59 protein-coding genes and 7 pseudogenes (1 of these 66 running past the window's edge) are annotated in these 56,138 nt (G+C 65.5%); 30 read left to right on the forward strand and 36 right to left on the reverse strand.

What is annotated here, in order from left to right; all coding sequences use genetic code 11:
• The first annotated feature begins 101 nt into the window (after positions 1–101).
• The gene (locus tag M1248_RS33385; protein WP_410506669.1) at positions 102–200 is read left to right on the forward strand and encodes a hypothetical protein; all 99 of its coding nucleotides are present in this window, start codon (positions 102–104) and stop codon (positions 198–200) included.
• Here the strand turns inward: M1248_RS33385 and M1248_RS14515 are convergent.
• Positions 158–433 carry a hypothetical protein gene (locus M1248_RS14515; RefSeq protein WP_317148790.1) on the reverse strand — a complete coding sequence of 92 codons (276 nt, stop codon included), beginning with the start codon at positions 431–433 and terminating at the stop codon, positions 158–160. The genes M1248_RS33385 and M1248_RS14515 overlap by 43 nt on opposite strands.
• Before the next feature lie 205 nt (positions 434–638).
• On the opposite strand from M1248_RS14515, the gene M1248_RS14520 reads away from it, so the two are divergent.
• The 4 genes and pseudogenes from M1248_RS14520 to M1248_RS14535 all read left to right on the forward strand — a co-directional run bounded on the left by M1248_RS14520 (position 639) and on the right by M1248_RS14535 (position 3,142).
• A complete protein-coding gene (locus M1248_RS14520) occupies positions 639–1,001 on the forward strand; it encodes a transposase (protein WP_317148965.1) in 363 nt (120 codons plus the stop codon).
• Between the two features lie 19 nt (positions 1,002–1,020).
• Positions 1,021–1,945, forward strand: a pseudogene (locus M1248_RS14525) (Mu transposase domain-containing protein); the annotation flags it as partial.
• A gap of 1 nt (position 1,946) precedes the next feature.
• Positions 1,947–2,663 (forward strand): ATP-binding protein, encoded by a 717-nt coding sequence (locus M1248_RS14530; protein ID WP_317148791.1) that lies wholly within the window; start codon positions 1,947–1,949, stop codon positions 2,661–2,663.
• A gap of 230 nt (positions 2,664–2,893) precedes the next feature.
• Positions 2,894–3,142, forward strand: coding sequence for a hypothetical protein (locus M1248_RS14535; protein ID WP_317148792.1), 249 nt, complete (start codon positions 2,894–2,896; stop codon positions 3,140–3,142).
• Here the strand turns inward: M1248_RS14535 and M1248_RS14540 are convergent.
• The 3 genes from M1248_RS14540 to M1248_RS14550 all read right to left on the reverse strand — a co-directional run bounded on the left by M1248_RS14540 (position 3,136) and on the right by M1248_RS14550 (position 6,479).
• Positions 3,136–4,677 (reverse strand): NAD(P)/FAD-dependent oxidoreductase, encoded by a 1,542-nt coding sequence (locus M1248_RS14540; RefSeq protein WP_317148793.1) that lies wholly within the window; start codon positions 4,675–4,677, stop codon positions 3,136–3,138. The genes M1248_RS14535 and M1248_RS14540 overlap by 7 nt on opposite strands.
• Positions 4,678–4,723: 46 nt before the next feature.
• Positions 4,724–5,635, reverse strand: a complete 912-nt coding sequence (locus M1248_RS14545; RefSeq protein ID WP_410506670.1) for a metal-dependent hydrolase — start codon at positions 5,633–5,635, stop codon at positions 4,724–4,726.
• Positions 5,636–6,029: 394 nt separating this feature from the next.
• The gene (locus M1248_RS14550; RefSeq protein WP_317148795.1) at positions 6,030–6,479 is read right to left on the reverse strand and encodes an SRPBCC family protein; all 450 of its coding nucleotides are present in this window, start codon (positions 6,477–6,479) and stop codon (positions 6,030–6,032) included.
• 352 nt (positions 6,480–6,831) lie between these two features.
• Between M1248_RS14550 and M1248_RS14555 the strand changes: the two genes are divergently transcribed.
• Entirely contained in the window at positions 6,832–7,512 is a 681-nt protein-coding gene (locus tag M1248_RS14555; RefSeq protein WP_317148966.1) for a TetR/AcrR family transcriptional regulator, read from the forward strand.
• Between the two features lie 537 nt (positions 7,513–8,049).
• Here the strand turns inward: M1248_RS14555 and istB are convergent.
• The 6 genes and pseudogenes from istB to M1248_RS14585 all read right to left on the reverse strand — a co-directional run.
• Positions 8,050–8,826, reverse strand: coding sequence for an IS21-like element helper ATPase IstB (gene istB, locus M1248_RS14560; protein WP_317148796.1), 777 nt, complete (start codon positions 8,824–8,826; stop codon positions 8,050–8,052).
• Between the two features lie 52 nt (positions 8,827–8,878).
• A pseudogene (locus tag M1248_RS14565) lies at positions 8,879–9,403 on the reverse strand (Mu transposase domain-containing protein); the annotation flags it as partial.
• Between the two features lie 33 nt (positions 9,404–9,436).
• The gene (locus M1248_RS14570) at positions 9,437–11,893 is read right to left on the reverse strand and encodes a site-specific integrase (RefSeq protein WP_317148797.1); all 2,457 of its coding nucleotides are present in this window, start codon (positions 11,891–11,893) and stop codon (positions 9,437–9,439) included.
• Positions 11,890–13,074, reverse strand: a complete 1,185-nt coding sequence (locus M1248_RS14575) for a site-specific integrase (protein WP_317148798.1) — start codon at positions 13,072–13,074, stop codon at positions 11,890–11,892. Before M1248_RS14575 ends, M1248_RS14570 begins: the two co-directional genes overlap by 4 nt.
• A gap of 73 nt (positions 13,075–13,147) precedes the next feature.
• Positions 13,148–14,199: pseudogene (gene istA / locus M1248_RS14580) on the reverse strand (IS21 family transposase); the annotation flags it as partial.
• Between the two features lie 185 nt (positions 14,200–14,384).
• Positions 14,385–15,028 (reverse strand): annotated as a pseudogene (locus tag M1248_RS14585) (SDR family NAD(P)-dependent oxidoreductase); the annotation flags it as partial.
• A gap of 511 nt (positions 15,029–15,539) precedes the next feature.
• On the opposite strand from M1248_RS14585, the pseudogene M1248_RS14590 reads away from it, so the two are divergent.
• A pseudogene (locus M1248_RS14590) lies at positions 15,540–15,898 on the forward strand (hypothetical protein); the annotation flags it as partial.
• A 98-nt stretch (positions 15,899–15,996) separates the two neighbouring features.
• Here the strand turns inward: M1248_RS14590 and M1248_RS14595 are convergent.
• The 12 genes and pseudogenes from M1248_RS14595 to M1248_RS14650 form a co-directional block, all read right to left on the reverse strand.
• Complete coding sequence (locus M1248_RS14595; RefSeq protein WP_317148800.1) at positions 15,997–17,640, reverse strand: class I adenylate-forming enzyme family protein; 1,644 nt, start codon at positions 17,638–17,640, stop codon at positions 15,997–15,999.
• 31 nt (positions 17,641–17,671) lie between these two features.
• Positions 17,672–18,565, reverse strand: a complete 894-nt coding sequence (locus M1248_RS14600; protein WP_317148801.1) for an SDR family oxidoreductase — start codon at positions 18,563–18,565, stop codon at positions 17,672–17,674.
• A 53-nt stretch (positions 18,566–18,618) separates the two neighbouring features.
• Positions 18,619–19,095 (reverse strand): hypothetical protein, encoded by a 477-nt coding sequence (locus M1248_RS14605; RefSeq protein ID WP_317148802.1) that lies wholly within the window; start codon positions 19,093–19,095, stop codon positions 18,619–18,621.
• Positions 19,096–19,355: 260 nt separating this feature from the next.
• Entirely contained in the window at positions 19,356–20,498 is a 1,143-nt protein-coding gene (locus tag M1248_RS14610; protein WP_317148803.1) for a thiolase family protein, read from the reverse strand.
• Entirely contained in the window at positions 20,498–20,962 is a 465-nt protein-coding gene (locus M1248_RS14615) for an OB-fold domain-containing protein (protein WP_317148804.1), read from the reverse strand. The genes M1248_RS14610 and M1248_RS14615 overlap by 1 nt, the downstream gene beginning before the upstream one ends.
• Before the next feature lie 864 nt (positions 20,963–21,826).
• Positions 21,827–22,027 (reverse strand): annotated as a pseudogene (locus M1248_RS14620) (IS256 family transposase); the annotation flags it as partial.
• Positions 22,028–22,174: 147 nt separating this feature from the next.
• A complete protein-coding gene (locus tag M1248_RS14625; protein WP_317148805.1) occupies positions 22,175–23,212 on the reverse strand; it encodes a hypothetical protein in 1,038 nt (345 codons plus the stop codon).
• Positions 23,202–23,630, reverse strand: a complete 429-nt coding sequence (locus M1248_RS14630; protein ID WP_317148806.1) for a hypothetical protein — start codon at positions 23,628–23,630, stop codon at positions 23,202–23,204. Before M1248_RS14630 ends, M1248_RS14625 begins: the two co-directional genes overlap by 11 nt.
• Positions 23,600–24,574, reverse strand: a complete 975-nt coding sequence (locus M1248_RS14635) for a hypothetical protein (protein ID WP_317148807.1) — start codon at positions 24,572–24,574, stop codon at positions 23,600–23,602. Before M1248_RS14635 ends, M1248_RS14630 begins: the two co-directional genes overlap by 31 nt.
• Positions 24,575–24,577: 3 nt before the next feature.
• Entirely contained in the window at positions 24,578–24,910 is a 333-nt protein-coding gene (locus M1248_RS14640; RefSeq protein WP_317148808.1) for a helix-turn-helix transcriptional regulator, read from the reverse strand.
• Positions 24,911–25,093 (reverse strand): hypothetical protein, encoded by a 183-nt coding sequence (locus M1248_RS14645; RefSeq protein WP_317148809.1) that lies wholly within the window; start codon positions 25,091–25,093, stop codon positions 24,911–24,913.
• Positions 25,094–25,564, reverse strand: coding sequence for a hypothetical protein (locus M1248_RS14650; RefSeq protein ID WP_317148975.1), 471 nt, complete (start codon positions 25,562–25,564; stop codon positions 25,094–25,096).
• Between M1248_RS14650 and M1248_RS14655 the strand changes: the two are divergent.
• Positions 25,563–25,700: pseudogene (locus M1248_RS14655) on the forward strand (site-specific integrase); the annotation flags it as partial. The gene M1248_RS14650 and the pseudogene M1248_RS14655 sit on opposite strands and share 2 nt — an antisense overlap.
• Here the strand turns inward: M1248_RS14655 and M1248_RS14660 are convergent.
• A complete protein-coding gene (locus M1248_RS14660) occupies positions 25,684–25,851 on the reverse strand; it encodes a hypothetical protein (RefSeq protein WP_410506676.1) in 168 nt (55 codons plus the stop codon). The pseudogene M1248_RS14655 and the gene M1248_RS14660 overlap by 17 nt on opposite strands.
• 305 nt (positions 25,852–26,156) lie before the next feature.
• Here M1248_RS14660 and M1248_RS14665 point away from each other — a divergent pair, with 305 nt between their 5' ends.
• The 4 genes from M1248_RS14665 (at position 26,157) to M1248_RS14680 (ending at position 29,257) form a co-directional block, all read left to right on the forward strand.
• Positions 26,157–27,191 carry a tyrosine-type recombinase/integrase gene (locus M1248_RS14665; protein WP_317148810.1) on the forward strand — a complete coding sequence of 345 codons (1,035 nt, stop codon included), beginning with the start codon at positions 26,157–26,159 and terminating at the stop codon, positions 27,189–27,191.
• A 190-nt stretch (positions 27,192–27,381) separates the two neighbouring features.
• Positions 27,382–27,957 carry a hypothetical protein gene (locus M1248_RS14670; RefSeq protein ID WP_317148811.1) on the forward strand — a complete coding sequence of 192 codons (576 nt, stop codon included), beginning with the start codon at positions 27,382–27,384 and terminating at the stop codon, positions 27,955–27,957.
• Positions 27,958–28,128: 171 nt separating this feature from the next.
• Positions 28,129–28,686: an Imm61 family immunity protein gene (locus M1248_RS14675; RefSeq protein ID WP_317148812.1), complete on the forward strand. Its 558-nt coding sequence runs from the start codon at positions 28,129–28,131 to the stop codon at positions 28,684–28,686.
• A complete protein-coding gene (locus M1248_RS14680; RefSeq protein WP_317148813.1) occupies positions 28,679–29,257 on the forward strand; it encodes a hypothetical protein in 579 nt (192 codons plus the stop codon). The genes M1248_RS14675 and M1248_RS14680 overlap by 8 nt, the downstream gene beginning before the upstream one ends.
• 48 nt (positions 29,258–29,305) lie before the next feature.
• Here the strand turns inward: M1248_RS14680 and M1248_RS14685 are convergent, their stop codons facing one another.
• Together M1248_RS14685 and M1248_RS14690 are read right to left on the reverse strand one after the other, a co-directional pair.
• Positions 29,306–30,094, reverse strand: coding sequence for a hypothetical protein (locus tag M1248_RS14685; RefSeq protein WP_317148814.1), 789 nt, complete (start codon positions 30,092–30,094; stop codon positions 29,306–29,308).
• 348 nt (positions 30,095–30,442) lie between these two features.
• Positions 30,443–30,631 carry a hypothetical protein gene (locus M1248_RS14690; RefSeq protein ID WP_317148815.1) on the reverse strand — a complete coding sequence of 63 codons (189 nt, stop codon included), beginning with the start codon at positions 30,629–30,631 and terminating at the stop codon, positions 30,443–30,445.
• Between the two features lie 208 nt (positions 30,632–30,839).
• Here M1248_RS14690 and M1248_RS14695 point away from each other — a divergent pair, with 208 nt between their 5' ends.
• Positions 30,840–31,160, forward strand: a complete 321-nt coding sequence (locus tag M1248_RS14695; RefSeq protein ID WP_317148816.1) for a hypothetical protein — start codon at positions 30,840–30,842, stop codon at positions 31,158–31,160.
• Between the two features lie 756 nt (positions 31,161–31,916).
• On the opposite strand, the gene M1248_RS14700 is transcribed toward M1248_RS14695, so the two are convergent.
• Together M1248_RS14700 and M1248_RS14705 are read right to left on the reverse strand one after the other, a co-directional pair.
• Positions 31,917–32,048, reverse strand: coding sequence for a hypothetical protein (locus M1248_RS14700; protein ID WP_317148817.1), 132 nt, complete (start codon positions 32,046–32,048; stop codon positions 31,917–31,919).
• A 247-nt stretch (positions 32,049–32,295) separates the two neighbouring features.
• A complete protein-coding gene (locus M1248_RS14705) occupies positions 32,296–32,562 on the reverse strand; it encodes a hypothetical protein (RefSeq protein WP_317148818.1) in 267 nt (88 codons plus the stop codon).
• A 176-nt stretch (positions 32,563–32,738) separates the two neighbouring features.
• Between M1248_RS14705 and M1248_RS14710 the strand changes: the two genes are divergently transcribed.
• From M1248_RS14710 to M1248_RS14725, 4 genes are all read left to right on the forward strand, one after another.
• On the forward strand, positions 32,739–33,338 hold the full coding sequence (locus tag M1248_RS14710; protein WP_317148819.1) for a hypothetical protein: 600 nt from the start codon (positions 32,739–32,741) through the stop codon (positions 33,336–33,338).
• Positions 33,339–35,015: 1,677 nt separating this feature from the next.
• Entirely contained in the window at positions 35,016–35,978 is a 963-nt protein-coding gene (locus M1248_RS14715) for a ParA family protein (RefSeq protein WP_317148967.1), read from the forward strand.
• On the forward strand, positions 35,969–36,607 hold the full coding sequence (locus M1248_RS14720) for a hypothetical protein (protein ID WP_317148820.1): 639 nt from the start codon (positions 35,969–35,971) through the stop codon (positions 36,605–36,607). Before M1248_RS14715 ends, M1248_RS14720 begins: the two co-directional genes overlap by 10 nt.
• A 127-nt stretch (positions 36,608–36,734) precedes the next feature.
• Complete coding sequence (locus M1248_RS14725; protein WP_317148821.1) at positions 36,735–37,481, forward strand: hypothetical protein; 747 nt, start codon at positions 36,735–36,737, stop codon at positions 37,479–37,481.
• 333 nt (positions 37,482–37,814) lie between these two features.
• Here the strand turns inward: M1248_RS14725 and M1248_RS14730 are convergent, their stop codons facing one another.
• The 3 genes from M1248_RS14730 to M1248_RS14740 form a co-directional block, all read right to left on the reverse strand.
• Entirely contained in the window at positions 37,815–38,513 is a 699-nt protein-coding gene (locus tag M1248_RS14730) for a WhiB family transcriptional regulator (protein ID WP_317148822.1), read from the reverse strand.
• Positions 38,513–39,688: a helix-turn-helix domain-containing protein gene (locus tag M1248_RS14735; protein WP_317148823.1), complete on the reverse strand. Its 1,176-nt coding sequence runs from the start codon at positions 39,686–39,688 to the stop codon at positions 38,513–38,515. The genes M1248_RS14730 and M1248_RS14735 overlap by 1 nt, the downstream gene beginning before the upstream one ends.
• A gap of 520 nt (positions 39,689–40,208) precedes the next feature.
• Complete coding sequence (locus M1248_RS14740) at positions 40,209–41,168, reverse strand: DUF2637 domain-containing protein (protein WP_317148824.1); 960 nt, start codon at positions 41,166–41,168, stop codon at positions 40,209–40,211.
• A 472-nt stretch (positions 41,169–41,640) separates the two neighbouring features.
• Here M1248_RS14740 and M1248_RS14745 point away from each other — a divergent pair, with 472 nt between their 5' ends.
• The 5 genes from M1248_RS14745 (at position 41,641) to M1248_RS14765 (ending at position 45,946) form a co-directional block, all read left to right on the forward strand.
• The gene (locus M1248_RS14745) at positions 41,641–43,200 is read left to right on the forward strand and encodes a DUF4226 domain-containing protein (protein WP_317148825.1); all 1,560 of its coding nucleotides are present in this window, start codon (positions 41,641–41,643) and stop codon (positions 43,198–43,200) included.
• Between the two features lie 10 nt (positions 43,201–43,210).
• Positions 43,211–43,510 carry a hypothetical protein gene (locus M1248_RS14750; protein WP_317148826.1) on the forward strand — a complete coding sequence of 100 codons (300 nt, stop codon included), beginning with the start codon at positions 43,211–43,213 and terminating at the stop codon, positions 43,508–43,510.
• An 81-nt stretch (positions 43,511–43,591) separates the two neighbouring features.
• Positions 43,592–43,894, forward strand: coding sequence for a hypothetical protein (locus M1248_RS14755; protein WP_317148827.1), 303 nt, complete (start codon positions 43,592–43,594; stop codon positions 43,892–43,894).
• Between the two features lie 43 nt (positions 43,895–43,937).
• Complete coding sequence (locus M1248_RS14760; protein WP_317148828.1) at positions 43,938–45,593, forward strand: PPE domain-containing protein; 1,656 nt, start codon at positions 43,938–43,940, stop codon at positions 45,591–45,593.
• Positions 45,590–45,946, forward strand: a complete 357-nt coding sequence (locus M1248_RS14765; protein WP_317148829.1) for a type I secretion protein TolC — start codon at positions 45,590–45,592, stop codon at positions 45,944–45,946. The genes M1248_RS14760 and M1248_RS14765 overlap by 4 nt, the downstream gene beginning before the upstream one ends.
• Positions 45,947–45,996: 50 nt before the next feature.
• On the opposite strand, the gene M1248_RS14770 is transcribed toward M1248_RS14765, so the two are convergent.
• Both M1248_RS14770 and M1248_RS14775 read right to left on the reverse strand, forming a co-directional pair.
• Entirely contained in the window at positions 45,997–46,224 is a 228-nt protein-coding gene (locus M1248_RS14770; RefSeq protein ID WP_317148830.1) for a hypothetical protein, read from the reverse strand.
• A gap of 68 nt (positions 46,225–46,292) precedes the next feature.
• The gene (locus tag M1248_RS14775; RefSeq protein ID WP_317148831.1) at positions 46,293–46,733 is read right to left on the reverse strand and encodes a WhiB family transcriptional regulator; all 441 of its coding nucleotides are present in this window, start codon (positions 46,731–46,733) and stop codon (positions 46,293–46,295) included.
• 268 nt (positions 46,734–47,001) lie between these two features.
• Between M1248_RS14775 and M1248_RS14780 the strand changes: the two genes are divergently transcribed.
• Entirely contained in the window at positions 47,002–47,517 is a 516-nt protein-coding gene (locus M1248_RS14780) for a DNA-binding protein (protein ID WP_317148832.1), read from the forward strand.
• Positions 47,518–47,552: 35 nt separating this feature from the next.
• On the opposite strand, the gene M1248_RS14785 is transcribed toward M1248_RS14780, so the two are convergent.
• Entirely contained in the window at positions 47,553–48,944 is a 1,392-nt protein-coding gene (locus tag M1248_RS14785; protein WP_317148833.1) for a PE family protein, read from the reverse strand.
• Positions 48,945–49,080: 136 nt separating this feature from the next.
• Positions 49,081–49,353, reverse strand: coding sequence for a hypothetical protein (locus tag M1248_RS14790; protein WP_317148834.1), 273 nt, complete (start codon positions 49,351–49,353; stop codon positions 49,081–49,083).
• 74 nt (positions 49,354–49,427) lie between these two features.
• Here M1248_RS14790 and M1248_RS14795 point away from each other — a divergent pair, with 74 nt between their 5' ends.
• The 4 genes from M1248_RS14795 (at position 49,428) to M1248_RS14810 (ending at position 51,549) form a co-directional block, all read left to right on the forward strand.
• A complete protein-coding gene (locus M1248_RS14795; RefSeq protein WP_317148835.1) occupies positions 49,428–49,628 on the forward strand; it encodes an antitoxin VbhA family protein in 201 nt (66 codons plus the stop codon).
• 11 nt (positions 49,629–49,639) lie between these two features.
• Entirely contained in the window at positions 49,640–50,410 is a 771-nt protein-coding gene (locus tag M1248_RS14800; RefSeq protein ID WP_317148836.1) for a Fic/DOC family protein, read from the forward strand.
• A gap of 103 nt (positions 50,411–50,513) precedes the next feature.
• Positions 50,514–50,747, forward strand: a complete 234-nt coding sequence (locus tag M1248_RS14805) for a hypothetical protein (RefSeq protein ID WP_317148837.1) — start codon at positions 50,514–50,516, stop codon at positions 50,745–50,747.
• A gap of 103 nt (positions 50,748–50,850) precedes the next feature.
• Entirely contained in the window at positions 50,851–51,549 is a 699-nt protein-coding gene (locus tag M1248_RS14810) for a hypothetical protein (RefSeq protein ID WP_317148838.1), read from the forward strand.
• Positions 51,550–52,159: 610 nt separating this feature from the next.
• On the opposite strand, the gene M1248_RS14815 is transcribed toward M1248_RS14810, so the two are convergent.
• Positions 52,160–52,375 (reverse strand): hypothetical protein, encoded by a 216-nt coding sequence (locus M1248_RS14815; RefSeq protein WP_317148839.1) that lies wholly within the window; start codon positions 52,373–52,375, stop codon positions 52,160–52,162.
• A 136-nt stretch (positions 52,376–52,511) separates the two neighbouring features.
• On the opposite strand from M1248_RS14815, the gene M1248_RS14820 reads away from it, so the two are divergent.
• The 3 genes from M1248_RS14820 to M1248_RS14830 are packed head-to-tail and all read left to right on the forward strand — an operon-like array spanning position 52,512 to position 55,777.
• On the forward strand, positions 52,512–52,961 hold the full coding sequence (locus M1248_RS14820; protein ID WP_317148840.1) for a hypothetical protein: 450 nt from the start codon (positions 52,512–52,514) through the stop codon (positions 52,959–52,961).
• On the forward strand, positions 52,961–55,372 hold the full coding sequence (locus M1248_RS14825) for a hypothetical protein (protein WP_317148841.1): 2,412 nt from the start codon (positions 52,961–52,963) through the stop codon (positions 55,370–55,372). Before M1248_RS14820 ends, M1248_RS14825 begins: the two co-directional genes overlap by 1 nt.
• Before the next feature lie 9 nt (positions 55,373–55,381).
• A complete protein-coding gene (locus M1248_RS14830) occupies positions 55,382–55,777 on the forward strand; it encodes a hypothetical protein (RefSeq protein WP_317148842.1) in 396 nt (131 codons plus the stop codon).
• Between the two features lie 83 nt (positions 55,778–55,860).
• Here the strand turns inward: M1248_RS14830 and M1248_RS14835 are convergent, their stop codons facing one another.
• Positions 55,861–56,138, reverse strand: partial view of a hypothetical protein gene (locus M1248_RS14835; protein WP_317148843.1) — the 3' portion only. 28 nt of this gene lie beyond the right edge of the window; the window shows 278 of its 306 coding nt (coding positions 29–306); the start codon falls outside the window, past its right edge; it ends in the stop codon at positions 55,861–55,863.

Consider the following 56,138-nt stretch of genomic DNA (forward strand, 5'->3'; position numbering starts at 1 on the left):
CCGCCGCCAGCGGGTTCACCATCGAGGTCGGCATAATCCGGACATCGGCGTAATGGAACTTATGCCGACGTCGGCATAACCTGCATTTGATCCGCAACTCGATGCGGTTCGTGTCCTACAAGGACCGCAAGAAGGTCGCTTCCTCGATGCGCGCGATCTACAGTGTGCGCCGACCACCGAGGCCACCGAGCTGGCGTTGAAGGATTTCGACACCACCATCCGGCCCCACCAGCGGGGTGAGCAGCGTCGCGATCGCGTCGCTGTTGCCGGTGGCCTCCAACGCCACCTCATCATCTGGTCGTAGTTCAGAGGCCCACGTGCGCAACACTTCTGGCGTCACGCCGATGCGGTCTTCATCGCGCACCAAGCCGTCCTCGACGACGGCCAACTGCGCGAACTCGCGATGGACGTCCATCCCGATGTAACGAGTCACCTCGATTCCCTTCTTCGAAGCTTCAGTTGGAGGGGAACCGCTGGGACGGAACGACACCTACGGATACGCGCTCGCAGCGCAGCCGGACAAGTCGCAGGGGGCCAACTACTAACACGGCTCGCAGCCCACCGAGTAAGAACGGCCTGCCCATACGTGTCTCCCGAAGGCCCCTGTTCCGGACGGTCGCACCGTACGCCCAGCCGACCTGACCAGGCAAGACAGAACACCGCGCCGGGCCTCCACCTATTTCATACTGGGTACCAATTGCGATCGACCAATGCGATCGACCAATGCGATCGAATCGCTGAACTACCAGCTGCGCAAGATCATCGAGAACCGCGGCGACTCCCCCAACGACCAGGCCGCAGTCAAGCTGCTGTGGCTGGCGATCTGCAACATCGAGGACAAACGCGCCCGAGAACGCCAGAAGTTCTACGACGACCCACTCAAGACCGGAGATCGCTCACGCAACAAACGCCTCGTCGAGGGAGCACGCACCCACGGCTGGAAACAAGCACTGGGCGCACTAGCCGTGACCTACCCCGAACGAATCAAACCCTACCTATAAGCCAACCACATACACAGAAATCTTGACAAGCTCTGCGGTCAACCCGCAGTTCACCGCGGGCTGGCTGAACTACGCCGGTCATGCCGGCTTCCTCACCGACCCGGCCCGGGTCCGTTCACCCAAAGACAAGCCACGGGTCGAGCGCGTGGTCCAGTACGTGCGCGGAAACTTCTGGGACGGTGAAACATTCACCAGTCTTGAGCAGGCGCAGCACGCCGCGACTCAGTGGTGTGTGCGTACTGCCGGTGCCCGAATTCACGGCACCACCTGTGCACGCCCTCTGGAGGTGTTCACCGACGCCGAACAGGGGCTGCTGCTGCCGGCGCCGGGGGTATATGACGTGCCGGTGTTCAAAAGCGGTCAAGGTGCACCGCGATTTCCATGCCGAGGTCGGCAAAGCGCTGTATTCGCTTCCCGAACAATGGATCGGCACCACGTTGGACGTGCGCGCCGATACCGAGCTGGTGAAGTTCTATCACCGCGGCACCCTGGTGAAAGTCCACCCCCGCCAACCACCCGGTAGTCGCAGCACCGACCGCGCGGATCTGCCCGAACACAAAGCCGCCTACGCGCTGCGTGATCTGACCCGGTTGATCGCGGCGTGTGCCGCACACGGGCCCAATATCGGGATCTACGCCGAACGCATCCTCGATGACCCGCTGCCTTGGACCCGGATGCGCACCGTCTACCGACTGCAAGGCCTGGTACGCCGCTACGGCGCCCAGCGCGTCGATCAGGCCTGTTCGCTATCGCTGGACCTTGATGTCCTCTCGGTCAACAAAATCGCCTCCATGCTGGAACGTGCCACCGAGGACACCGCCCCGGCGCTGCCACGGGCGGTCGGCCAAACCACCACGCGGTTCTCTCGTGATCCATCCGAATTCACCAACAGCCCAACATCATTGACCGTCGTGGTCACCACCGAGCATGAGGAGGCCCGCTGACATGACCACCCACCACCGCGCACCTGCCGATCCGGTCGGCGCTGATCTGCTCCGACTGCTCAAGACGCTCAAACTCGGCGCGCTGGCCGACACGCTGCCTGAGCGTGCTGCTCTGGCTCGCCAACACAAACTCAGCCACATCGGGTTCCTCGAAACGCTGCTCGCCGATGAGGTCTCTCGACGCGAATCCCGTTCAGCAGCACTGCCAGCGGCCAAAGCCGGACTTGACTCGAGCATGCGCTTCGACACCTGGACCACCCAGGACGACCTGCGCTATGACCGCACCCTGCTCGGCGACCTGACCTCGTTGCGGTTCCTCGACGCCGGCCAATCCGCGATCGTCCTCGGGCCCGTCGGCGTCGGCAAGGCCCATCTACGTGCCGCCCGCCTGGACAACACCGTCGACACCGAGATCCGCCGACTGGCCGCTATCGACGTCCTCATAATCGATGACTTCGCACTGCGACCCCTCGACGCGACCGAGACCAGCGACTTCTACGAAATCGTCGTCGAACGCCACCACGCCAAGACGACCATCGTGACTTCCAACCGAGAACCCGCCGAATGGCTGACGATCACCGCCGACACGCTACTGGCTCAATCAGCCATCGACCGGCTGACCGCCGCCGCCCACACCCTCGTCATCGAAGGACCGTCCTACCGCCAACGCACCCGGCCCGGCCAACTTGACCCCGACCACCCCGACCAGCATCCTTAATAACGCGCCACGGTGGCCCCATCCCCCTGGCAATCAGGTGGCCCCATCACCCTGGCAAGCGACACACCCCGAAAATGAACGCTCAAACGCAAGCCGATCCACGCGAAGTACGCCGCCGAGATCGACGCGCACTACGCGGACTGATTCGGACGACGAAGGCCCACCCTGGTTCAGCCTTGACCTCGACCTCGGAATAGTTAGTATGTCTAACCGCCCTGAGCTGGCGGGCTGTGGCAAGCGAAAGCGACGGTGCTAAGCAGATCCGAGGCCTGGACCAGGCGTTTCAAGCGCTGCCCGGCATTCGCGACGACGAAGTCCGCACGATCGTGCCGACGGCACATTCGCGATATCGACTGCGCCCCATCGGATTACGCAGTGGGCCACGCGTGACCGTGGACGCGTCTCCCGGTCTGGATGGTCTGCGCCATAACAGCCGCTTCGCCGGCTGGCCGGGCCCGGCGCACCGTATCGGCTATTGAGCTATCTGACCGGGCAGGTCAGCTGCCAACCCCTCAGGCACACCGCCGGGAACCAGGCGTCGAAGAGTTTCGTCACGTCCCGGGGCTTTTTTGGTGAAGTGGAGTCCGTCAACGATGTTGTTGCGGCGGCGTATTCGTCGGAGATCGGAGAGATAATTCTGCTTTGCTTTCCATGGACCGCGGGATCCAGACTTCGGCAGTTGGTGCATCGCGCGCCGGAAATAGCCAGGCGCGAAATCGGTGAACGGCAGTTCCTCCACATCCCCGCCGGGGTGGGGGGCGACGACAGTGTCGTAGCCGTGTTCGTCCATGTAATTGAGTAGACAGCAGACGTATTCCGATACGAGGTCTGCTTTCAGCGTCCAGGATGCGTTGATGTAACCGATGGTGAACGCCATATTTGGAACATCGGAAAGCATCATAGCCTTATAGGTCATCGACTTGGCGACGTCGACAGCCTGGCCGTTACGGGAAAGCGTGGCGCCGCCGAACAGCCGCATGTTCAATCCCGTTGCGGTGACGATGATGTCAGCCGCTAACTCGTGCCCAGAGGAAAGCTTGATCCCCGTCTTGGTGAATCGGTCGATAGTGTCGGTGACCACATCAGCCTTCCCGTCCCGAACGGCCTTGAAAATGTCTCCGTTAGGGGCCAGGCATACCCGTTCATCCCACGGGTTGTACTTAGGCCCGAAATGCTTGTCCACGTCGTAGCCTGCGGGCAGCTGATGTTTGGCCCAAGCTATCAGGCCTTTACGCATGGGGCTGGGGAAGCGCCGCGCCAGCTGGTACTGCGCCACAGCTAATAAGATATTTTTCCAGCGGTTGATAAAGTCAGCGGCCCCGGGCGGCAGCCACTTGATGAGCTGGACAGCGACGGGGTCAATATTGGGCAGCGATGCAATGTATGTAGGTGAACGCTGCAGCATGGTGACGTGGCCGGCACCTGAATCGATGAGAGAGGGAATGAGAGTTACTGCGGTCGCGCCGCTACCGATCACGACGATCCTGTTACCCCCATAATCGAGGTCTTCGGGCCAGTGCTGCGGATGCACGATAGTTCCCTCGAAGTCCTTCTCGCCTTGGAACTCCGGACAATAACCCTTGTCGTAGTCGTAGTAGCCACTGCACACAAACAAAAACGCGGCCCCGATCTCGCGCTCCTCGCCGTCTCGGACTACTTTGACGGTCCAGCGCCTCTCGGCGTCCGACCAGTCCGCAGACAACACCTGGGTACCAAATCGGATGTGCCTATCGATGCCGCTCTCCGTCGCAGCTTCCCACAGATAACTTTTGATCGTCGCCGCATCAACTGTGAACCGCGCCGAGTGCCACGGCTTGAAACGGAACCCGAATGTGCACATATCGGAATCCGATCGGATACCCGGGTACTTAAACAGATCCCAGGTACCACCCAGATCAGCTCTGCGCTCCAAAACCAGATAACTCTTGTCGGGACAGCGATCTTGCAGATGCCAGGCCGCACTGATACCGGAGATACCGGCCCCTATAACCACAACGTCAAAAAATTCGGACATGAATGACTATTGCTCCCTAGTCGACGACGGTCTCGGTGATGGTCGGTTACCTTACGTAGTCGACGAGGGTTCCCGCGGCGCCGAAGAGTTCCTCTTGCCACTGCTGCAGTAATGCGTTGGTGTCGATGTCGTCGGGATGAAATCCCGGTCGTAGGTACTTTCTGAGCTCGGAGATCAAGCCCCGGAAGATGGGTCCACGGTAGAGCCGGTATGTCTCGCGCACCAACCGCACCGGCTGACACCGCGCTTCGGGGTCCCGTGCCACCGAGTACGCCAACACCGTACTGAGGAGGAGAAGCAGCACGGGGATCAAGACCGCCATCACACGCCTGCGCATCCGCTCCGTGCCCCCCACCTCCCGGAATATGTCGAAGGCGACCGACTTGTGTTCAAGCTCCTCCAGCGCATGCCAGTTCAGCAGGTTCCACACCTCCGGCTCGCCCGGGATGGCCTGGATCTCCTCATCGCCCAGGATGCGCTCAGCAAGTATGGCGGTGAAGTGTTCAGCCCCTGCTGTCACCGCCAAGGGGATCCGGGGAGACAACCGCTCCTCGATGCGTTTGATCCGATCGACGAAGCCGTCTGAATCCCACCAAGCAATCGGGTAGCCCATGTCAATGAGTTTCTCGTTCAGCGCCCGGTGCTGCTGCCCGTGGACAGATTCCTGACCGATGAAGCCAGCCACCCTCTTCTTCAACACGGGATCGGTGATCTCATCGGCGAATCGGCGCACCGACCGAATGAACAACTCCTCCCCCGGAGGGAAGGACCCCGACAGGTTGGCAACAAAATGGCTGAAGATGATGTCGTCGTTGACGAAATACTTGCTGCCGGCGCCGAACGGGAAACGAATCCGCCGGGTCTTCGGATACCGAGACTCCGGGCGCGAAGTCTTGGCAACCTCCACCGCGCCCCCTTGGCAACCTCCACCGCGCCCCTGGGCTGCGTGCTCGTTCATCTTGACTGTCACCCTTCTTCGAACATCGAGTTCCAGATACCGGAAGTACTGGATATTAGCGCTACGCTACCGTTCGACCCACAGGGGCGCAACATGCCGCGATGACACCGTGGCCATCGACACAGCCGGGATCACCGCCCGGCTATCGCTATCGACCTGCTGTGCGGAACCCGGCTGGGCTGCTGTTCCACATCCATGACCCGCAGTTAGTGTGTCCGTTCAACCCCAGTGAAGCAGCAGCCCAGCGCGACCCAGGAACCCGGCGTCGCCGCGCGACGCGCGACGATGACCGCTCACCACCGAAGAAGCCGGAAATCAAGATCAACTCGTGATCTCAGCGGCCGCCGGCAGAGAACCCGGGCCCCTGATCGGAGGCGTACGCAGTCCGCGGACCTCAGCAGGTGCGTAGGCAGTGCCGACGAAGCACCCGCACGCTGTGGCGGATACCGGAACCAAGCAACGGTTCTATCCCACGCTGGAGGACTTTGCCCGCAAACCCGCCGGGGAATTTGTAGTCGACGGTTAGATCGATGCGGGTCAGTTTCGATCCGATGGGCGTCGTCGCGACGGTTGCGGAGGCCACGATACCGTTGTTGGTCACCAAGGCTTCAGTGAGCTGTTCATATGGCTCCCACTCGATGATGCGACTTGTTCCTGTCATGGCGATCGGCCCGATCTTGCCGGTGCCGCGGAATTCGGCCCCGACGCCCTCAGACAGCTCGCCGACCGGCTCAACGGTGTCCAATCCGAACACCCATTCCGGCATGCGGCGATAGTCCGCCGCGTAGTCGAAAACTACTTCGGCAGGCAGCTCAAGTGTGCCGGACGCGGACACGACCGTCATTTGCCGACGGGCGAAATGAAGAACAGCGCCGTGGCACCGCATGTGAAGTGATCCCCGTGTTCAGCGCGCATCGGGCGATGCTCGCATCGCCCGATGCGACTTGTCAATTGTGGTAGGGATCGGTTGAAGCAGCGGTAATCAAAAGTTTCCCTGTTGACGGCCGCCGGGCGGCTACGCCGGACCGAGTTCATAGTGATTGCGGATCGTCGCGGTTCCTGTGCCGACCAATCGCATCCGGGCAGGTGGTGCACAGCGCGCCTACCTGCGCAGAGGCGGTTGACTTGCCGTTGCTGTGCGAAGCGGCATTTCGCGAAGCCGCATTATGCCCACGGACTATACTTTCGAGGTGTCGATGAACTTGAGCACCGTGGGGCGGTTGTTACCGGAGTTGACCGGGGATGCCCGAGCCGATCGTTGGCGCGAGCATCGCGCCGCAGTGCGTGCGGATCTGATAGAGGCAACGCTTCGGGCCATCGACGAGTACGGGCCAGATCTTTCCATCGACGATGTCGTAAGGACCGCGAGGATACCCAGGCCGAAGCTGTATCGATATTTCGCCGACAAGGACGCCTTGTTCGCCGCGGTCGGCGGGCGAGTGCAGGAGATGATCGTCGAGCAAGTCGTGCCCCAACTCAGTGCCGCCAGCAAGGCGCTGGAGCTGGTCAGCTCGCCGGTAGCCGCCTACGTCAGGCTCGTCGACGAACGGCCAAATCTGCTTCGTTTCCTGGTGAACTCGCATCTGAGGGAGGGGCGCTCGCCCGCGGATCTGATCGAGGGCGGCAGGCCGCTCTCGGATGCCACGGTGGACGTATGGTCAGCCACTATCCTGGCGCGCGGTGGCGTCGGCGGTAACTTGGAATGTGTTGTCGATGCTGCCCTGGGAGCGGTTGGGCTTGGAGTGCTGCGCTGGCTGAATTCCCCGATCACCAGCAAGGATGCGCTTATCGAGGAGCTGACCGCCTTTCTGTGGGGCGCCTTTTCGGCAGTTGCGGCAGCGCGGGGGGCCTTCTTTGATCCCGACACGAAGCTGTGACGAATCCCTGCGACAATGGTAAAACCGTTCAGGCGCTTGCGTCGCTTGCCATAGTGATGGGGCCACCGTTTTGCCATAAGGACGGGACCGCTCGGTACTCATGGCCAACAACGAGGAGATCTCCTGCCCGTCACTGGGGAGAACTACACGTAGCGAGTGACCTCATACCGCCGAGTCGGCGTGCCGTTTCTGGGCATACGTTACCCCCGGTCGACCAGGCTGAACTTGGCCGACCTATGGACGCTCCCGCTCACGAGATCACGTCCCCGGCTCGCTCCAGCTAAGCTGCCGGTCCCGATGAAACCGGCTGTGGGCCACGTAAAATGGCTGGTTGCAGCGTTGGCGATCCGGAGGAGCCGCTACCGACGTTGCGCCCGGCCACTCCACGGCACAACGAAAACTTGGTCTGATCGTGAACTCCGCCCCCACCAAGCGAACCTAGATGTCGTCCGTCGCGTAATTCCCCAGGGGTTGGCGTCACGTAATTCCCCAGGTGCGGGCCTCGGTGTAGGTCTTACCGGCCCGCGCTGGTGGTGTCTAGTTGGTGGGTCGGCCGGGTCGTTTTCGGGGCCGGTAGCTGGGTCCGTCCATGAGGACTTGGTGGCTGGTGTTGATGAGCCTGTCGAGCAGTGATTCGGCCACGACTGGGTTGGGGAACAGCGGATACCAGTCTTTGGGAGCGCGGTTGCTGGTCAGGATCAAGGGTTTGCCAGCGATGGCTCGATCGGAGACTAGATCGTAGAGATCGTCGGACTGGGTGGGTGTGTGCTCGCGCATGGCGAAGTCGTCGACGATGAGGACTAGGGGGCGGGTGTATTCGCGCATGCGTTGACCGATGGTGCGGTCGGCGTGGCCGCCGGCTAGGTCGGCGTGGCCGCCGGCTAGGTCGGCGAGCATGCGTGAGCATTTGACGAAGCGGAGGTCGCCGCCGCGTCGTGCTACGTGGTGTCCGAGTGCTTGTGCCACATGGGTTTTGCCTACCCCGACCGGTCCGTAGAGGATGACCGATTCGCCGGCGTCGAGCCAGCGCAGCGCGGCCAGGTCGCGCAGCATGGCGACGGTCAGTTTCGGGTTGGCGGTGAAGTCGAAGTCTTCGAAGGTGGCTTGGGCTTCGAACTTCGCGCGGCGCAATCGTCGCCTCAGGGCGGCGGATTCGCGGCGGGCGATCTCGTCCTCGCACAGGGCTTGGAGGAATTCGAGGTGCCCGAGCCCGCCGTCGCGGGTTTGGGTCAGCCGGGCGTCGAGGGTGTCGAGCATGCCGGACAGTTTCAGGGTGCGCAGCGCATTGCGCAGCGCCGGGTCGCAGATGGACAAGGGTCTCTCCTTGAGGGTGGATTACGTTGTGTTGATGTGCGATTCGTGGAGATCAGGCGATGATGCCGGTGTCGGTGCCGAACTGGTCGGGGCCGCGCAGAAACGCCTCGGCCGCAGCGGCGGCACCGCTGGCAGGTTCGTGCTGGGCGTGTTCGGTGCCGGCGATCAGGATGCCCTTGATGGTGCGATAGGACGGGTCGCCGACCTCGATCGCACGGACGCAGGCGGCCTCCAGCCGCTCACAGCCGTGTTTGTCGCGCAGCCCCAGCACCCCCTGCGCCGAGCGCAGGTGATGGATGGCGTTATCAGCCATGAACTCCGCGATCACCGCCTCGCAGGCCGGGCCGACCAGTTCGGCGGTGCGCCGACACCAGGCCGGCGTTTTCATGTGGAAGGCGATCTTTTCCGGCGGGTAGTGGGTGAAGTCGGTGGAGCGCCCGGACGGGCGGCGCACGTGGGTGGCCACCACATCGGCACCGGCGAAGATCTGCACCACATCGCCGGCGGTGCGGGCATGCAGGCGCTGTCCGATCAGCCGCCACGGCACCGAATACAGCGCCTTGCCGGATTTGACATGTTCTCTGAACCGAACAATTGTTCGACTAGCGTTCTATGGGCTCGTCGGAAGCGTGGGGATGCCGAGGTCGGTGGCAGCGATGTCAGTGGTTGTCCTGCAGCGTCTTTCGACCTGGGCAAGTTTGTCCTCAGCGCCGGCGAGGCTGACCTGGAGTCCCTCGACCTCGCCGAGCCAGCCTTCGCGTTCGGCTTCGGCAATGCGGGCCTTTAGGTTGTCCCGGATCTCCTGGAGTCGGGATCGTTGCTGTGGGTCCGGCCATAGGAGTGCGCAACGCACGCAAGCGTGCTCATGGATGCAAGGTGTTGCGAACGCGCGGCCGCAGGTGCCAACGGAGACCTTGCGGCGCTCGAAGTGGCCGATGAACTGTTGCCATTCTTCGTCGGTGGGCTGGCGGTATTCCTCTGTCGGTCGGAGCTTGCGTCGACGGGCGATGAAGGCGAGGTGGGCGGTGATGGCCTCGTCTGGGTAGACGGCCTTGTAGCCCATGGTGACGCCGATGTCGCGGTGTCCGGCGATGACTTGGGCGATGTGTGGCGGGAGACCGTTGAGGATGGCGTCGGTGATGAACATGCGACGGAAGTCGTGTGCGGTGAAGTGCAGTGGGTCTCCAGCAGGGTCGGTCAGTCCGGTGTGGGCGAGGGCTTCGTCGAGCAGCCTGGCGACGAAACCGCCCCCGAGTGAACGGTTTTCAGCTCTCGTGCGCCGCTGGAACAGCAGCGGAGATGGTGGCAGCCACACCAGTTCGTGGCTGTCGCGGGCACGCACAAGCGGGACAGCTCCGTCGGGGCCGCGGACGCGGCAGATGACGGCGCTGAGCACGTCGGCGAGTTCCGGGCCGACCACGAGCAGTCGTTCCGCGTCGGTCTTGGACGGAGCGATCTGCAGCAGCGGCACCAGTTCGCCGGTGCTGGGCAGCCGGTATTGGATCAGGCTGTGGTGGCTGAGTTCGATCAGCTCCTCCACTCGGATGCCGGTGTGGCGGAACACTTCGATGACCGCCCATGCCCAGAACGCGTGTTCCTCATCGAGGTTAAGCAGTCGTGGTTTACCGGTGTCGGGGTCGCGCACCCAGACGTTGTCCGCGGCCGCGTGCGCCCGGACGATCCTGGCGAGGGTCTTTCCGGCGGCGGTGAACTGCTTGCCCGGCTGGGCCTGTTGCCCGGCTTCCAACAACTGGCGCGACTCGCGGCGCCACCGGTCGACGGCCTCGACTAAGACGGGTAGCACGGGCAGCCGTTCGCGGGTGCGGCTGTCCATGCGCGCCTTGCGGCGGCGGATGGCCTTGCGCCGCACCAGATCCTCCTGGCTGATCGGGCACGGCGCCACCCACACACCCCATCGGACCGGGTCGTCGAGCCCCCATTCGGCCAGGTCGAGGTAGAAAGCCCGCACCGTGGCCAGCGCGGACAGGTAATCGAGGCGTTCGGACTCGACTTCGACGCGTTCGCCGTCGCGAATGACGATGGTGGTTTTGGTGCGCAGCCGCCGCTTCCACGCTCCGGCGACCTCGCGGGGCAGGCGCAGCGAGTCGACGCCGGGATGGTGCTGCTCGACCTCGAACCAGAAGCACCGCACCAGGTGATACGCCAGGCCGACCAGGGTGTTGTAGTCGATCGCCGGTCGCCGCTCGGCCAGATAGGCGACGAGCAGGTCCCGGATCGGACGGCAGGTGATCGGGTAGCGGTCGACGAGTTGGGCGGGCGAACGCTGGCCAAGACTGCGGATCTGCTGCAGCGTGGGCGTGTCCGCGCCGACCACGCCCGCTTCCCGCAGCATCCGAAACGTCGCCGACGCTGAGTCCGCGCGACCGCGCACCGCGTATTCGGCGTCGAGGATCTCCAGCACATCACCGACCGTGATGTCGGCCAGCATGCCGCCCTTGGCAGCGACGATCACCGCAGAGCGAAACAGGATGTCGCCCACGGCGTCTGATCTGATCGCGGGATCGTGTTCACACAATCGGCGCAGCCGCTCGAAGCCCGCCCCGTCACGCCCGTAGACCATGTTGCGGACCAGCTTGCGCTTCTTCCCGCCGGTCAACAGCCATGCCAATGACGGTCGCACCACGTCGCCGCCGACCACGACCAGCAGCGAACTGGTCATCAACTGCAACCGGTTCTCGGAGTACTTCCCCTGGCGCTGAAGCCACTGCTCGGGATGCTGCGCCCACTGCGCGCCGGCGGCGTCGGCGCCGCTGGCCAGCCACCGCTGTTGCCAGGTGTCGCCGGGTTGATCGGCGAGCCAGTCCAGCAGCAGCGGCACGCCCCAGCGGCGCGCTTCCTGCACCCGCTGCGTTGGCAACTCGGCCGTGGCGGCGGCCACGACCTGATCCACTTCGCCGCGATCGCCGCACGTGGCCGGCCAATCCGTGCCGACCGCCCGGACGGGATAGCGAGATCGCCAATCTGGTTGCGTGGAAGCGGATTCCAGCGATACGGCGTCAGCACAGGTTGCGGTCCTCGTTGCGGGGATCGTCTCGACGACAGTCATGAGCGCCTCCGCGCGAACAGCACGTCCAGTGTCTCGGGTCGATAGCCGGTTGTCGGCGGCGGCGTGCGCTCGGCGGCCTTGCGGGTCTGTTCGGCGTGGTGGGCGAGTACGCGTTCGATGACGTCCTCCCTTCGCGGGGTCAGGTAGATCTGTGTGGTGGTCAGCTGTGCGTGCCCGAGCACGTACTGCACGTCGGTCAGCGGCATCGCCGGATCCTGCGCCATCCGGTAGGCCGCCGTGTGCCGCAGCGCATGCAACGTCGCGCTGGTGCCGACGTCGGCGTTCACCCGCTCGAACATGCGGTGCGCTGCGTGATAGGTCAACGGACGAAACGGCTTCCGGCGCGTCCACCACAACGGCTTGGTTCGTCCACGCGGGATCAGCCCCTCCATCTCCACCTGATACAGCCGCAGCCACACGAACGCGTCCGACGACGCCGGCAGCTCCTGCATCTCCCGAGAGCCCTTGCGCACCACCGTGATCAACTGCCGCCCTGGGTCGACACCGCCCTGCGTCGCGGTCAACAACTCCGATGCCCGCGCCCCGGTTGACACATAGAACGCCACCAACGCCCGATCGCGATGCGACAGCAGCCGCGCAAAGATCTCGTTGAACTCCGCATCCGGGATGTTGCGTGGAATCCGTTTGACCACCCGAGGCCGATACAACCCGGCCCGCTCATTGCGATACGGCTCCATCGGGTTGTGATGCGCATGTGCTCGGCCACCGCGCCGCGACCGGTCCAGCGGAAACGGATTCACCATCGGCCCCGTGCCGACGTCGCGGTGGAAATCGTAGAAGCAGCGCAGCACCGTTTCGCTGTGCATCCGCACCGACACCGAATACGGCGTCACTCGACCAGAACCCGTCGGGCCGTGCGTGATCGCAAGCCATCGGCAGAAATCGCGAGCCTCTGGGCGGGTCGCGCGGTCCCACCCCACCTCGACCGCCCACAGGAACCGGAACCACCGCAGCAGGTCCATGCCATACGAGCGGACCGTGGCTTCGCTGCGCCCGGCCGCGAGCAGGTCGCAGAAGTACGCAGCGACCGCCGCGACCGGTCGCCCCTTCGGGTCGAGCAGTCGATACGGCTCCCACTTCGAGCCCGTCGCCGCCAGCGACCCCACCGCCACAACCTCCAACACCGACAGATCCCGCGCGTCCTCGAAATCACCGAACACGACACCGACGGTAGGACCGCTATCCGCCCATCACGGCGCTGACATGCCGGAACGTCGGAATTAGTTCAGTCAACAGGTGCGCATCGACTCCGACGGTGCCGATCGACCATATGGATAGCTCGAAAGCCCTGGGCGGCAACGCGATCAACGCATCGGCTTCGATCGCCTCGAACACCCGCAACGGCGCGGCGCCCTCCAAGGCGCGGCAGTGCCGGTGCCCGGCCACCTCGGTACTCCAGCGCAGCGCGTCGGCCTGCATTCCGGTCAGCGAGGCGAACTGGCGGCCATTCCAGAACGAGTCCCGCACATAGGTGATCGGTCGCTCCACCCGGGGTTTGTCCTTGGGTTTGAATGCCCGCGCCGGATCGACGAGCGTGCCGTAGTGGACCGCGAGCTCGGCGTAGGTGCGGGATCTTCGGGTCATACAGGTCGGGTTTGTCCACCCCGGTCTTGAGGTTGTCACACACCAGCCGCGCCGGTATCCCGCCGAAGAATTCGAATGCCGCGACATGGCACGCACACCAGGTGGTTTGATCCATCCGGATCGCCGGGCGCACGAACAGATGCCGCGAACACGACAGCACCATCACGAACGCCCACACCGCCACCCGCCGGCCAATCGAGGGATCAAACCACATGCCCAGCCGGCCGTAGTCGATCTGTGCCTCGCTACCGGGCAAGCCCGGTCCCATGCTGATGGCAAACCGGTGGTCCCTTCCCCGTGGCAAGCGACACGCGGGCCACCTCCTCGGCGAAATGTGTTGCGATCCAACGCCGCACCGACGACTCCGACGCCGCCACCCCGTGATCGTCGCGCAACCGTTGGGCGATCGTGGCCACCGTGACATCATCATCCATCCAGGCCTTGATCCGATCTTGGTGCGGTGCGATCAGCGGCCATGTCGAGGCGCGCGCAGCCGGATCATTCAGCTCCGGGAACCATCCATCGATCAAGTCGGCCCACTGCTCGGCCGACAGCGGCTCGCCGCCGGGCGCCATACCGTCGGCGATCGCCGGGGCCAGATATTTGCGGACAGTCTTGCGGTCGATGCCCAGCGACGCCGATAACTGCACCTGCGAGCGGCCCGCGTGCCAGTGGGTGAACAACTCGACCAAATCGAGCATCAAGATATTTCTCCTCGCCATCAGCGCCCTTCCATCCGCCAGCCGACGGATCAAGAGCGAACCTGTGTGCGAGGCCCACACCGGGCAGACACACCGCTCAGGGTGGGGAATTACGTGACAGCCGGGGTGGGGAATTACGTGACGGACAACCCCTCAAACCTGGGGAAATACGTGACCGCTGACAGGTCGGCGTCAGGCATCGTCGCGGCCAGCAGCGTGGAATACGCCGCCAGCTCCGGTGGGTGACCCACCAGCCGGACTCCCTGTTAGGCGACCCGGTCCAGCACCGTCTCGGTCCTGGTGAACAGCTCCGTGGCCGAGACGCCGGGATGCACCGCGTACGACCGATTGGGCAACCCGGTCTCGGCCAGGCGCCGCTGCAGCTCGCGGGCGAACATCAGGTTGGACAATTTCGACTGGGCATAGGCCAGATGCCGCTGGTAGCGCCGGTTCTCGTAGTTGAGATCGTCGATCCAGAGTTTGGGCGTGTGCCGGTGGGCGATGCTGGACAGGGTCACCACACGGTCGCCGATCTTGCCGAGCAGCAACCCGGTCAACGCGAAGTGGCCCACATGGTTCGTACCGAATTGGGTTTCGAAGCCGTCCTTGGTGCGGCTAACGGGATGTTCATCAACCCCGCATTGTTGATCAGGACATCGAATCCGCCTTGTTGCGAGGCGAACCCACGCACCGAGTGCAGGTCGGCCAGGTTCAGCTCGGCGACTCGAACGTCGCCCCCGACCTGTCCGGCGATCACCTGCGCCTTGTCCACATCGCGGCAGGCCATCACGACGGTGGCCTCCTTGGCCGCCAGCACGCGAGTCGTCATCTTCCTTCAGCCCGCCGTTGGCGCCGGTCACCCCAAAGGTTCGGCCGCTCTAACCGGGAATCTCGTCGGGCCACCAGGTCATCGACGTCACCTACCTCCAAGTACGGGAGGCACCCGTGCGCCCCCGGGTTATCGCAGCCGCTCGTCCATAGCAGAAGTCATCCCGATCGATTCCCCCCGCACGGTCAGACGACAACACGATTGCCTGCCACACACCGCATCCGATACCGCGGGTATCGGATACAGGCAGCGGAAAGGCGCATCATCTGCGTGACCGTGCACCCCAGCACGGAGCGACGACCTCCACGGGGCGGTGACCGGTGCTTACCGTCGCGACCAGAATCCGGCCCTTGACCGGAGTAGTGACCTGCCGCACCATACTCTTGGCCGGGCCAACGGTATCCGGTACGAGGTAACGCATCTGGGTAGTCGAAGCCATGTTGCGATGGCCGAGTTGGTGACTGGCGCAGACACCGATCCGGCCTCTGTTCAACGCCGCCCTGAACACCCGCGGTTTTCGGTCTGGCGTGCGATCGGTGACGGCACGCACTTCGAACGGACACAGATGGTAGGGCAAGCGGTGTATCCCAGCGGTGACGTATACATCGTTACCAACGGTGGTGCCCTCACCAGCCGAGACCTCACGTTTTACCTACCGATCGCAGCCGGGTTCACATTGATCGTGTCGCTGACCATCGAAGCCGAGCGCGTCGAGCCGCAGACGGGTCGCGTGCTCACGGTGAACTGCCGAGCCCACCAGCAGCAGGCCTGCAGGTAATCGATATGGACATCGCACAAGCCGAGGTCAGCTTCTGCTCATCCCCGGCAGCGAACGCCATCTGGCCCGGCGCACAACCCATTTCGACTAACACTAACTGCCCGTACCGGTACGAAATTGCGCTCAGATACCCCCACAACGCGCGGCATCAGCCCGGGAGCCGCCGACAACACAGCCCGCAATACACTATTCACACAGCATCATTTGTTTGACCCCCGATACCCGGCCCCCGATCGAGCAGGTGACCGTGGAAGCGTCGCCGAAGCTCGGCCTTCATGACCTTGGCCATGGCGTTCTTGGGCAGCTCATCAATTATGACCACGTGGCGTGGGCATTTGTAGTCGGCGAGGTGGTGGCGGCAGAACTGATTGACCCGCTCCGCGGTGAGCGCGCCGTCACCGCCGGTGGTCAACCCGGGCTTGGGTGCGATCACCGCCAGTAGATCCTCACCAAGGTCGGCATGCGGAACCGCGATGACGGCGGCCTCGAGCACCTCCGGCATCTCGAGCAGCACGCGCTCGACCTCGACGGCGAAGATGTTGTAGCCGCCGCGCAGGATCATGTCCTTCTTGCGGTCTGTCAGAAAGACGTAGCCATCCTCTGCGACATAACCTACGTCGCCGGTGTGCAGCAACTCGCCGCGCCAGAGCTCTGCGGTGGGCTGCTCGCCCTTGTAGTAGCTGCGCCGCGTGATATTCGCCTTGAAGCAGATCTCGCCGACTGTGCCTTGCGGCAGCGAGTTGTCGAGGTCGTCGACCACGACAACTTCGCATCCCACCGGCTTGCCGACAGAACCCGGCCGGGCGAGGATGTCGTCGGGGTCGGGTCCGAGCATGCAGGCCGCGCTGGCGCCGGCCTCGGTGAGACTGTAGCCGTTCAACATCTTCACGCCGGGCCAGACTTCCCGCATTCTGCGCACTGTGTCGGGCTGGATCGGCGCCGCCCCGAAGAAGACGAACTGCAGCGAGCTGTAATCGTGGTCGTGCACTGTGGGGTGCTTCATGGCCAGGTTCAGCATCGTCGGCACACCCATGATCGAGGTGGCGCGGTGGTGCTCGATTGCGGCGAGCAATTGCTCGGGATCGTAGCGTGGTAGCACGATCTGGGTGATTCCGGCACGAACGCTGAGCAGCATCAGACCGTGGCAGCCCGTGAAACCAAACAGAGGCACCGCATGAAGCAGGCTTTCACCAAACAGTGCGCCGAGGACCTGTCCGAGGCTCGCCTGGCCCGGCTCATCGGCGAGGTTACCTTCGGGCACCAGCACGCCCTTCGGCATCCCGGTGGTACCGGATGTGTAGAGGAGATCCGCCGGGTCATCGGCGGTAGGGGGAGGTTCAAGGGGCGGCACGTCCGTGCAGCCCGCGCCCACCACGTCACCGAGGGGGATGAGGTTGTCGACTGCCTCGCGGCCAGTCACGTAGAAGTGCTCGAGACTGAAGCGACCGCGACGACCACCGATCTGGACTGATCTTCCTGCAGCGAGTGGGGCTACGACATCGCGGTGAGCGGGGCCGGTGATCACCGCCGCCGCGTCGCTGTGCTCGAGCACGAACAGCTTCTCCGGCGCTGCCCACCGGGTATTCAACGGCACCGGCACGGCGCCGAGTTTGTGGATACCCCAGTACACGGCATTGAAATGCATGGCCTGATCGTTGGCGAGGAGCATCGCCACCTTCTGACCACGGCTCACACCAGCGGCGTGTAATTGGTGGGCGACACGGCTGGCGGCGACATCAAGCTCACCGAACGTGACGGTGCCGTCGGCGGCGATGACGGCGGCCTTTTCCGGTCTGTCCATCGCCAGCTGGTGCAGCAGGTCGATCACGGCCATGGTCTGGGTCCTCCTCGATGCAGGTGCGTGCTTAGCCGAGGGCTTGGAGAACCAGGCCGATCTCGTCGTTGGCCTGCGCCGGGGTAATGTAGCCCCGTCGGTCGCAGATCGCCTCGAGGTTGTCCTGGACCGCTTCGACATCGAGTGCCGGCGATGAGAAGCCCTTCGTCACACCGATGAAGATCTCGGCCACTCGCCCGCCCCCGACGGAGAAGATCCGCGATGTGAGATCGCAGGACTCGTGGCACAGATAGGCCACGACCGGGGCGACCAGTGCCGGGTCGAGCTTGTCGGCGACCGGCCCGAGGAGTTCCTCGGTCATCCGAGTGCGCGCCATCGGCGCGATCGCGTTCGCCGTGACGTTGTACTTCGCGCCTTCCTGGGCGAGCACCCGCGTGAAGCCGACGATCCCCATCTTCGCGGCGCCGTAGTTGGCCTGACCGAAGTTGCCGAAAATTCCGGCAGCTGAGGAGGTGTTGACGATCCGCCCGTAGCCTTGCTCGCGCATCTTGACAAACGCCGGCTGCGTCACCCAGATGGTGCCGTAGAGATGAACGTTGATTACCGTGTCCAGCAGCTCCGGCGTCAGGTTCTGGAACGACTTGTCGCGCAGGATGCCCGCGTTGTTGACGAGGATGTCGACCCGCCCAAAGGCGTCGAGAGCCGTCTGCACGATGGCTATCCCCCCCTCTTGGGTCGCCACGCTGTGACCGTCGGCGAGGGCCACTCCGCCTGCGGCTTCGATCTCCTTAACAACGGCCTCTGCCGCCGTCGAGTCCGCGCCGACGCCAGCGACGTTGCCGCCGAGATCGTTGACGACCACTCGCGCGCCGCGAGAGGCAAGCAGCATCGCATGCTCTTTACCCAGGCCGTTTCCAGCCCCGGTCACGATGGCGACCTTCCCGTCGTAGCCCAGCTCAGCCACGTAATTCCCCTTCCATGCTGTTGCCCCGCAGGGCGGGTTCTCTTGCTGTTCATTCAATAGCCGGTGTCACCGCCGCACCGGCGCCGAGGAGGCCACGGCGACGGCTGTAGCGCGCAGGTGCGGTGCCGCCCCGAGGGGCCGATGCGTTTGCTTGCCTCAACACCGCCAACGGGCAGATGATGTCGATCACACCGTTTGGCGCATGGTGGGGCCTCGGTCTGTTTGGTGACTACCGGCCATGTCGGCTCGGGGCGGGGACGGCATCTGTCCCGGTGCCGCCTGCGCCCCATGAGGTCAGGAAGAACCCTCGCGGTGGTGGACACCGTGAGCCACCCGTCGGGGATGGGCGTCCCGGCCTCGGCGGCTATGGTCGGCGCCCGATCTCCTCCGCGGTTGTGTTCGACTGGCGGATCACCCGAAGGCGTTTCTCGCTGACGCAGCGTGAGCCCGGCGAAGTCTGTCGCGACCAGTCGGGTGGCGGCAGCGGCCGCCTGAACCTGATCGACGTTCATCGCCGCGACGGTGGGCACCAACGGGCTCTTTGGTGGTCGGGTTGGTGGAATCGAGGGGCGGTCGGTGGCCCGCCAGCAGGTCCTGGTCCTCCGGTCCAAAGGTGTGCAATCGCACCGCCCGCGTAGGCGCGACATCCGAACACGGGTTAATGCGGTCGACACTGCCGGCGGGAGCGCCCACACATGTGCGCCGGAACATCCACTCGGATGGCGAGCGGACCCTGCCCCGATCGATTGTCGCAGGCGGATCGTAATCCCATGCGCAACGGCACTCGCAGTCATGTCATGGCCTGAAGGATGTGGATGATGCAGACCGCGCCGGCGCCCATCATGTGGGCTAACCCGGTTCGAGCGCCTTGGACCTGAAGCGGGCCCGCCTCGCCCCGGAGCTGACGGGTCACATCCCAGATTTGGGCCAGGCCGGTCGGTCCACCGGGATGGCCGCGCCCGATCAATCCGCCGTCGGTTGAGAACGGAATGCGACCGCCTAGGCTGGTCGCGCCCTCGGCGACGAGCTTGTCCCCCTCACCGGCCTCGCACACGCCGAGCAGCTCGTAGTACATCAGTTCCTCGATAGGGAAGGCGTCGTGCACGTGCGCAAGGTCGAGATCGCCCGGCCCGACACCGGCCTCTTCATAGGCTGCCTTCGCCGTGGCCGCGGTGAGCTCCCCTGGACCGACGACTGCACCCATGAAGATGTGGCCGTTGACGTATTGCTCGGACTGCTGCTGGCTGGCGATCACTTTCACCAGTGGGCGCGCACCAGCCATGCGTTCTGCGACCTCTCGGGTCGCGACGATGGCGGCCGCAGCTCCGGAGCCGGCGGCACAGGCCATCTTCGAGGTGTGGGGGTAGGAAATCATCCGCGACGCGAGGACCTCCTCGATGGTCACTTCATGGTCGGCACGACGTTGCGCGTAGGGGTTCAGACGCGCATGGTTCCAGTTCTTGGCCGCGATGGCGGCGAAAGTCTCGACGGTCGTGCCCACCTCGTGCATGCGGCGTGTCGCCCACATGGCGAAGAACGCCGCCGGCAGGATCACCTGGCCGATACCCGGCTTGTCGCCGCCGATGGCCGGGGCGGCACGGTTGAGGTCGTCGAAGCCCAGCGCCATCGCGATGTCGACGCTGCCCCCCGCCACCACTTGGACGGCTTCGTGGAAGGCGCAGGACCCGGTGGCCGACGCGTTCTCGACGTGGGTGATGGGGATGCCGGTGAGGCCGAGGTCCTTCGCAAGTGTGACGCCCGTGAGCAGACCGGCGCTGATGTAGCCGTTGTAGAGGTAGCCGACCTGGTCGAAGCTGACGCCAGCATCATCGAGGGCGTTGATTCCCGCCTCGAAGCCCAGGTCGGCGGCGTTGGCGTCAGGCTGGCCGAACGGGGCCATCCCGACGCCGATCACATAGACGTCGCGGGCCATCACGGGGGTGTCTCCCGTCTGGCGGGGCCGAAGCGGAACGAGCACAGCTCGGCGCCATCGGCATCGGTCATGATGGGGTAGATCTCGAGCCGCATGGGCATGCCGATCTGCCAGTCGCCCCTTTCGCCTCGCAGGATGCATTGCACTCGGACGCCTTCGGGCAGGTCCACCTGACCGACCCCGTGCCCGTCGCCCGTGGATCCGAACCGGGTCTTACCCATCCACGCCGACTCGACGTAGGTCCAGGCGAACAGCTCTCCGGTTGTTGACAGCAAAACATCCTCGACCGGCCCCGCCGTCAGCGGACAACGACGTCGGCGCGGGAAGAAGTACGTGTCGGCAAGAGTGCTGTAGGAACCGACCAACCGCGGCTGCTCGTCGCCGTCGGGCATCGTGAAGTAGCCGTCCTCAAGTGGTCGACGCATCGTGCGGGGGCCTCCGGTCCTGTGGTCAACGGTGGGCATGGGAGAGTGACACCTTCGCGACCGTGCCCTGGCGGGTGGGACACGCGTATCAGGCCGTGAATCGCTGTCGCTTCTCGCGGGTCAGCGGTGCGGCACGCCTGTGGGCCTGCCACGTCGTCGTACCGGGTGAGCATGCGGAACGCGATCGCGCCGGGCCGACAAGTCACTGGTCATCTGCTCAACTCCTGTCTGATCGACGTCACATAGACGCTGTACGGATCAGTGTAACCTCCTGTCCCGTAGCGCTACCCATAATAGCGTTTCGAGATCGAACGTACTGCTATTGCGCAGTGGGGCGGGACATTTGAGCGCGGGGTTGGACGGCCACCACGTGCGGGCGCGTGGCCGTGGTGTGGCTGCGGTTCCGCGGCGAGCTGTCCCCGACAACGCAACTCACCATGCTGTCCCCGCGGAGCAGGTTTGGGCGACTGAGGACCGCTACTGCGCCGAAACGGGAAGCTGATCGACGCCACCTGAGAATAGGCGTTCGCCGCTGTCGCCGCAGGACTGGGCCGCCTCAGGCGGGCCGTCTGTTCGGTCTACATCGGAAATCCGTTTATACGGCGACCCTTCGCATTCACGGTGTCCGACCTGAACCGCACCGATGATCTCGCCCTCATCACCGCGCCAACCCGTTGGTCTCCAATGGCAGGGCGCCGCGGTCGCCAATTTCCCAGACACGCTCAAGGCGTGGCGCACCCGCGGCGGGTGACCGTCATCGACCCCAGTCAGGGGGCGTGGTGTCTGCGCGGCAGAGCCGTTTCCCCATCCACTTCTCAATCCGTGTCTCAATCCGTGCATGCGATGGTCAAGTCCAGGGACGTGGTGTACGACGTCGTCGTGTGATTCTTCGTCGTGATGGGTTCAGGCGGTCAGTGCCGCGGGTGTGTCCTCCTGTTCGGGTGGGGTGTCGTTGACGGTGCGTGATTTGCTCAGGACGTCCAGGCCGAGGTAGCGCCGGGATTCGGCCCATTCGTCGTGTTGTTCGGCCAGCACGGCGCCGACGAGGATCAGCGCGTCGCGGTCGGGGAAGATGCCGACGACGGTGCGGAGTTTGCGCATTTCGGCGCCTTCGTCGTCGCTGGCGAGTCGGCGGGGTTGGTCATAGAGCGCTTCGACTTTCTCGGTGACGGCGAAGTACTCGTCGGCGACGGTTTTGTCGGCGATGCGCTCTGGCGACGTGGGATATTGCAACTGTCGGAATGCCTCTCTTTAGCGGTATGTTCTGCGGCTGATTTCGGCGGCGTAGTCGGTCCAGTCGCCTGCGGAGGCGCGTTGCCAGGCCACGGCGACGGTGATGTGGATGCCGAGCATGCGGGCGAGGATGGCGGCGGGCAGGTCGGTGGCGAGTTGGAACAGCGCGGTGGAGCGGTTTCTGGCGGGTTGGAGTCCGAGTTGGCGGAGTCGCTCGGTGAGTGCGTACGGGCTGATCGGGCGCCCGGGTTGCCCGCCGGGCAACAGCCATGGCGAGGTACCGGGGTCGCCGACGACGGCTTTTCCGTGACGGTTCGCCACGGCCGCGAGGGCAAGCGCGGCAACGGGTTCGGGCAGCACGACGGGCTCGTCGCCGAGACGGATAAGGACCTGCCCGGCGCTGGTGCGGATGTGGTCGATCGTCAGCCGGCTGATCGCGGCCGGCCATTGGGCGTAGAGCAGCACGAGCAGGCCGGCGAGGCGGTCTTCGGGTTTGATCGTTTCGTCGTGGAGCAGCCGCCGAGCCTGGTCCCATCGGGCCTCGGTGTCGATGACGCCGCAGGGACCGTCCCATTTGATGGCTGGCGCGTCGAGGGTGGTGAGTTTCTGCTTGTTGGCCCATCGCAGGAAGTGGCGGGTTTCCCGCCGCAGTGTGGCGTTGTCGCTGACGGTCCATTCGTCGAGGTTGCCTTGCCGTGCGTCGGCGAGCGAAAGGCCTTGTGCGGCGAGCCAATCGAGGAATCCGATCGCGGCTCGTACGTGCTGCCGGACGAGGACGTATTGGTTGTGGGTGGTGTCGGCGCCTCGGGTACGTTGTCGCAGGCGCCGCAGCATGTGCCACAGGGCGTACCGGCGCAGCAGGTGTTGTTCATCGGGGTCTGCTCGCTCGGCGATGGCGGTGTGGACCCATTGTTCGAGTCGGATCATGTGTTCGTCGCGGGTGGGCAGGATTCCCGCGGCGATGAGGATGCTGCGCAGGTGCTCGACGGTCTTCCCGGTGGGCAGCTCGTCGAGTGTTTGGTGGGTGATGGCGCGTCCGGGGAGCTCACGCAGCATCTGGGGGGCGGAGCTTCTGTCGAGCCAAGCGCTCAGCGTGGCTGGCCGCTTGGTCGCGGCCAGCGACCCGGTAGAGGACTTCCCGGTCGGCCGGGATGGCGCCGGTGTCGTCGGCGAGCAGTTCGTGCAGGCGCGTGGTGACCGAGCAGCGAGCGCACCGCCCGTGGTGCAACCGTCCGGGTTGGCCGCAGCCGGCACAACTGCGCCAGGCGTTGTCGGGCCGGGTGCACAACGAGCACAACGGCTCATCGAGGGTTCCGCCGCGCAGCGGGGCGACCTCGCCGCAACCAGTGCAGCGGATCCACCGCTGCTTGCACGCCAAGCACCAGGGTTTGTCGGTGGCCTTGGAGACCACGCATGCTGCGGTCCGCCCGCAGATCGCGCACGTCAGCACGGCGCCGGGGTACGCACTTGCCACAGAGCGGTCCGTCGGGTGTTCGAACCTGGACCAGTCGACGTCGGCCGCACTCGACGCATGTTTCGCGGTTGGCGGGATCGGTGATCAAGCAGTGGGCGCACAGCGGTCGCCCTTGCTCGTCGCGGGTGGCGGCCTCGCGCACCCCCCGCACCGGCCACAGGGTTGGGCGCGGGACTTGGCGGTGCAGTTGCGGCACAGCCACTTGTCGTCGATTCGCCTGTGCAGGTGAATGATTCGACCGCAGCGGGGGCAGGGCGGCGGATGATCGCGCTCGCTCCGGCGTGGCACAGGGTGTCGATAAGACGCAGGACCGACCGTCTCGGTGCTTCGGCGCCGGCGCCGGTGAGCAGCTCGGGCCGGTCCTGCAACGCCCAGGCAAGCTGATGACGGTGCCCGGACCGCGGGGCCGCCAACCTCACCGCTGCGGCGGCGACGTCGGTCGACAGGGCCGCGTCGGCGGCGGCTATCACCTCGACCGCGAGCTCGAGAGGATCACACCCGCCGTCGGGCGGACACGCCACGCAACGTGGTTGTCCGTCGCGGTCCCGCGTAGAGATCGGGCGGATTCGTCCACACCCGCCGCACGGTTCGCGCACCGGACCGCAGACTGCGCAGTACCAGTCGTCGCCGCGGCGTTGCAGCGTGCGCAGGTGTTTGCCGCACTCGGCGCACACCGGTGCCGAAATGCGCGTTGCACCAGCGTTGTTCAGCGCGACCAGCAGGTCCCCGACCGCGTGAGGGGCGGGTGAGCGGCCGTCATCGAGAACTCGCGGCCGATCGAGCAGGGCCTGGGCGAGTCGGCGGCGTTTGACCCGACCACCGGCGATCTCCTCGACCACGCGCGTGATTGTCGACCGGTCCAGGCCAGGCTTGCGCTCGGCGATCAGGTCGACGACGACCCCGATCGGATCGGCAACCACCTCGGGCGCGAATACCCCAGGCAACGGTCAGCTTTCCATCGCGGTGATGCGGGCCCGTTTGGGCCTCAGGTCGCCGATGGTGGTGTTGTCGCCGCCGGCGGCACGCTTCTTCCGCGCCGGTGCAGCCGCCGCGATCGGTTCGATCAGCTCATCCATGCTGCAGTCGAGAATGTCGCACAGCGCCATCAGAATCTTCAAGCTCAGCCGCTCCGGGCGATCCACCACCAGCCGGTACACCTGGCTGGAGGACAGGTGGATACCGCGCTGCGCCAACGGCTCAATCAGGTCGGTGGTGGCGAACATGCCGCGGGCGGCCATCACCTGGCGCAGGTGCCAGCGGTAGTCAAGTTTGCGCGGCATTCAGCTCTCCTTCCGGCGCTGAGATGCCTCGTCGTCGAACGCGGGGTCGAGGGCCTTACGCAGCGCGGTGTTCATGAAGTCACCGGACACATGGGTGTAGATCGCCGTGGACGTATCGCATCGATGCCCAACCGCGGTCTGGATGAACCGTCGATCAACACCGTCCTCGGTCAAATGTGTCACCTAAGAATGCCGAAGACTATGCGGGGTAAGGATTTTCGGCAACCCGAGCGCATCCCGGTAGGCGACGAAGCGGGCATTGATCTCCGCCGGAGCGACACGGCCGCCGCGTTCGGTCACCCACATCGCCGGATGCTCCTGGCACCCGAAGCGGGGCCGGATGTTGTCGACATAGTCAGCGACCGCCTCCACCGCCCAGCCCATCACCGAAGGCACATTGCGCCGGCGCGGCGGCTGCCCACGCACCGCCTTGCCATAGCGCACGTGCAGCATCCCGAACCGCCCGAACTCCGGCGCCGCCGGGTTGCGGCCCCAGTCAAGAACGTCCAACTTCGACGTCTCGGTGCGCCTTAGCCGTAGGAGTAGGCCACTTTGAACATCGTCGTGTCCCGGTAGGCCAGGCAGCCAGCCCTTGCGCGCCGAGGCAGCGATCAGGGCGACTCGGTCGTCGGCATGGTCAAAGAAGTCCTGCAACTACGGTTGGGACCGGGTGTGTGAACAGAGATTCGGCACCCACCCCGCTCAAGTGTTTTTCGAGTGGAACACCGCCGCACACGTGCAAGACAATGAGCAGTCGCCGACCAAGCGGGCGTTCACCACGAACGAGCTCGTGCCTGCCCCGCAACCGTGTCCGCATCCAAGTTGCGGCACAGTTGCTGATTGCGCCAACCCTCGAGCATCTCGTTGACCGTCTGGGCCTCAGGATGCAGCAGCGGAACCGAACCGACCACATACACGCGACCGCTCAGATCGACGGGCAAAACGGCCTCCAGATTGTCTCACTCAATAAATCATTGAATCATCCCCTGAATCATTACCACATTGGCGCAGGTAGCCGCACCACCTCGACACGACTCGGCCCCGGCGTTCGGCCCCATCCTGCAGACGGGTACTCCCCCGCGCACCATCACTGATCCCAAACCCGCAGAACAACAAGGGATTTAGCCACCACGCCACAGCGGTACCAATCGACGCCGACCCCGGCACCTGTAATTCATCTGATGAAAATGGCGGAGTTTCTCGTGGATAACTGCTGTTATGCATGAAACTGTGCGACCATTGCTTCATGACGCCGCCGCGACCCAGCTGCGTCGATGGGGAATCGGGCTTCCCCGCATGGTTTTTGGACTTCCTCGCCGATCGGGCCATTCGCAAGCCCTCACCACATACGATGAAGGCGTATAGCCAGGATTTCGACGCAATCGCCACCCTGCTTGCCGGCATCCCCGAACGGGTCGTTGACTTGACGCCCGATGCCCTGACCAAAGAAGCGATGCAGACCGCCTTCGCCGCTTACGCGCACACCCACGCGGCCGCGTCGATCCGGCGCTGCTGGTCGAACTGGAACACGTTGTGCGACTTTCTCTATACCGGCGACGCAATAGCAGCTAATCCGATGCCGCTGATCGGCCGACCCAAGGTGGCGAGGACGCTTCCGAAAGGCCTTGGCGCTGAAACGGTTTCCGGGCTGCTAGGGGTGATCGATCTGGACCGTGGTTCGATGCGCCGTTCCGACTGGGCCGAGCGCGACCGGGCTATCGTCCTGGCGGCTGTGCTCGCCGGACTTCGGGCGGACGAACTGGTACGTGCCGATGTCGGTGACATCCGACCCACCGATGAGGGCGGTGTCGTGCATGTGCATGGTAAGGGCAACAAAGATCGCCGAATACCGGTAGAACACGCCCTAATTCGCGAGGTCGAGACATATCTGGAGTCCCGAGCAGTTCGTTTTCCAGGCACGACGAAACGGCGTTCCACCCAGACCGGGCTAGCTGCGTGGCCGGCCACAGCCCCACTGTTCGTCGGCAGTGACGGTGAGCGCATGACACGCGGCACGCTCCAGTACCGGGTACTGCGCGCGTTCAAGAAGTCAGGGCTGAACAGTCAACGGGCCGCTGGAGCCTTGGTGCACGGATTCCGCCACACGTTCGCGACCGAGCTCGCCAACGGGAATGTCAGTGTGTACGCGCTGATGAAACTTCTCGGGCATGAGTCGATGGTGACCTCGCAGCGCTACGTTGACGGCGCCGGCGCGGAGAACCGTGCGGCAGCAGCCCGGAACCCGCTGTACGGCCTGATCGAACGACCTCGGGAACCGTAGCTTGCCGCTTCTTCGCCAAGACAACCCACAGCATCGGCTTTGATCTGCGCCAGATAATAGCGATTATGTCAGGTTTTCCTGATAGCGATACGGTCGACCATCAGGCCGCCTTGACATCTGCGGTAGGCTCCCGTCCATGGGATGGGAGTACTCCACCGGCGACCAAGGCAGCGAATGGCATGAGGGATACATGGTCGCCGAGTTCGAAGACGGTTTACGGGCCCTGGGAATCAGCGGCGCCGGAATTCCACCCGGGCATCTTGCCGTCGACCAGTACGGCGACGGCACATTCGGCCAGGATGCAGTGCGCCGCCACGGCGGCGACGCTGCGTTTCTGACTAGGCCCGCCGGCGACGTCATCGGCTGGCGCGTTGTCTGCAACTGTTACGCCGCCGGCGACACGCTGCCTACCAAACGCTGGTTCAGTCAACAGCTTTGGACGCGTGTGCCCTCACCAGTGAGGCACGATCCCAACGCATTTCGCATTTACGCAGCCGACGACGACATACTCGATGTGGTCAGCGGCGACGTCTATACCGCTGGCCACGCCGTGTGGTCCAACGAGCACATCAGCGACATCGACGCCGAAGCCGAGATTAAAACAGCGCGCGCGGCGATTCGTTCCGCCGAAGAGCAACTAGACCAAGCCGTCCTTCAGGCGCGCGCAAAACAATTGTCATGGGCGAAGATCGGTGCCGCAGCAGAGATGTCGGCCCAAGCCGCGCATGAACGTTGGGCACACCGCGCGCGAGAGACAATGTCATGACTGAGCAAGAACCGATCAACAGCCGCCTGTCCACGTACAGACTGCTTCAAGGGTTCAGAGGCACCGGCTCAAGTCGTACCTGAGCCAGCCAGCACCGCACCCCGAACGTGACACGTCCGGGGACCGCCGCCAGCTCCCCCACCCTGCCGAGGGCTGACTAACGTTAGGCGCATGATCGAGGCACCAACGCTGAGTGGCGAATGCCTCGGCTGGGTGCTGATCGCCGGCTACTCGTGCTACACGGACGAAACCTCGGGCGCCACGGTCATTGCTGCGCCGCCCGGGAGGGTGGGAACCCGCTATTCACTGCACCGTGACCCGGCCGGACGACTGAGACTGCTCGAGTTGCACGACGGCGGCGAGGAGTTGGCACTTTATGCAGGCGAGATGGACGTCGTCGAGCGGTTTCTGATCGGCGTCCTGGCCGACGAGGTGCGTGACGACCTCGGGCTGCCGTATTTGGAGCTGCCGTGGGCACTCGACCACACCGCCCCTGGGTACACCGTCAGTAGGATGTCGCCGCGGGGTTACCGCACGCTGAGCCGGGCCGACGGCAGCCCGATCGCCGCGGCGCGCGATCTGACGCTGAGCCTGGTGAAGCTCGTCCCACTCTCGCACTTCATGCGTTACGACCTGCCTGCTCTCAAGCACTCGTTCTTGGATGAGAACGGGGCTCCCCTGCTGGCGCTGGGCACCTACGGAGGATCGGCGAAGGCCGGCTATGGCTGATCTTGACGAGGAGTTTGTCGAGATCATCGATGCGGTGGGTCCTCGCCGGCGCACACTGATCGCCGCTGCGGCGCGTGCCTTGGCTGACGACATCCGCGCTGACGCTGATCGGCTCGGCGCCGCGGCGATCCACACGTCGATCCGAACGCGGTTCCGGGTCCTTGGCTGGCTGCCGCAACAGACATTCGGGCAGAGCCGGTTCTGGCGCTACCAGCTGGCGGCCGCGGCCGAGGCGTTGGCAGACGAGACTGAGCGCTGGGGAGCGCCTGTCCCCCGCTGCACGGGTGAAGAGATGGTCCTACATCTGACACTGCACAGAGCAGCCGCGGCCGCGGGATGTCCTCGGGAGCAGGTGTTCGCCTGGCCCACGGATCCGACTCGCGACAATGGCTGGGGCGACCTCTTCGAGTACCTGTTTCAGGATCACGACGTGCTCATGCTTTACGACGTGCCGGAGTACGGCATGTCCGACATGGGAACGGTGAACATTGAACCGCTCCAATGGTTTACAGAGTTCTCGCTCCCCTACCCCGTCCCGGATCGGCACGGGCCGTACCCAGGCGAGGTTTGAGGTGTTGCGGCGGGCCAAACGTCTTGGACGGTCGCGCCGAGTCCAGCGTCATTCCTCCCAGGGCGCAGGTCCGGAGATCCTCGCCTGTAACGGATCGACACCGTCGGGGTAGGTGTAGTAATCCCTGACCGGTAGGGCGAAAAATCCCCGGCCGCCGTCGCGTTCGTGCGCGCGCAGCAGATCCCGTGCGCGCGTGGGCTTGATGTCGTGGAGTCCCTTAACATCTGGACGTTGCCCGCACAAGCCAGTCCCATCGCGGCAGACCAGCACCTCAAACACCTGGACCGCGCAGAGAGAATTGGTGCAGCTCAACTGGATTCGCCCCGTATCGGCGGCCACGTCGTCGTCGGTGACCACGCAGGACTGCTCACCGCAGTACAGACATCCCATGTCGCGCCCGTCGGTGCGCGCATACGGTGCGGTGCCCGCGGCCCACCCGTCGCCGAGCCCGTGTGACCACGCTGGCCGCGGCCCAGAGGGCTTGTGGCGCTCCATGATGCGCACGTCGGTGCGTTGCGGGGTGGTCGCGGTCCCGTCGCGCATGATGATGACCTCGAACTCGCGGGCATCGCAGTCCGAGTTGTCGCAGTACATCGCCACGCGGCCGTTGTCGGAGCGCAGGTCGGTGGCCGAGATGATGAGTTCGTGCTCCCCGCAGAAGTAGCACATCGGCGAGGTGTCCATATCGGTTCGTACCCACGGCATCTGACCGGGCTTCCACCGCCGACGGGGCGTCGAGGTGTACGCCACCGCGCGCTTGGCCTGCTGGTAGGTCAACTCGGGGTGCGCCTGCCGGTAAGCGCGGGCCGCCTTCTTGAAGGGGTTGTTTTTGGTCATAGACCGTCCAATCACTGGAGTTGTGACGGCAGCCCGCACCTACCGAACACTTCAACAGTGACGGAAACTCGCAGATCCTCACGTGAACCTTTGCCCTCAAACGTCGGAGGTGGTGCGGGCACCAGATCGACTCGGGGTCAGCCATGCGAACGGCTCTGGAGTCAGCATACCCGCCGTCCTCGGATGCCTGCGGTGACGAGTCGATCGCGCATTCCGTGTCGCTGAGGGCTACGACTTTTCACCTCTGCAGTCGGTGCCCTACACACACGCGTCAGGCCGACCGATACGCGCTCGGAACCTTAGACGCCGGCGGCCTGCTCGCCCACGATCGGCGCTGGTAGATCGCGGCTATTTCGCTAGGGGGTGCACTGTGCCGCCGGCCGCGGCGGCGTAGTCAGCAGCTTCCTGGCGTTCAGCATCGGTGAACGCGCGGACATCTTCCGGGTGTCCCGGCACGACCACAAGCAGCGTCAGATCAGCGAGGGCGGCGGGTGCTCTCTTGGGCGCTTGGCGGCTCGGTGGGCTCGGTTCAGTCACAGTCCCATTGTCCGCGCCAAAAGGGACAGGCCAGGAATCGGCGCGAGACGGTTGAGCCCCACTCGGATGCTTCCCCGTCCGCCGGCGCCGGTCTCATTCCTGGGATCACCTTGTGAAAGTGCGAACGCGGCTTGTCATGCGATGGAGGCCGCGTTTTGTACGTGGTGTCGCTCGGTCGTCTTAACATCTGGCGCATGGCAGGTTTTGGATGACCCTGGCGACCGTCTCGTTGGCCCTAGTGCTGATGGCCTTGCACGTGAAACGGGGCTGGGCTTCGACGTCCGGGGCGGCCGCGCTTACCGGCATGACCGGGGTGCTGGTCGCATTCGTCGTGATCGGCACCCTGGTGGAGGGCGCTGTGCACAACGCAGCGTGGCTGCGAGACGACCCGTACGCCGTGTGGTTTCTGATCTTCATCGCGTTCGGCTGCTTTGTGGTGGGCGCTGCGAAGGCGGCTCCCTGGCTTATCGCCCAGGCCGTCGCCGAATCTGATGGCCACCAGGAGACGGCCGACCGCAGCGGCGCGTAACGCGTTCGCGCGACGCAGAGCGGATCGTCGGGGCCATGGCGAACGGACCGTCGCTGGCTTTAGGTCCCGACCTCAGCCACGCTGGGTCGCCAACCCCGCGCGGTGTGCGTGCCGCGCCGGCACCGGCGCCGTTCCGTGTTATCGGCGAACGGATATAGCGCCAGGGCTGCGGCAGTGACCTCCACCGGTTAGCCACTGACCTCCAACTGTCCGCCGCCGGGCGCCACTGGTCGGCCACCGGCCGCCACAGCTAGCCGCTACAGTCCCGTCTCGTTTCACCCGGATTGGGCCGCCCGGCCTTTAGTCACCACCCGGTACGGCCCCATCGCATCGAATCGTCCGGGCGCGATATCTCGTGAGGTAGGCCGTAAGGCGGCGCGTGACCGTGCCGCCACAGGTTGCCACCCGTTCGCCACGCATCCCATGCTCGGTCCCAGTCCGTGACGGACCGCTGGCGAGCTGCGATGAGCTAGGTCCGGCACCGCATGACGGACGGGGGCCAGGGGCAGCTCATTCGACCCGTCGGGACAGCTAGCGGGCGGCGGCCGTGGCGGCGCCGAGTGTGATCCAGATGGCCGCGCTCGACCTCGGACCGACGCTGTCGGTACGCGCCGGGAGCGCTGGTCGATCTAGTCCTGGCTCGCTTTGCCGCGGACTTCGCGAACGAGACGGCCGAATCCGGGGGTATTTGTCGTCCCGGTGGTTGGGCCAGTCAGCTGGGTAGCGCTCAGCCGGCTCCTGGAGGCGCTTCTCGCGCTACTTGGAGCGGCGCTTGGGCGTCGGCGGCAGGAAGGCGTCGAGCGCCGCGGCCATCATCTCCGAGCGGTTGGTTTCCTGTGCGCCGACGCGCTGCTGGGCCATCTGTGCGCTGCCCACTCCATGAGCCATTCATCACGGCCAACCCCCTGTGGTGGGTGTCGGTCAGTGCCATGGCTCGACCGCGGCCAGACTCCACGGGTCGGCGGCCGGCTAGGCTCCTCGGACCCCGGGCTGGCGGGCGCGCGATTCAGCCGAGTGGGTTGAGCCACTTGAATTTTCGCGACGTCACTGGCGACATCGCCGATGTCCTGTGGGATTACCCCGACTGGCATCTCTCCGAGTATGGGCCGATCACGGCCGGTCAGAGGACCTGAAGTTAGACGAGTTCGAGGTCGAGGTCGAGGTCACTTAAGGCCGAGTCGCCGCTCAGCGCCAAGATGTCGAGAGCGTTGCGAAATGCGGCCTCGAGATCCAGCCCGCTTACGGGTGGATCAGCAGGGAGCGGCAAACCCAGGCGCGCCCGGATAAGGACAGGGACCTTGACGTTCAGCTCCTCCGCAGCGACCTCCAGTACCCGGAAGTGCTTAGGCAGAAATCGGACACCAGTGAGGTCCTTGCCCCGACGACTCTCCGATACGCTCACTGCCCCATCGCTCCCTGTGCTGACCTGGTGGTCTGCGCCTAGTGTACATAATGGATGTCCCTAGTGTACTTACCGCGCATACGTGTCGCGACTTATGTGGAGGTGGCGGCGCAATTGCATCCACTCGACAGTAGGCACATTAAGTACACTATCGTGATTGACGAGGGAGGCTGCCGGTGCCTGCAGAGGGTGCGCTCAAGTACCCGCCTGCCGGGGTGCCGAGAGAGCCTGCGCCCGACCGGCGATCCGTTGCACTGAAAGATGCCGCGCGACGCCTACACATGGATCGCCGCACCCTGCAGAGTGCCGTTATCGCGGGCGAGATCCACGGATGGGCCCGGCCTGGTCTGCAACGGCTGCGCTGGTACGTCTACGAGGATCAACTACCGGCCACTACGTCGACCCCCAGCGATGGGCCCGAAGGTACTGCTCGATCCGCTGGATCGGATGACGTTGCCGCGCTACGCCGCGAGTTAGCCCAACTGCGCGCCCAGGTACAGACCCTCCAGCAGGAAGCCGGCAGCGTCGACGTGACGCAAGTGATCGCGTCGGTTCGCAACGAGCTGCGTGCCGAACTCACCGGCATCGCTGAATCGGCCGTTGCCGATCTGAGCGCCGAAATCGTCAACTTGAGGGAGTCCAACCTGCTTCTCCTGGAAGCGCAGGAAGAACTGGGCGGGGTCGCAACCACCTTGGAGTCGGTTGCGCAGAAGTATCGCCGCGCGTTGGCGCTGTTCATGACGCCGGGGCATCCGGGGGAACTAACGACGCGCTGAGGCGTTGCGCTCCTGCTCCCCTACCCTGTAGCCCCTCGTCCGCTTCAGATCAGACGTGGCGCCCATGCCCAAGGAGACAGCAGGTCCGCCGGCCGAGGGCGCGCCGGCGTCCCCATCCTGGTCAGTGGTCGCCGCAGGCCAGGCAGCCACCCCTCCAAGGCGGGATCCGGGCCACGCCACGGGCCTCCTGCGCGGTCGCTGCTCGAGGTTGGGCTTCAGTCTGCGGCCGCCGCGGGTCCCCTGACGGGACGCTTCCTCACACGCAGGGCAGCCCAGCCTCGACGCGTTGTCGATTCGCAGCCCGGCCCGCGGCAGGCCGCCCTCAACTCAACGCTGTTGCTTCCCCCTCGATAACCAAGCAAGCGACGTCAGCAACTTTTGAAGCTGGCCCTCAAAGGCGGGCTGAAGTCCAGCTGCGCCAATTGCACGCCCAAACTCGCGGTTGCTGCGGTCCGCGCCCCCTCCCCCCCGGATCGGCTGGGCCGGCGGGTGTGCCGTCGGTTCCAGTCGAAGAACAAGGGGTCCGCTTGCGGGCCATGGCGCTTGGGGGTGCTGTACGTGGCCATACTGGATCGCGGCGGCTTTGGGAATCAGGGTAACCCGTTATATTTCGTCACAGTGACGATTTATTACCGCAGGTCAGATGCGATGCGGCTAACAGTGCGTTCTTCAACTGATACCCGCTTGGAATGCTCCGTCGTGCAGCGGGTCAGACTGCACGACGTACTTGCCTGTTAATTGCCCCGTAAGCAGCCGTGGCTACTTCTCGCCACACTGCGACCTATACGCGCCGCGCCGCCGTGACCTGGATCTGGTTGCGCACCATCATCGAGATACCGGCGAAAGTCCACAGCCGTGCACGGCGCCCGACTCGGCCCTGCGTGCGGAGCCAAGGCTGCTCCTTTGCGGGTATCCGCGTCGCGCGCCGTATCCCGGCTTGCACTGCAAACGCCACTTGTGCATGGCTGATGCGTGCTGCATCGGACATAGTCGCGCAGACAATGCGAGTACGGCTTGTCCGCGCCATAGCGCAGATTACTGCGCGCGCGGGTCGCGTAAGAGTCGGGCGCTGTGCTGTTTACCGCATGCTGCGCCGTGCCCGGTTCAAAGTCTGCGGCGAAACGCCGGTACCCGTAGCACGGTGCGCTTGGCCACCGATATCTGGTCAGGCGGCGCGCACAATAGGCCCCCAGGTATGCACTCAGGTATTGGGTCAGGTATCGGCGCGGATGGCGATAACAGCTCTTTCCAGTGCATTCCTGCATGTAATGAGCACTGCGATGGGCAACGGCTGACGGCACGCTAGCCTCGGGATACCCGTACGTATCGCGCGTCATATCGTGCCCCCAACGGTGAGTGACGGTCGCTGCACGACGTGAGTGAAGACTCGAATAGGGATGCGCCTCGACGCTTGCAGTACCGCCGCAGAAGTAATCCACTGCACGGTCCGCCCTACTAGCCGCGCAAGAATATGGTCGATTGCGGGGTGTGGAATCGCGGGTAACGCTTCGGCATCCATCGATCGGAAAATCGCCCCCTCGGCGTGGCGCTGCATGGCGTGTCGCGTCCTGACCATTACACTCGATCACGCACGAGGTACCGCGCGCCGGTGCGCACCGAAATCCATTGTCGTGCATGCGCGTTACCGATCTCGTTTCACCAGCTGAAGGGCACTTGATGTCGGAGAGCATAGCTGATTGGGGACAGCCCGAGCCGGACATAGTCTGGTCGCGTCTTGGGCATGTGTACCTCCTGTGCAACGGCAAAGGGGGAGTGGGAAAGACGACCACCTCAGCGCATCTCGGCGCGCTGCCGGCTTCTGACGGTGTACGAACGTTGATCGTCGACTTCAACGGTCAGGGCAATATTGCCCAGCTTTTGGGCTTCGCCTACACCGACCGGGATGACAACGGGCGCAACCTTTTTAGCGCGGTAACGGCTGGCGCGCCGCTGACTCCGGTGCGCGATGTGCGGCCGAACCTTGATGTCGTTCCCGGCGGACAATTTGTGCGCCGCATCAACGCCGCCCTGTCCGCGGAGATGGGTACCAAGGAAGACGCAAAGCGCGTGTTGTTGTCCCTGGCCGAGGCTCTGCAGGCCATCGCTGGGCGCTACCAGTTGATTATCATCGACTCCCCGCCGGAGAACCCGCTGCTGCTGCAGATCGCTTTATGCGCATCACGGTTCATCATCGTTCCGATGAAAACCGACCGCATGTCGCGTACCGGGCTGCGTGAACTCGCCGCCGAAATCCGTGGGATGCGCGAACATAACCCCTACGTGACGCTGCTTGGAGCGTTTGTATTCGCATCAGGAACGAGCTCGAAAAACATCAGGCGTGACCACAGCCTGGAAGTGGCCCAAGACCTCGGCAGTGATAGCAATTTGGTGTTGGACAGCTTCATTCGACACTCCGAAGGTGTCGCCAACCAAATCCTTAAGTACGGATTACTGGCTCACGAACTCGAGCAGGAGATCGAAAACAATCCGACCTTGCTGCGCCGCAGCACCACCAACGCAAACGTCCTCAGTAGCACGTCGCGACAAGTCGCAAAGGACTACGCAAAGCTCGCCAAAGAGGTCTTCACCCGAAGTGCTGAGCGACGAAACGAAATGATCGAAAAAGGAGTATGGCCGTGAACCTCAGACAACAAGACGTGCCTTCCGAGGACTTGTCGGACCTCGCCGGACCAGGTGCCCGGGGAGCTGGTTTGGCTGGCCTTGTCGGCGAACCTGCGGCCACTCCGACCCGAATCGGAGACGACCAGAAAGCGCCAACGGGGGGCCTCGACAGGGCTGGAGCCGCGACGATAGCCGCCGTACCAGACATCCGGGAGGACGCGCAGGCGGTTCGACCTCGTACCCGCAAGCCGGGTCGGCCACGCACGCGGGTTAAGCCGACCAGTGCGGTCTATGTCAGCTCGAACGTAAAGCAGCGGTTCGAGGCATACCGGCACAAGCGCAAGGCGACCAACCTCCAAGTCGTGCTGGAAGCGATCAGCAGCAAGCACGGTGAGTTGGCCGACATCATCCGTGAGTCGACGTTTAACACCGCACCGGTCAATCCCCTGTTTCCTGCTGACCCCTCAGCGGTGCGCTACGTCGGGGGAGGCAGTGTTCAGATCAGCTTCAGCCCGACGGCCGAGCAGGAGGCCGTGATCGACCAGATCGGCGCCGACCTGGGCATTGACACCCGCAGCACGTGGATAGCCCCGGTGCTGAACGCATTTCTGCCGGGCCGCAAGGATTCTGCTCCGGGGCGCGATTGAGGAGGGCTGTTCCATTGCCGCGCGCGGCGGCGGCGGCGGTCGGCGGCTCGGCGTGTACTCGGCGGTTGTGACCCGTCAGTGAAATACTGACTGGGTGGCGACCCGTCCGAAGGTCCATCGAGCCGAGGTGGGTCGCGCGATCGTGATGATCGCCAAACGGCGGGCCAAAGTGGACGATCGCAACCGCGACTTGCTGCCCGATTCTGCTGATTCCGATCCGCGCGAAGTGCTCGATTACCTGCGCAAATTCAGCGGTGCCGACATTCCTGCCTGGGTTCTTCAGGCTGAGATCGCCGATGCGTTGACGCTGAACAACTGGCTGTGGTGGGACGACCGGCGCCGGGAACTGTATTTCCTGCGCGCGGGCCGCGACCGTGGGATCTTCCTCGCGCAGCTGGGTCGTCAGGTCGGTGTGGGAAAGCAGGGAGTAATAGACCGCATTGACCGTCTGGAGGCATTGCTGCGCTATGACCGGCCCGACGAAAAGATCACCCGTACGGCGCGACGATCAGCGCGTGGAGCGCGTCAGCGTCGCCCTGTTGAAGATGCCTGGTTGCGGGCCCACCGTGATGAGTTGATCGCTCTGATCGCTGACGTGGTCCGGCAGGCTGGCATCTACAGACTTCTCGACGACGAGCGCGAATGGGTCGATCAGCTGGCGATGGATGCTCGCGACGATGACCTCACCCCGGCGACGATGATCATTTTGGGTTTGGCGGCCGCGGAGCTACGTAGCGCGCCGGCGGTCTTGGAGTTCGTCGGGACGCGGCCGTGCGGTGTTCATGGGGTGCTGGCACGGGCGGACGGGCTGCGCACGCAGTTTGCCGCGCTGGGCGCTGCCTCAGCGGATCCTCGCCGCCAGCATTCGGCGTGATCGTCTGTTAAGAGGTCGATTGGGCCCCCGTTTTCGACGTCGCGACTCGCCCCTATCAGTGCGCCCCGAGGAGACCGTCGGCTTTGGCCGTCGGGGGACGAACAGCAACTACTCTTCTGCACGGAGCGCCTGCCAAGACTGCAAGTCGGACCTCGGCCAGCTTCGACCCCAGAGCGATTTGAAGTAGCTGAATTGGGGGGAGGAGTGGCTGCGCGTGTCAATAGCCGATGATCTGTCGTCGCTGCTTCCGAGCGTTCAAGGAATTCTGTATTTGCCCGCGGCGCGATGAGCGATCGCGTCGCAGAAGGCGTTCACCAGGGCGCGCCCGGGTCGTCAGACTGCCTGATCGGCGCGGGTGATCCGTCGATCGACCTCGACGATGGTCGGGCCGCTGTCGAGGTAGACCCAGCGGGCTTGTCGCCAGTACAAGGGTGTGAAGGTGGGGTTGCCGGGCGGGTCGACGATGTATCCGAGCCGCCGCAGCAGCCGATCCTCGGTGCTGGACAGTGCCCGTTGGCAGGGTCTGCACACGCCGTAGGCGCTCGAGGCGTCCTCGGCGTGCCAGCCGGAATGCCCTGGGACGCGGCTCGCGATGGTGTCCTGTGTGTATCGGCAGACCGGTGTCATGGCCTCGCAGTGCCCAGACGATCTCGCCAAGATGACGGCCACGACCGTACGCGAAACCCCGTGGGGGGCCGGCGTTTCCGCTGGTGTCTCGGCGACCGGTGGGGGAGAGGTGGGGGTCGAAGTCGGGGGAGCGGCTGAGGCTGGATCTCGATCGCCAGACACACTGTCGGCTGGGCCTTGGGCGATTGCGCGAAGGTAATGCGAAACGGCGTCGAGGTTGTTGTCGATCCAGATACCGGCCCACATCCCGTAGGACGCGCCGTCGAGTGCTTGTTCAGCACACCAGCTGCGGCCAGGACAGGCCAGACAGCGTTCGAGTGCGTAGGTCCGGTTGTGCCGGTCGAACCACCGCTCCGGATCGGCTTGGCAGACCAATCGGGTCGGGCCGACCCTCACCGCGGCCATCAGCTGTGGCCCTTCTGATGAGAATCGTTCACCCGCGCTGCGCCTGGTGCGGTGAGGCCGCGCGCTGCGCGCACGGTGGCCTCGAAGTGCGCCGCTTCACGCGCGGCGATCTGGGTGCGGCGCTCGAGGCCGCGCCGGCCGATGGCGGCGGCCTGGGCGAGCGCTGCATTCCGGCCGGGTCCGTGCGCCGCCGCTTGTGCGGCGCGGCGGGCTTGTTCGTGCTGGGCGCGCTCAAGGGCGTTGGCGGCCTTGCGTTTCTGTTCAGCGGCAAGCTCGGCGGCTTCTCGGGCTTCGTCGGCGGCGGCTGGCCTGTCTGCGAGATTGTCGCGGCCGTGCCAGGCCAGGATCGCGCCGAGTAGTCCAATGGGCTTATGCGGGTTGTCGGGGATCCAGTGACCGCCAGTTCGCACCCAGTCGGTGATGATCTGGTTGATGTCTCGTGGTGTCCATCCGTGAGCGGCGGGACCTGCGAGGATGCGTGCCCACGCGGCGGGTGTGCGATGCCGGCGGGCCCACGGTGGGCTTTGCTCGTCGGTAATCCACCTGTTTGCCAGCGCGAGTGCCCGGGCTTCCGGGCGTTGGCGCCGTTTTTTGGCGCCGCTACCGGCGGCTTGCCGGCGGTTGGGGGTAGTTAGATTCTCCCTACGGGAGTTTTTATTCTTTACAGGAGACCCTCCGGGATGGGGTGACAGCTGTGGAAACCGACTGTCGTGAAGCGCCCACACTGAAGCCCAGCCACGGCCACGGTCACCGACGCGCCAGCTGGCCATCCGCTCGTCGCGAGAGCGCTGACGCCCCCGCAGAACCTCGGTCGCAACTCCCAGTAGCCGCAGCGCAGTCGAGGCGCGTTGCACGGTGCGTACGCTCAAGCCGGCGCACGCGGCGAGGGTTGCATTGGTGGGGCGACAGTCGCGGCCCGTGCGGTGGTCGGCGTAGCGTGCACGCGCTTCAGCTACCCGCAGAAGGGTTTTCAGCGCGATGGGGTTGCCGGGCATGGCGGGACGGACGTGGGTGGCGTAGCGCAGCGCGTAGGCCATCGGGACGGTTTCGCGGATCCATCGCAAGGCGCCGCCGGACCAGCAGGGGACGCCGGCCCATGGCAAATCGCCGAGGTCGAGTCGGATGCGCACCGGCGCGTGTAGCTCGTGATGTCCTGCGGCACGCAGGATCCACATCGGGGTGGTGCGCGCTGTGCCGGATCGTGGAGAGGTCCGGCTGCAGCCTCGGTACGAGCGAGGGGGCGTTGTTGCGAATTGATCACGGGGCGTGCCCTCTAGCACTGTTTGCGGGCATGCGCTACCGTGGAACCTGTCAGGCATGACGGTCCCTTCGGGGAAGGTGTGTGAAAGCACTTGAGTCGAGCGGCAACTCGGCTCACCAAGACTCGGCCCTCGGCACCCGCCGGGGGCCGAATCGCGTTCTGTTGGCTTAAATGTGCTGGCGCACTATGGATTTAGGGTGTGCAGGCAGCTGGGTGCCCGCTGGTATGCCGCTAGCGGCGCCTCCTTCCTGGCGCTGCTAGGTCTGTGCACCTGGATGCGTCGCTGGCAGCGGTCCATTGGCGGTTAACCGCCGATAGGCCGATGCCGCCACTGGGCGTTGGACAGGACATAGGCTCAGCATGCCGTTGCTGATGTGAAAGCTGAGGTTGACACGCCGACACCGGTTGAACTTGGCTTCTCTGTCGACGACGACTCATACGTCCTCACTGGGGGCCTGCCCGAACACCGCGGCGGCCCCGTCTCGGATTTTGCGCACGTTGTCGTGGTGGAGGTCGACCTCGGCGGTGGCACCGATAGCCCGTAGCGACATCGCGGGCCGGTGGTCGTAGAGGTAGCGCAGGGCGTGGGCGACCTTTGATGTCGGGACGTGCCGGCAGTGGCCGTGTTCGTGGAGTTTGGCTGCGGCAGCTTCCCATTCGGCCATGCGGGTGCTGGCCGAGGCCAGCACCCCGTCGCGCACCTGTGAGGTGGTATCGGGCGGCGGTTTGGGATTGAAGCGCCACAGGATCGCCATGAAGTGTGTGCTGGCAAGCAGAGCAAGTGGAGGGACACAGGCCAACCCCGCAGATCCGTATCGCATCCATGGTTCCAACTGGGCTGTGGCCAGCCAGGCATGGGCCATGTTGCCGCCGACGCTTACTGTCGCTGCTAGCGCAAGGACGACCCAGGCGTAGAGCCGGTTCCAGAATTGGCTGCGGTAGGGGGCCAGGGCCACGATCACCAAGGTCGCTAGCACGATCAAACCGTCGATGATCAGCGGCCACAGCCAGGAATGCCAGCCCGGCCAGGCCGACTTGGCCGCCAGATCGCGAAGCGATTCGAACGACAGCACGAAGCTGATCGTGGCAATGGTGGCCGTGAGCGCGACGGCATACTTGCGGCTGCGGCGGACCAGGTGAAGCATTCGCAACGCGTCGTCGGTATCGAGGGCAGGTGCCGTGTCGGATCGGGTGACTGCCCTCCGGACCTTGGCCCACCAGCGGCGCGGTGAGATGCTTTGGCGCAGTGATCCGCTCGGCTCGCCGAAGGGGGCAAGAGCGGGCTCGGATACGGTGGTTGTGCTTGATGCGGCCGGTTGGTCAAGCGGGTGGGCTGCGTCCGCGGTCTGCGACGCGACAGCGCTGCCGTTCGGTCGTGCCTCAACGGTCGTCACTGAGGATCCTCCTGGTCATGCCTGGATTGGTCGGTGAGCCAACTGGACCTCGCGGCCACGACGGCGGTCGGCCAGCTAAGCCCGAACATAAGTGCCGTTTCGCTCTTATGCGACGGCCGTCGGCGGCAGATGTTGGCCCAGTCCGGTTTTCATCGACCGTTGGGTGGGCGCCGAATAGAGGCGCCCGATCGTTCGGCCGGACCAGTGCGAGAGCGGCGCACGGGCGGGGTGCGCGCAAAATCGTTGAGTGCACGTGCAATTGGGGCGATCGATGACTCATGCGATAGTGCCCGGACCACTTTTCGGTCGTTACCAACGCATTTCGGTGCGGAGGCGCGTCGCGCGACGGCGCGGGCCAGCGACGGGTTCGTGAGGTGCCAGCCAAACCGCAGCCCGATGACCGTCGCATAACACGTGGCTGGCTGATTAGCGTTATCGGCGAGGGGCTCTGACCCTCGGCAAGCTCGATGAGGTGGAAGGGGCGCTGCTCGTGTCGGTTGGGCTTCCTGACGTGATGAACAACGTGGTGTTCGATGCCATCGAGAACATCGCCAAGGTGGTGGGGGCGGTGGGCAGGATATTCGGCGAGGACAAGCCACACGATCTGCCTCCGGCACCGCCGTACCCTGGGACGGTTCCCGGGGTGCCGCCGTATCCGGGCATGCCGCCGGCGAGCCCGCCACCGCCGCCCGCTCCACCACCTGGCAGCCAGGGAGGCCTCAACACGGGCGCTACGGGAGCCGGTGAGCAGTACAACGGCAGCACCGACGCCGCACAGTTGACCGATGAGAAACTCGCCGAGCTGCTCAAGCAGATCTTTGCGTCCAATCAGGGCGCCCGCGACAAGGTGTCGGCGATTTTGACCGAGATTCAGAACCGGCAGAAGCAGATGGCCCCGGAGATGGGCAATCCTGCGTCGGTGGCCTCGTTCGGGCAGTTTCTGGATCAAAAGTTCGCCGAGGTCCAGAAGGTTCTCGCCGATGCGCGGGTCGACGCGAAGACGCAGGCGGCGATCCTCGACGCGCTGGGCGATGAGTACCGCAACAACGGCCCCGACGCCCACGGCGGCAGCGGGGGCGGCCAGGGGGCCGGTGGCGGTGGCGACTCATCTGGTGGGGGTGGCGAAGGTTCTGGCGGTGGTGGCGGTGAGGTGGCGGGCGGTGGCGGCGCTGGTGGCCCGGCTGGCGGTGAGGAGCCGCTGATGGATCCGCTCGCCGGTATGGGTGGCCTGGGTGGCCCGATGGGTATGGATCCGATGTCGGCGATGGGTCCGGCGCTGGCCGGCTTGAGTGCGCTGCCGCAGGCGCTGGGCGGTATGGGCGCCAGCCCGCTGGATGCGCTGGGCCCGGCGCTGAGCTCGCTTGGCGGGCTTGGGGGCCTGGCGAACGGTGGTTTCACCGACAAGCCGCCGACGGACGGCAAGCCCGAGGACGGCTTTAAGGACGAGCCGGCCCCCGAGCACGACAAGCCGCAAAAGGACAGCCCGGACACACCCGGGGACCAACCTGGCGATCCGCACACCCAGAACGGCCAGCCCGGCACCACGACGCCGCCTGATCCGACGACCGCGCCGGCCGGGCATGGCACACCTGAGCAGGCGGCCCCGGCCACCGCTCCGGCGCCGGTGGCCGGGGAAGCCGCGCGCAACGTCACCATGCCCGACGGGCAGGTGGTCACTGCACCCGACGCGCAGTCCGCGCAGGTGATGCGTTCGGTTCTGTCGGGCACCAGTGTGACCGATGCGTATAAGCAGGTCGGTGTGGATTTGGCGCCGCCAGGAACACCGGTGACCGATCCGGTGGACCCGAACACGATGCCGCCGGGCAGTGTGGGCCGTTTCGATTCACGCGGACCCGTGATGGCGATGGGTAACGGCAAGATATGGCTGGACGGCCAACTTCAGCCACTTGGCGCCCTCGGTAGTAGCGGTGATTTTCTAGGCTGGAGCAAGCCGCCGACGACGGCGACAACGGCTCCCGCGGTCCCGGCCACGGCGCCACCGGCGCCCAGCGGGCCACCCGCGGCCACCTAGGAGCACATAGATGGACATCGAGACCGAGAACCGCACCTACGTGGAGTCGTCGCGTGACGGTGCGTTGATGGTCGAGCTGGACCGCAACGGGGTCGCGGTGCGGGTTCAGCTCGAGCCGGAGGTCAACGCGACCTGGACGGCCGACATGCTGGCGGAGCGGGTGCAGCGTTTGTACACGCTGGCGCTGATGCGGGTGAACCGCGATCTGTTGACGCGGATGAATGAACGCGGCGCCGATCAGACCCCCAATGACGTGCTTCCGACCGAGTCCGAGGTGGACGCCTACCGGGACCGCTACATCGACTTTTGAATTGGTTTGGCCGCTGCATAAGCACAGTGGCCACCGTTACGCTGGGAAAACAGCGCACAGATCAACGACACGGAGGTAGCGATGGGCGATCTAGGTCTCGACTTCGCCGCATGGGACGAGCACGCCGGCTGGTGGGAGCAGGAGGCCGCGGCCGCGCGTGATCGGATGGATGTCGATGACGCGACCATCGCGGCGGCCCGCCAGGCGTTCGGCAAGATCGGGTCCTCGACGGTGGGCGCCTCTTACGCGGCCGTGCTGGAAGCCCGCCGCGCGCTGGGGCACCGCATGGGTGCCTACGCCGAGAATGTGGCCGCCCACATCCGCCGCGATCTGCAGACCTACGCCGACGGCGAGAGCTCCGGCGCGCGGACGCTGAGCACCTAACACGCACTGTGACGTCGCCGATGGTTCACGCCTGGACTCGCTGATGGCCAGTAGCCGCGATCTGCGCGTCGATGTCGCCGGGGTGCAGTCCGGGGCCGCGACCACGGCCGCGGCGGCATCCGTGCCGACACCGCCGGCCGCGGCGGTGACTCCGTGCGCAGCGGATGCAACCTCGGTGCAGGTCGCGAGCGGGTTCACCGGCCGCATCGGCGCCCTCGGCGTTGACACCATCGGGATCAACCTCAAGACCGGCGCGGCGGCTGTCCGTCTGCACGGCGACGCCGACGCCTATGAGCTGCAGGAAGCCGCAGGGGCGGCCGGCCTGGCCGGGGCAGGGGCCGCCGTGGGGGAGATGGCGGCCGCGCCGGATGTCCAGGCACCGTCGCTGCCGGGGGTCCCAGCAGCACCGGGCGTGCCGGCGGGCATCGTCCCGACCAGCGGCCAGGAGATCTCGGCGGTGGTGCACTCCGGGCCTGGCCCACAGCCTCTGCTGGTGACCGCGGTGGCACTCGACGCCACGGCTGCCGAGTTGGAGCAGGCCGCCGCTTCGGTGCGCGCGGCGAGCTCCGAAACCACCGGCAGCTGGAGTTCAGGGGCGGCCGACGCGGCCGAAACCCATCTGGCGGGCCTGGAGTTCAGCTACAGCGAGCAGGCCAGCCAGGCGCGGGCGCTGGCCAATCAGATCCGCGGCCACGCCGATGACTTCGCGCGGGCCAGGGCCGCGATCCCGACCCCGGAGGTGTTCGCTGATCTGCAGCGCCGGCTGCAGGCCGCCTATGCGGCCAATGCGCACCCGGCGAGCATGGGCCGCTTTAGCGGGCAGATCACCGATCTGCAGATGAAATTGGCCGCCGTCAATCAGGACGCCCTCAACGGCTATGGCCGCTACCAGCAGGCCGGTCAGATTCACGCCGCCACGATCGAGCCGCACACCCCCCAGCCCGAGAAAGCCACGCCCGCCCCGGCGAGCGCGCCGCAGGGGGCCGGTGGCGATGAGGAGACCAACCAGGCGGGCACCGACACCGAGACGCGTGATCCGGCCGATCCGCTGGCCGACCCGGGCGTGTTCGGCGATACCGGTGCCGCGGCCACCGGCGTGATGGAAAGCGTGTTACCGGCGGTGCTGGGTGCGGTGTCGGGGGCGGCTGGCGGGCTGCTGGGCGCGCTGAGCGGTGCGGGTGCACAACTGCAGCAGGCCGGCAATCAGGCACTGGGCGGGTTGGCCCAAGGCGCCAACGCCGCGATGGGCTCGGCAATGGGCAAGCCCAGCGATAGCGGGGCCGGCGGGGGACCGCAGTCCCCGGAGCTGGGTGGCTTTGACCCGGAGCTGGGTGGCGGCGGGCCCGAACCTGGCGATACCGAACCGGCAGCCGGCGGCGGCGGGGGAGCGGGTGGACCGCTGTCGGCCCCGGCCGGCGCGCCAGCGGTGGTAGGAGCGGCTCCGGCCACGTTCAGCGCGGCGTCGCCGCCCGCGACGACGAGCGGCGCGGCGGGCGCACCGATGGGCGGGGGGATGATGCCCCCGATGATGCCTATGGGCGGCCGTCCGGGCGGCGGGAGCGGCGAGGATGATCGCCGGCTGTATCCCGAGCGGCGCATGCGCATCGAGACACCACCGAACAGTGAGCCGGTCAGAGGCCGGCGCGAGGCGCGCCGCGGCCGCGCCGATAAGACCGCGGAAGGAGACGGCGACCGGTGACTTTGACCGACGATGAGTATGTCGCGCAAGTGGAACGCGCCTACACCAGCCTGCGCGCGCGCAATGCGGCGTGGCTGGAAGCCATCAACAAGATCCAGGTCCCTGCGGTGCATGAGGCGGTGTCGGCGCGCTTTGACAGCGACGGAACCCTCGTGTCCTTCGAGGTCGCAGACTGGGCGCTGTCGGAGTACACCAACACCGAACTCGAGCAGATCATCACCGACGTGTTGCGCAATACCCGCCAGGCAATGCACGCGCAGATGATGGAGTTGCTGGCGACGTACATGGCGCCCAACAGCCCCCTCTTTGACCCCAACGCGGTGAGCGAGCCTTACGTGGTGCCGCCCAGCTGACCGTCTGGCGCCCAAACACCCAGGCGTGCAACCGAATTCAACAGTCACTGTCACTGCTGCTCGGTGGTATCGCCGCGGGCCCGGCGCAGAACCTCGTCACGCACGGCGGCCTCGCGGGCGGCGGCCTCGGTGCGCCGCTGTGCAGGCAACCGGGCAAGCCGGGCGGTCTGGGCGCGGTAGGCGTCGCGGCCCGACCCGCTGGCCACCGAGCGCGCGGCTGCAGCCCGCTGGCGTTCGGTCCGTTCGCGTTCGGCGACCGCCGCCTGGCGTGCGCGCATGGCGGGCGGCTAGTACGGCGGCCTCGCGGGCTTCGTCGAGCGCGGCCGGGCGTTCCACAGCGTGGCCCTTAGGCGGCGCGGTTGCGGCGGCGGGCGTCGACGCCGGGCAGCGTTGGTGCGGGGGCGTCGCCGAGCTCGATCGGGCGGCGCTGTTCGAACTGCTGCAGGAGCCGTTCGTAGATGGGTTCGAGCAGGCCGGGGAAGTCACCGGGGAGTACCTGGCCGCCCCAGACGCCGTGGGTGGCGCGGGTGGCCACAGCGTTGTAGCCGCAGCGGCCCCGGAAAGGGCAGCCCATGCACTGTTTGGCGGCGCGTTCCCGATCTCGGAAGGGGGAGAACCATTGGTCCTGGCCGGCGCCGAAGTTGATGCGGCACGGCGTGACCGCAGTTGTTTCGAACAGGCGCCCGTCGATCTGCAGCAGCCGTTGCAGCTCACCGGCGCCCAGGCGAGCATTGTGGTTGCTGGTGCTGGTGGTGGTGCTGGTGGTGGTGGTGGTGGTGTTGGTCACGGTCATGCCCCTTCCGGTGTGAACCGCCATTTTTAGCGGATTTAGCGGTAATAAGCCCGAACTGTAGCAGAGAAATCGCGCTTTTGGCGGTTACGTCTGGCTGAACAGCTCAGTGCGGGGGCCCCGCCCCCCGCCGTGACATCAATCCACGATCGGTGTTCGCGCAGGTCAGCACCGTGGGCGCGGCCGCAGGCGTGACGGGAGTGATCGCGCGATTTTTCTGATCGCACCCGCCAGAACAACGAGTTTTGGCGGTTAGTGAGGCATCATGAAGGGCATCATGTCGTGGGAGAAGCTGGGCGACGAGGTGCGCAAGCGCCGTCGTGAGCTGGGCTTGACGCAGCCGGAGGTCAATGCCCGCGGCGGGCCCGGGGTGGCCACCCTGCGGGCCATCGAGAACAACCAGTCCAGCCGGTTGAGCTTGCGCATGCGCCGCGCCCTCGAGGATGCCCTGGAGTGGGAATCGGGCAGTGTTGATGCCATCCTGGCCGGCGGCCCACCCACCCTGCGGGAACCCAAGGCAGACACCGATGCGGCGCCACCGAAGCCCGATGCCGGCGCGGGCGACCGGTTCTCGCTGGCCAAGCAAGTGGTGGCTCTGAAAACGACCTTCGCGCAGCACGCCGCCGGCATCTCCAACGAGGCGCGCGACGCCCTGGTCGAGCAGATCACGAGTTCAGCGCGAGAGGCCGAGGAGTCCATCGTCAAGGTGATGCCCTGGCTCGACGACACCGAACGCGGCGAGGCGATCGAGCTTCTTGTCGCGCTACGAACCCCGCTCTAAAGATCGTTGCGGCCCAACGGCATTCGGGACTCCGGTTAGGCGGGGGAGGTTTGGCCGGGAGGGGCCGGTCTGGTGTCGGGAACCCAGTAGTTCGGGCTGTCGGGCAACTGCATGTAGTCCTTCGTCCAGTAGGGCGGAAGTTCTCCGGGCGTGCTCGGCGCCCAGAACCTGGGTTCGTTGGGTCCGGTGCCGTGGATGCCGTCGATCGTCGATCGCGGCACCCCCTGGGAGGCGTCGAACTGCGACTCGGGCACATACGGCGGGTAGTCGGGGTAATTGATCGAGCCGTCGGGGTTCCATGTCGGGCCGCCGGGGGGCGGTGGGTTCAGCGGCGGGTACGGCGGCAGGGTCGTGGTGTCCTGCGGGCTTAGCGGCGCATCGCCGGAGTGGAAGCTGACCAACTCGGCGGGGATACCGCCGCCGGGTTTCACGCTCGGTCCTGGTTCTGGGCCTCCGGGTTCGACGTATTCGGGTCCGTCGCCTTCGAACCAGTCGTCGGGATCGGAGTGTCTGCCTGCAGCCTGCACGCCGCCGGGGTGGGGTGGGGCCTGCAGCGGGTCGCCGGCCACGGTGGGATCGGCCGCACCGGTGGAGTATTGCCCGTAGTGGGCCAGTGTTTCGGCGTTGAGTTTGCCCAGCTCGGCCTGCAGCTGGGCGATGACCGGGGCGAACCGGCCCAGGCTGCCCGGCGACTTGTTGGCCGCGATGGCCATTTCCAGGCGGCGCTGCAGGTCGTCGAACTGCGCTGGGGTGGGGATGGCGGTGCGGGCGCGCCCGAAGTTGTCGCCGTGCTGGTTGAAGGCGGCCGCGGCAGCGCTGGCGTGCTGGGCGTGGGTGTCATACCAGGTTCCCAGCTCGCTGATCCGCGATGCCGCTTCGTGCCCGGCATCGGAGTCCCATTCCTCGCCAAGGCTGTTGGCCGACTCGCGCAGTTGGTTGGCGGTGGCGGACAGGTCGGCGGCGTGGGCGCGCATCTGCTGGGCGGCGGCGAATAGCGGCTGCGGGCCGGCACCGGAGTGGATGAGCTCGGCGATGGCCCGGCCGCTGGTGGGTGGGGCGCCGATCGCCGGTGGCGCGATGACTGGCGCCGGCAGCGGGGGCATGGCGGGCGTCGGCATCGAGGGCGCGACCGCGCCTGGTGTGCCGCCGTCGCTGAGGCTGGCCTGATTGACCTGTTCCTGGTCGCGGTAGCCGCTCGCGCTGGCCGCGACCATGTCGGCGCGGATGCCCGTGATGGTGCTGGCCGCGGCGCTGTACTGCGTGATGGCGCTGGCCCGCGCGGCCAGGGTCTGGGTTACTCCGACCGAGACCGGGTCCTGCGCCGGCGCGGAGACCGTGACAGTGGGTGCGGTGGGGATGGACCCGGCCGCGGCGATCTGGGCTCCGATATTGGCAACGGCGTCGGGACTGATGTCGACGTGGGCCACACAAACCCCCTGCATGCTCGATGGACCGTGGGTGGCTGCTCAGCAGCGCACATACCTTGGAAATCGAGCCTAGTGCCGCCCTACCGGGCTCAGCAGCACCAATCTGTCAGCAAATTTCGGCAGATGCGCGGCAGTATCAGCGGTCGAGCGCGCGCACCAGGAGGTCTTTGATTTCGGCGTTGGACTCTTCCAGTGATCGAACTATCTGATTGGTGTCGTCGACTTTGGATTCGACCGACTCAAGGCGCCGGCCATGCTCGCCAACGGTGGTTCTCAGTTCGCGGATAGTGCCCACCATCTCGCGCTGGTTGGTGCCGAGTGCGTTGATCGCAGCTAAAACGGCCTTATAGTCCGCGCGGTCGGCTTCCAACGCCGCTACTCGTGCTTCCAGATCCTCCAGCGTGGCCACCGGCTCATCATATTGGGTTCCGATGACCGTCGCGGCGTCGACGAACGAGCCCCGATACTGGGAGAATGATTGCCGTGACCGATAGTGCGCCGTCCCAGCGGGTCGAAGAAGCCTTAGCGGTGGCTGATACCGCGCTGGCGCTGGCGGGCTACGAGGTGCCGCAGTTCGTGCGCGACCTCGAGGCCCGCATCGCCCGCGGTGAGATCACCGCCGATGAGGCGGTGGCCCAGATCATCGCCCACCACACCGGCACCGACCTACAGCAGCGCACCTAAGACCCGCTGCGGTGGAGTACCGCCGTTGGGAGGATTACTTCTGGCCCGGCACCGATGTGCTGCGCAACAAGGTCAACGTGCGCGACGCGACGGTGCTGAGCTATGTGGAAACCCAGGTCAGCCACGTCCGCATCTTCGAACACATGCTCAACGACGAGCCTGCAGACACGTTCGACTATGGCTACATGCGCCAAATACACAAACAGCTGTTCGGCGATGTCTACGACTGGGCCGGCGAACCACGGGTGGTGCCGCAGACGGCGATGACCAAGCGCGGCCCCGACGTGGTCAACCACGAAGTGGGCGATCCGGATGCCCCTATCGTGGCCTACCGCTACTACCCGGGCCCGAAGGTTGCCGAGGCCGCCGACAACCTCTACACCCGCCTGGCCGGCGAGGACTACCTGACTGGTCTGAATCAGCGCCAGTTCGTCGATCGGCTCTCGCGGTACTGGGGAGCGACCGATCAGATCCACAGCTTCCGCGAGGGCAACACCCGCTCGCAGTTCGTGTTCTTCTTCGACTTGGCCCGCAACGCCGGCTACAGCCTGGATCTGCAGGCACTGTACGACGATCGGCGCAGCGAGTTCGTGGCCGCGCGCTTCCACGGCCACGCCAGCGGGCACTACGGCCGGCTGGCCGAGCTGCTCACCGACACCGTCACCCCGCGCCGTTCCCTGGAGCTCACCTCACGTGAACACCGTTGGGCCGCAAGCCTGATGGAACAAGTCGAACGCACCCAGAAAGCGCTGGACCCGCCCGACCACGGCCTGGAACTCTAGGAACCCCCGCCCATGATGAGATTACGAAATACGTTGCCGCGCAAACCAGATGGGCGCGCCGGACATTTACGATAGCCCTGGTCAAACCGAGAGGAGTTTGTGCATGAGTTTCACCGTTCATTTCGCGAACGGCGGCGAGAAGACTTTCAACACCGCGACCCGCGAGATCGACGCCGCCGGTGTGCTCACCATCAAGTACACCAGTGACGGGAACCCGCGGGTGCATGAAGCCCACACCGAGATATACAGCCCGCACGCATGGTTCTCGATTACCGAAATAGTCAGCGATCCCGGCCTGACGCCAATAATTAAGGGTGTTGACAGACTGATTCCTTGAACTCAGCACGCCAGATAAGGTGGCGCCGAGCTTTTCCTAGCGAGGCCAACACGGGCCGCAGTGGCCGTGGCAAGGTGTCGGTGCAAGATCCGATACTGAATCTATGAGCGCGTGGTGGGAGGACCAGCTGGCCGGGTACAGCCCGGTCTCGCAGCTGCCTGCCCTCTACACGCCGCAAGAGGCGGTCCCGGCCGCCGCCGGACAAGACCAGCACAATCACCACGCCAAAGCCGCGGTCGCACACAACGAATGGCACTGGTGGTGGAACCACGCTCGCGCGACGGCCCGGCTCCTCGTGCGGGGAATCGACCCGCCGACCATCGACGTCTTCGGGCCGGTGCTCGACCAGGACGAAGAGGCGGTGCTTTCCGCGGACATGCAGTACAGCCGCCAATACGGCGGCGATGGCCGCTACCAGAAGGCCGACCTGCTGGTCGTCGGACGCCCGGCGGTGATGGCGGCCGGGCTCGCTTTCTCGGCGGCCATCAACCACCGTCGCAAGGTGGCCGCGCGACGCGAGGCCGAGCTGCGCTGGCGCGACCATCAACGCGTGCAGGTCATCGCGACGACCGACCGGCTGCTGTGCAGCACCGATCAAGGCTGGCTGAGCGTCTGGTACGGCAACGTCACCGAGTTCTATCCCGACCTGCAGTCCTGGTCGATCACGGTCGGGTTCGAACCCGGCTTTGCACCGCTGCGGCTCAGCGGGCCACCGGCGCCTATGGTTTGCCTTTGGGCGGCGACCTGCCTGCTCGGCGAGCGCTGGGCTAACGATCCGCGCCTAAGCCCACTATTGAACTGACGGGTTCGGGGTGAAACAGCCAGAGCTGCAGCGCTTTTCGCACGCGCTGTGACTGATTGACCAGCAATGACCGATACATTCACGCTTCTAGAATTGCTGGAGGATCGCGGCGGCGACGGCCCGCCGACGACTCATGAGGAGGCTGGCGGTGACGGATCGAGCCGGTAAGGGCGGGATTCAACGACAAGCGTGGCGGCTATCAATCGGGAAGCAAGCCCGTTTCCCAGCTGCCAAAGATCCCTCCCCGAGACCGCGTCAAACCGCGGGAGAACCTGCCGTCGGCCAACAGGTAACGCACCAGCTGTCGGGGGCCTGGGCCCGCCCAGAAAAGGGCACCGAAAGAACTAGGACGATCCCAACGGCTCCCCAACGGTCTTATCTATCGCGCGGCGCGGCAAACGTGGTGGCAGCGCACCGCTGTCGCGAGGACGGGCCCGGAGCTGCTCTAAGAGGATTTTGACGCTGTATTGCAGGCTGGGTCTCGGTACCATCGGTCTATGGCGCAAAGGTTCGAAATGGACCCACAGGGCACGGAGACAGGCTTGACGACGGCGGGGCAATGCCGCGCCCAGACTCTCGCCGGCTCGGTGCCTGCGCTACCCGTGGGGAATTACATCGCCGGATACAGCACAACAGCCACCGCGATCCTTGCGACGCTCAGCGCGGAACTGACAGGCCGCGTGGGGTCGGGACTGGCCAACACCGCCAGCAGTGTGTCGTCGACGGAGGCGACCGAGACAGCGAACCAGCTCAGCTTGAGCAGGTAGGGGAGGAACATGACCGCTTCGCCCTGGGCGCCGCCACAGAACGGCGGCCAGCAGAGCACGCCCGTACTCCCGCCGCAAGCGATACCGACGCGCCCACAGGCCGGGCCGCCACCGGCCGGCCCGGGCCTTCCGCCGGTCGCACCGCCGCCGCGGCCGCCCCGCCGTGGCCTCCTGTGGCTGGTTGCTGGCGGCGCGGTGGTTCTACTCATCACGGCCATCGCAGCCACGGCCGCGATCACCTACGCGGTCGCGCGAAACACCAACGCACCCACCGCAACACCGCCACCAGCGCTGCAGGCACCGCAATTCAGTACAGCCGAACAAAACGCCGCAAAACAGCAGGTCTGCCAAGTCTTCGACATCTCGACGGAGGGCCAGAAGGGGCAAGGCGGTGTGCGAATCAACGGTGAAGCGAACCTTCCGCTCATGGTGCGCTCGCTGAATAGTGCTGTGGCCGTTCAGAATGCGCTCACGCCGGCCACACCGCGAGACGTCGCTGAGGCGGCGCGCCAGTACGTCGATGCCAACCTAAAACTGACGACTGCGGCGACCGGCACGACGCCGATTGAAGAGGTTAATCGCCTTAATGGGCTCGCCAACACCGCAACATTTGCCTTCGCCGACGTTTGCGGGCTGCCGCACTGATGGCGGCCGTCGATCGCGGCGGTTCCGGTGCGGAGCCTGAACCGTCGCCAATCAATGCGGCGCGCTCGGCGGAGGCGTCGAAGCTGCTGGACATGTTCACCGCGGCCAAGCCGATCAACCCGGACGGGTTCGTCCCCCATGTTGGCGTGCCAGGCGGCGGCGACATCCAAATCCAGCCCGGCCTATACACCTACGCGCTAATAGGACCTGACGTATGGCCCACGGAGTCTGAGTCGCAACTGGGCGAGCTAGAGAAGGAACTTGCCAGGCTCGCAGACAGTCACGACAGCGCGAATGCGAGCGCGACCGCTCAGACGAGTGGCGTATTTGGCGGAGACTGGACCGCCGGCGATGGTGCTGCGGCGGCCGAGGAGCACTTCGCCGCAGAGCACGCGGCACTCGAGCACCTGGCCGACGCATGCCGGTCCATCGGCGGCGGCTACGGTCGCTTAAGTGGCTACGTCCGCAGCATCAAACGCAAGATGCGCGAAGCCCACGACGAAGCGCACCGCAAAATCGAGGAAGCGCTACGCGCGAACAAGGGCCTACCCGTCACCATTGACGTCACCCCGATCCTCACCGAGTATCGCGGCCTTATCAACGGCTATTCAGGCGAGCTGCGAACATTCGTCACAGACGAAACCGCCATGCTCGGTCGCGACTTCAAACTCGCCCCTCCGGGCAACGAAGATGAAGGAGGGAGAGGAAAGGGTGACGGCGACGGCGCCCAGCGCGATAACGCGAGCGATCCACTCTCAGGTTCGACTCGGGACAAAGACCCAGGCGCAGGAAATCCGAGTTCCGGGGGTACGCCCGCGAACGATGGGGCCGGTGGATCGGCTCCAATAGCGGGACTGCCGCGCGATAAGTTGCCGGCCCTCGCTGGACCTGAGCCGACAACCACCAAGCCGTCCCTGCCGCAGATGCCGTCGTTGCCGTCGACGGGTGGTGGTAGTTCGCCGCTGAGTGGTGCGGCCAGTGGGGGTATGGGGCCGTTGTCGGGACTGCTGGGTGGGGGCAATCCGGCGAGCAGTTCGGTGAGCGGGTTGGCGGGGTCAGCTAGTGGTGCCGCGAATCCGACTGCGGTACAGCAGGCTTCGGCGCAGGCCATGTCTTCGGCGGTGGGGGGTGAGTTCGGTCGTAGTTTCGCGGCGGGTGCCAACGCGGCGGCGGGTGGTGTGCCGGTGACGCCGGCACAGTCTGTGCCGCAGACGCCGTCGACGCCGCTGGGTGTTCCGCCTGCCGGTGCTGCAACGTCGGCGTCGGCCGCTCCGGCGTCGGCGACTATGGGTCCGGGGCCGCTGGCGGCCCCGGCGGCGGGCTCGTCGAGTGGTGGCGTGCCTGCGGCGGCGGGTGGCGGGGCTCCTGCTGCGGCGCCGATGTCGTCGTATGGGTCCGTGCTGCCGCCGGCCCCGCCGGGAGCGGGCGGCGCGGCGGCTGGTGGGGCTTCGCCGGCGTCATTGTCGTCGCCTGCGCCGTCAGTCACGGGTGGCGGTGGTACGAGCGGTGCGCCGCCGAGTTTCATTCCGGCGGTGCGTGATTCGGCTCCGGCCCGGGTGGGGCGTGAATTGTCGATGAACGACTTGGAGTCCGCGCGGGCGGTGGTGGCCGACTTGGCTGCAGCGTCGAGCGCGGTGTATCCGGGCCTGCAGTGGGCTGTGGTGGTGGCCCGTGGCGCGTCCGGTATGCCGGAGATGTGGGTGACCACAAACGAAGGCGCAGGATACATTCCGCATGGCGTGTTTCTGCCGCGAGCGATGCCGCTCGCGGCAGGACTGGATCCTGAATTCGATGCTCGGTGGTTCGGATGGTCGAATCCAGCTGAGACGGTGCTTCGTGCGGTGCAGGCGCGCGGCGACGCGGTATCGGCGATCGTGACGACGTGGCCGCAGGAATCGGAGGAGGTCCGCGCGGCCTGCGAGGATGTGGCGATTGGTGTGGCACCGTCGGGCGGCCCGGCTGAGGCTGAGGCCTCGACGCTCACACGGGGTCGGTCTCACCGTTTGGAGACGGTGGACCCGGCGCTGTATCACGAACTGTCGCTTGCTGATCCACCGATGACAGAGGCTTATGCTCGTCAGCTGACCGGTGAGGTTGCGTTCAACGCGGGCCCGGAGTTGTCGCTGACGGCGCAGTCGGTTGCGCGGGCTTTGGTTTCGGGGCGATGGCCGCAGGAAGCGGAATGGAATGCCCTTCGGACTGAATATGATTCGGCTCGGATGATGTCGGGCTCCCAACATCCGGGCCTGCTGGGCTATGAGGACCCCGCTCAGCTTCTGGGTTATCAAACGGATTACGCGCTGTGTCGTCGGATCGAGACGCTGCTGTGCTGGGACGACGGAACGCCTGCTGACGTCGCTTATGCTGCCCGTGCGGCCGGGGTAATCGCGGCGTTCACGGCGTCGGTGTAGGCAGCTGCGATGTCCGACGGTGCGCAGGACATGTTGGGCGACAACGTTTTCGGGATGGATCCGCACGTGACGTTGCTGGCGCTGGCCCGCCAGTTCGTCGCGGGTCAGCAAATGCTGGCGGCGATGCAGCGGGGAGCACAAGCCGCGAAGGCGGCATCACGAGCCGCTCCCGAGGTGGCGGCGCTGTGTGATGAGCTTGAGTGTGTCGAGACGGCTTGGTACACAAAGGGGTTGCCGAATCTGGTGGCAAGTATGCGGCTGGCGCTCGAGGTCTTCGATACCTACGGGCCAGGGCTGGCGCGCGTGGACGATGAGACCGAGGCCGCGGTCTGGAACAATAAATTTCACGTGTGGCGCAACGAATTGAGCGCCGCCCCAACCCAATCGGGCGGCTTGAACCGTTAGTCCGGGATGTCCTGGTTGGACGCGCCAGGGGCCGGGCGGTGCAGGGTGCGTCCTGCAGTTTAAGACGGTTGCGATTGAGCTGTTCAGGGTGCGGATACGGCGTCGGCGGGCAGCCACAGCTGCATGGTGAGGCGGGAGCGGGCGTTGGCGCTGCTCACGGGCATTTCGACGGCGGCGATCCAGCCGCCGTCGGATCTGCGTAGCCAGGCGATTTGGCGGGCCGGCATTACAGGTTCTAGGAGCGCGCCGCCGGCCTTGACCCACAGTGGCAGCTCGTCCTTCCTGGTCCCGGTCGGGGGGAAGATTCGGGCGACGTCGACGCGCACCTGTCGATCGAGTCGGAACAGGGTCCGGTAGTCGG

Source organism: Mycobacterium sp. 29Ha, from assembly GCF_032883055.1.
Taxonomy (GTDB): Bacteria; Actinomycetota; Actinomycetes; order Mycobacteriales; family Mycobacteriaceae; genus Mycobacterium; species Mycobacterium gallinarum.

What these genes read in the sequence shown, in the direction of transcription:
- M1248_RS33385 (WP_410506669.1), top strand. Translation starts at nt 102, where the DNA reads ATGCGGTTCGTGTCCTACAAGGACCGCAAGAAGGTCGCTTCCTCGATG.
- M1248_RS14530 (WP_317148791.1), top strand. Translation starts at nt 1,947, where the DNA reads ATGACCACCCACCACCGCGCACCTGCCGATCCGGTCGGCGCTGATCTG.
- M1248_RS14540 (WP_317148793.1), bottom strand. Translation starts at nt 4,677, where the DNA reads ATGTCCGAATTTTTTGACGTTGTGGTTATAGGGGCCGGTATCTCCGGT.
- M1248_RS14545 (WP_410506670.1), bottom strand. Translation starts at nt 5,635, where the DNA reads ATGAACGAGCACGCAGCCCAGGGGCGCGGTGGAGGTTGCCAAGGGGGC.
- M1248_RS14550 (WP_317148795.1), bottom strand. Translation starts at nt 6,479, where the DNA reads ATGACGGTCGTGTCCGCGTCCGGCACACTTGAGCTGCCTGCCGAAGTA.
- M1248_RS14555 (WP_317148966.1), top strand. Translation starts at nt 6,832, where the DNA reads ATGAACTTGAGCACCGTGGGGCGGTTGTTACCGGAGTTGACCGGGGAT.
- M1248_RS14570 (WP_317148797.1), bottom strand. Translation starts at nt 11,893, where the DNA reads ATGACTGTCGTCGAGACGATCCCCGCAACGAGGACCGCAACCTGTGCT.
- M1248_RS14595 (WP_317148800.1), bottom strand. Translation starts at nt 17,640, where the DNA reads ATGGCCGTGATCGACCTGCTGCACCAGCTGGCGATGGACAGACCGGAA.
- M1248_RS14610 (WP_317148803.1), bottom strand. Translation starts at nt 20,498, where the DNA reads ATGGCCCGCGACGTCTATGTGATCGGCGTCGGGATGGCCCCGTTCGGC.
- M1248_RS14615 (WP_317148804.1), bottom strand. Translation starts at nt 20,962, where the DNA reads ATGCCCACCGTTGACCACAGGACCGGAGGCCCCCGCACGATGCGTCGA.
- M1248_RS14625 (WP_317148805.1), bottom strand. Translation starts at nt 23,212, where the DNA reads ATGCTGCGTGAGCTCCCCGGACGCGCCATCACCCACCAAACACTCGAC.
- M1248_RS14640 (WP_317148808.1), bottom strand. Translation starts at nt 24,910, where the DNA reads ATGCCGCGCAAACTTGACTACCGCTGGCACCTGCGCCAGGTGATGGCC.
- M1248_RS14665 (WP_317148810.1), top strand. Translation starts at nt 26,157, where the DNA reads ATGACGCCGCCGCGACCCAGCTGCGTCGATGGGGAATCGGGCTTCCCC.
- M1248_RS14670 (WP_317148811.1), top strand. Translation starts at nt 27,382, where the DNA reads ATGGTCGCCGAGTTCGAAGACGGTTTACGGGCCCTGGGAATCAGCGGC.
- M1248_RS14675 (WP_317148812.1), top strand. Translation starts at nt 28,129, where the DNA reads ATGATCGAGGCACCAACGCTGAGTGGCGAATGCCTCGGCTGGGTGCTG.
- M1248_RS14680 (WP_317148813.1), top strand. Translation starts at nt 28,679, where the DNA reads ATGGCTGATCTTGACGAGGAGTTTGTCGAGATCATCGATGCGGTGGGT.
- M1248_RS14685 (WP_317148814.1), bottom strand. Translation starts at nt 30,094, where the DNA reads ATGACCAAAAACAACCCCTTCAAGAAGGCGGCCCGCGCTTACCGGCAG.
- M1248_RS14695 (WP_317148816.1), top strand. Translation starts at nt 30,840, where the DNA reads ATGACCCTGGCGACCGTCTCGTTGGCCCTAGTGCTGATGGCCTTGCAC.
- M1248_RS14700 (WP_317148817.1), bottom strand. Translation starts at nt 32,048, where the DNA reads ATGGCTCATGGAGTGGGCAGCGCACAGATGGCCCAGCAGCGCGTCGGC.
- M1248_RS14715 (WP_317148967.1), top strand. Translation starts at nt 35,016, where the DNA reads ATGTCGGAGAGCATAGCTGATTGGGGACAGCCCGAGCCGGACATAGTC.
- M1248_RS14720 (WP_317148820.1), top strand. Translation starts at nt 35,969, where the DNA reads ATGGCCGTGAACCTCAGACAACAAGACGTGCCTTCCGAGGACTTGTCG.
- M1248_RS14730 (WP_317148822.1), bottom strand. Translation starts at nt 38,513, where the DNA reads ATGGCCGCGGTGAGGGTCGGCCCGACCCGATTGGTCTGCCAAGCCGAT.
- M1248_RS14735 (WP_317148823.1), bottom strand. Translation starts at nt 39,688, where the DNA reads ATGTGGATCCTGCGTGCCGCAGGACATCACGAGCTACACGCGCCGGTG.
- M1248_RS14750 (WP_317148826.1), top strand. Translation starts at nt 43,211, where the DNA reads ATGGACATCGAGACCGAGAACCGCACCTACGTGGAGTCGTCGCGTGAC.
- M1248_RS14755 (WP_317148827.1), top strand. Translation starts at nt 43,592, where the DNA reads ATGGGCGATCTAGGTCTCGACTTCGCCGCATGGGACGAGCACGCCGGC.
- M1248_RS14760 (WP_317148828.1), top strand. Translation starts at nt 43,938, where the DNA reads ATGGCCAGTAGCCGCGATCTGCGCGTCGATGTCGCCGGGGTGCAGTCC.
- M1248_RS14770 (WP_317148830.1), bottom strand. Translation starts at nt 46,224, where the DNA reads ATGCGCGCACGCCAGGCGGCGGTCGCCGAACGCGAACGGACCGAACGC.
- M1248_RS14780 (WP_317148832.1), top strand. Translation starts at nt 47,002, where the DNA reads ATGAAGGGCATCATGTCGTGGGAGAAGCTGGGCGACGAGGTGCGCAAG.
- M1248_RS14805 (WP_317148837.1), top strand. Translation starts at nt 50,514, where the DNA reads ATGAGTTTCACCGTTCATTTCGCGAACGGCGGCGAGAAGACTTTCAAC.
- M1248_RS14810 (WP_317148838.1), top strand. Translation starts at nt 50,851, where the DNA reads ATGAGCGCGTGGTGGGAGGACCAGCTGGCCGGGTACAGCCCGGTCTCG.
- M1248_RS14825 (WP_317148841.1), top strand. Translation starts at nt 52,961, where the DNA reads ATGGCGGCCGTCGATCGCGGCGGTTCCGGTGCGGAGCCTGAACCGTCG.
- M1248_RS14830 (WP_317148842.1), top strand. Translation starts at nt 55,382, where the DNA reads ATGTCCGACGGTGCGCAGGACATGTTGGGCGACAACGTTTTCGGGATG.